This is a genomic window from Kitasatospora sp. NPDC004669 (genome assembly GCF_040609455.1).
In the GTDB taxonomy this organism is placed as follows: domain Bacteria; phylum Actinomycetota; class Actinomycetes; order Streptomycetales; family Streptomycetaceae; genus Kitasatospora.
Genome location: NZ_JBEXKB010000015.1, coordinates 118,981 through 163,623 on the forward strand (window position 1 = coordinate 118,981; position 44,643 = coordinate 163,623).

Sequence of the window (44,643 nt, forward strand, 5' to 3'; positions counted from 1 at the left end):
GCGCGCCCCCCCCGCCGGCGGCGCCCCCGACGACAGACCCTGGATCATGCTGTCGGCTCGGTGGTGAGAAGTGCCGTGATCTCGTCCGCGAGGTGCGGGCCGAGCTCGCCCCAGCCGTCCTTGTAGCCGTAGACGCCGGCCAGGGTGCGGGCCTCGTAGTCGCCGTTCATGATCTCGATGTCGTCGGGGGTGATGAGTGCCGGGTGGGCGACGCCGACGGCCGCCGAGACCTTCATCAACTCCTTGCGCAGGGTGCGCAGGTAGGCAGCGGCCCGATCGGCCTTCGAAGCCGGGTCGAGGCCGCGGGCCAGCCACGGGTTCTGGGTCGCGATGCCGGTGGGGCACTTGTCGGTGTGGCACTTCTGCGCCTGGATGCAGCCGATCGACAGCATCGCCTCACGGGCCACGTTGATCATGTCGGCGCCCAGGGCGAAGGCGACCGCGGCGTTCTCGGGCAGGCCGAGCTTGCCGGAGCCGATGAAGGTCAGGTCGTCGGTCAGACCCAGCTCGGCGAACGTGCCGTAGACCCGGGAGAAGCCCATCCGGAACGGCAGCGACACCGAGTCGGCGAAGATCCGCGGCGCCGCCCCGGTACCGCCCTCGCCGCCGTCGACGGTCACGAAGTCGACCCCACGGTCACCACGCGCCATCAGCGTGGCCAGCTCCTGCCAGAAGCCCATCTCCCCCACCGCGCTCTTGACCCCGACCGGCACACCGGTCTCGGTGGCGAGCAACTCGACGAAGTCGAGCATCGAGTCGACGTCGCTGAACGCGGTGTGCCGCGACGGGGAGGCGCAGTCCTCACCGACCGGGATGCCGCGGATCCCGGCGATCTCCGGGGTCACCTTCGCGCCCGGCAGCATCCCGCCCAACCCCGGCTTGGCGCCCTGGGAGAGCTTGATCTCTATCGCCTTGACCGGGGCGCCGGCGACCACGTCCTTGAGCTTGTCCAGGTTGAAGCCGCCGTCCTCGTTGCGGCAGCCGAAGTACGCCGTGCCGAGCTGAAGGACGAGGTCACCGCCGTTGCGGTGGTACGGCGAGAGGCCACCCTCGCCCGTGTTGTGCATCGCGCCTGCCAGCGCCGCCCCCTTGTTGAGCGCCGTGATGGCCGCGCCGGAGAGCGATCCGAAGCTCATCGCCGAGATGTTCACCACGCTCGTCGGCCGGAACGCCTTCGCGCGCCCGCGCGGCCCGCCCAGCACCTTGGCCGAGGGCAGTGGAGCGAGCGGGTCGTGTGCGTCGGGCAGCGCGCCGGCGAACGTGCGCTGCTTCAGGTAGGCGTGCCCCTGTACGTGCTCGACGTCGACTTCGGTGCCGAAGCCGAAGTAGTTGTTCTCCTCCTTCGCCGACGCGTAGATCCACGTGCGCTGGTCACGACTGAACGGGCGCTCCTCCTCGTTGGAGGTCACGATGTACTGCCGCAGCTCCGGCCCGATCGTCTCCAACAGGTACCGGGCGTGCCCGATCACCGGGAAGTTCCGGAGCAGTGCGTGCCTCTTCTGGACGAGGTCGCGGGCAGCCAGATGCGCCACCGCTGTCGCGGCGGCCGCGCCGATCTTCCGGGCTTGCATGGACGTTCCTCCTCGATGCACGGCTCCATCGCCGTGCGGTGGAGCCGTTGGGTCGTCTTGGCTGTTGGACGGCGGGCACGCGGCCGAGCGGGCGGCAGCGTCCGTCGATGGATGCGGAACGATGTTAAGAGGCCTCGCGGAGAGGCCTGCGGCCAGGGGGCTGCTCCGGGGTCCGGCTTCGCGCGGGGCGATGGGATGGGCGCCGGCCTCCGGCGGTCAGGAGCCGCTCCGTGATGAGGCCGCACCCCAAGGGCCTCATTGCCGCACTCGCGTCCCAGCAGTTCCAGCGGCTCCAGCAGTTCAGCGCGCCTCTCCGAACTCACCGTCAGAACAGCCACGTTCTGGCTGATTTCCGAGGTTGAACCGGAATTCGTGCGCGACCCGTTTACGGTAGGGAGAGGGCACGCCTCAGGCCCGCCGGCCCTGCGAGGCCGGCCTGAACGTGCCCGCACGACTCCCGACGAAGAGGACTTGGAGTTCGCCATGAGAACACTCAGACCGCACACACTGCCCGTACGCCTGCCGGCCCTGAGGCTTTACCGTTCCTTACCCTTGGAGTTACTGTGACTTCAAAGCACGTCTCCGTTGCCATCGTGGGCGCAGGCCCACGCGGTCTCAGCGTTCTGGAGCGAATCTGCGGGTTACCGCAGATCCACTGGGACAGCCTGTCGATTCACCTGATCGACCCGAATCATCCAGGCTCGGGGACCCATCACCCGAGCCAGCCGAGCTATCTGCTCATGAACACCGTCGCCGGTCAGGTCACGATGTTCCGCACCGGCGACTCGAAAGCCGCCGGGCGGCCGATCTCCGGCCCCAGCCTGGCCGAGTGGGCCGACGCGCCCGAGAACACCTACCTGCCGCGCAACGTCCTCGGCCGCTACCTGGCCCACTCCTACCGGATACTGCGCCGGCAGGCCCCTGACACGATCAGGATCCATGAGCACCGGGCGACCGCCCAGACGCTGCGGGCGCTGAGGGACCGATCCTGGGTCCTCAACCTGTCGGACGGCGCGATCGTCGCCGCGGACTTCGTCTTCCTCACCACCGGACACGGGACGAACCACCCGACGACGGAAGACCAGTCGGTCCAACAGTTCGTCGCCGACCATCGCCGGGCCAACCCCCGGCTGCGCTACATCCGAAGCTGCTATCCGCTGCAGAAACTCGACACCATCGAGCCCGGCGCGCGCGTCGCCGTGCGCGGTATGGGGCTGTCGGCGATCGACGCGGTCGCCAGTCTGACCGTCGGACGCGGCGGACGGTTCGTGCCGGGATCGAACGGGGAGCTGATCTACCGTCCCAGTGGGGACGAGCCGCGGATTCACGTCTACTCGCGCAGTGGCCGGATCTTCTCTCCCCGGGCAGTGAACCAGAAGACGCCGGCAGACGTTTACCGGCCCTCGTTCCTGACTGCGGACGAGCTGCGGAATCTGCGTCTGACCAACGGCCGGCTCGACTTCGAGAGCCACCTGCTTCCACTGCTGCGGGCCGAACTGCGAACGGCCGCTGAATCGGTCGGCGGAATATCGGATCTCCGAGAAGTCGAGTCCGTACTTCGCCGACCCGAGCCGGGCCGGGCCAGGATGCTCGGGGAATACCAGTCGGCACTCGTCGATTTCCTCGGCACGGACGAGCGTCGCGCCGCCGAGGGAAATCTGAGGAACCCGGTCAAGGCGGCCGCCGACGCCCTGCGCGACCTGCGGGACGAGCTCCGGCGGGCCATCGAGCACCGAGGCCTGACACCGGCCTCGCACCAGAGGTTCTGCCAGGTGTACGCCCCGATGCTGAACGCGGTGGCGGCCGGACCACCCGCCTCCCGATCGCGCGAGTGGCGCGCGCTGTTCGGCAGCGGGATCCTGCAGCTCGGGGCGGGACCGGGGGCAACGGCCCGACTCGACTCGGACAGCGCCGGGTTCGTCCTCGAGAGCACTCTGCAGACTTCGCCGTCGACCCGCTGTGACGTGCTCGTCGGAGCGAGTGTCGATCCGTTCCTGCCGGAGCAGGACACCTCGCCGCTGACGCGGTCACTCCTGTCCGCCGGACACGCCCGCCCCTTCGCGAACGGCTGGTTCCGGCCCGGTGGTTTCGACATCGACACCGCCGGGCGTCTGATCGACGCGGACGGCTCCGTCGTGCCCAACATCTGCGCGCTCGGCCACATCACCGAAGGCCCGCACTACTTCACCAACATGCTGCCGGCTCCCGGAGTCGACTCCCGGATCACCGCGGATGCCGCCGCGGCCGTCCAGGCCATGGTCGACCACCTGCTGGGGCCGCAGCGATCCCCGCAGCACTCGACCACCGCAGCGGGCCCGTCGCCCCTGCCGGAGCGGCAAGCCTGACGTCCGCCCCGATGGTCCTCCCCCGCCCTCGGCCGGGGCCCTCATCTCCCCGGCCTGAAGGCCGGGATTTCCTTGGAGACAACCATGACCACCACCCAGCAGGGTGTCCGATGGATAGCGCCCTTCACGGCAACGGGCGGCCACGTCACGCTGATCCCGCTCGAAACCGAGCACGAGGCCCAGCTCATCGAAGCCGTCGAGGACGGCAAGGTCTGGGACACCTGGTTCGCCGCGGTGCCCTCCCCCGACGGCATGCGGCAGGAGATCGAATGGCGTCTCGGACTCGCCGAGGAGGGCCGGATGGTGCCCTTCACGGTGCTCGACGCCCACGGTCGGATCGCGGGCATGACCAGTTACATGAACGTCGACGTCGGCAACCGCCGGTTGGAGATCGGGCACACCTGGTACCGCAGGAGTGTGCAGCGCACCTCGCTCAACACCGAGGCGAAACTGCTGCTGCTCAGGCACGCCTTCGAGCAGCAGGACTGCATCGCGGTCGGCTTCCGGACCGCCTTCTTCAACGCTCCGAGCCGGCGCGCGATCGAACGACTCGGGGCGAAGCTCGAGGGCGTCTGGCGCAACCATCTCATCCTGCCGGACGGGACCCTGCGGGACACCTGCTACTACAGCGTCATCAACAGCGAATGGCCTGCGGTGAGGCGACACTTGACCTGGATGCTCGACCGCGCCGGCACGTCGCCGGCGGCTGAGCCGGCGTCCGGTTCGCCGTCCGAGTCGGCATAGTGTCGCGTGATCCTGACGCCACCCCCGGGTCGATGTCGCTGAGGGCCGAGACCGCCGTCTTCCTGCTCGGCCTGTGCGCGCTGCTCAACATCTACTCCACCCAGCCGTTGTTGCCCGATCTCGCCCGGGACCTGCACGTACCCGTCGAACAGAGCACCTGGACCATCACCGCGACGACACTGGGCGTCGCGGTGATGGCCCCGTTCGCCGGATCGGTCTCGGACTACCTGGGCCGCAAGCGGGTGATGGTGACGGCGATCGCCGCGTCGCTGGCCGCCACCCTCGCCTGCGCGGTGGCCTGGAACTTCGCCGCCATGCTGGTGTGCCGGTTCGCTCAGGGCCTGTTCATCCCGTTCGTCTTCGCGGTCGCCGTCTCCTACATCGCGGAGGAGTGCACCGGTCCGGCGGCGCAGGGGGCGAACGCCCTCTACGTCTCCGGCACGGCGTTCGGCGGGTTCTGCGGGCGATTCCTCTCGGGCGCGGTGACGGCGCACTTCGGTTGGCGGTCCTCGTTCATCGGGATGGCTCTCGTGCTGCTCGTGACACTGGCGGTGACCGCGGCCTGGTTGCCCCGGGAACGGCGGTTCCAGCGTTCGGACTCGCTGCTGGCCAGCGTGCAGGGCATCGGCCGGCACTTCGGCAACGTCCGGCTGCTCGGCACCTGCTTCATCGGGGCGTCGATCCTGTTCCTGCAGGTCGGGTCGTTCACCTACGCGGGGATGTTCCTCGGCGACCCGCCGTTCGAACTGAGCAGCTTCGAGATCGGCGCGGTGTTCGCCGTCTTCCTGGTCGCGGTGGTCGTCACGCCGCTCACCGGCCGCCTGATCAGCCGCATCGGTCGGCTCAGAACGTTCGTCCTGGTCAGCCTGGTGTCCCTGGCCGGTCTCGGTTTCACCCTCGTCCCGTCCACCCCGGCCGTGATCGTCGGCTTGGCGGCCTCGTCGACCGGAGTGTTCTCCGGCCAGGCCTGCGCCATCGGCTATGCCGCCGAAGCCGGCGGGCCCGCCAGGTCCAGCGCGGTCGGGCTGTACCTGACCTCCTACTACGCCGGCGGCAGCATCGGCGCCGTCGCACCGTCCCCTCTCTACACCGCCGCCGGGTGGAGCGCGTGCGTCGGCCTGCTGGCCGCTGTGATCGGCGCCGGCGTCCTGGTGGCGCTCGCCGTCTGGTCGGCCGGCACCGGCCGACCCCATCGAATCGAGGAGCCCGCTTATGACTGATCTGACTGCCCGGTCCGACCTGCGTCCGACCGACCTGAACAGCCGGGACACGTTCTACTGGCTCTGCCAGCTGGACAAGGCCTCGACGGTCATGACCGTCGAGGAGGGGATCGCGCCGCGGGACGTCGGTGCCCGGACGGCCGCCGCGATCGCCAAGGTCGCCTCCGACGCCGAAGCGCCCGGGGCCGACCGGCCGACCGACTACCTGCAAGTCGAGCCGCTGGTACGGCGGTTGGTGGGACCGGACAGCTCCCGCATCCACTCAGGGCGGAGCCGTCAAGACATGCTGCCCACCGTCTACCGGCTGCTGCTGCGAGATCGCCTCGTCCTGGTCCATCGCGGGCTCGGTGAGCTGCGCGCCGGCCTGCTCACCCTCGCCGAGCGGTACGGGTCGGCGATCGTGCCTGCTTACACCAACGGCGTCCAGGCCCAACCCACCACCTTCGGGCACCTCCTGCTCGGTTACGAGGCGACCCTTCGGCGCTCGGCCCTGCGCCTGACCGAGGCCTATCCACGCGTCAATCTGTGCCCGCTCGGGGCGGCCGCCCTGGCGACCTCGAGCTTCCCGGTCGACAGGATGCGGTTGGCCGAGCTGCTCGGCTTCGACGCGCCCGTGCAGAACTCCTTCGACGCGGCCCAACTCTCCCCGATCGACGTCGGGTTCGAGGTGGCGGCGAGTGCGATGACACTGGCGTTGTCGATCGGGACGTTCATCCAGGACGTGCACGCGCAGTACCACCACGCGCGGCCGTGGATCACCCTGGACAACGCCGACCTGCTGAGCCCGAGCACCTTGATGCCGCAGAAGCGCAACCCGGTCGCGCTGAACCGGGCGCGGTTGCTGGCCAGCGAGGTGATCGGCGACGGGGTCTCGACGGCGCTCGCCGCGCACAACGTGTGCTCGGGGCTGACCGACTACAAGCGGGCCGAGGCGCAGCGAACCCTCGACCGCACCATCGCGCTGCTCGGGGAGGTGAACGCCATCGTGGGCGGGCTGCGGCTGGACGAGGAGGCCGCCCTCGACGAGGTGCGGTCCGACTACTCGACGACCTCGGAGTTGGCGAACGTCCTGCAGCGCGACTCCGACATCCCGTTCCACGTCGGCCATCGGTTCGCCTCCGCTCTGGTCACGTACGGGCGCGGCGGTGGACTGACGGTGGAGCGGCTCGACTTCGCCGAGGCCAAGCGGCTCTATCGCGAGATCGCGGTCGAGTTCGGCATCGTCGGCGATGAACTCCCGATGACCGAGGCACAGTTCCGTGCCGCGCTGGACCCGGTGGCCATGGTCGCCTCCTACCGCGGACTCGGCGGCCCGCAACCGGCCGAGTTCCAGCGGATGCTCGCGGCGGCGCAGGAGGCGGTGCGGGCCGACACGTCGTGGATCGACTCGGTGGCAGGGCGCCTGAGTGCGGCGGAGGCCGCGATGGAGGCGAGCTTCGGCGAACTGGCCGGGTGAGCCGCGCGCGCGGGCGGACGTCCGGCCGACCTTGATCCACCACCGTCACCGGTGCGTGGATCCGGGCCACTTGAGCTCTCCACGACAGGGCTCGCCCGAGCCGCAGTACGGACAGGCCGACGCCGACCAATTGTCATGACTGAAACAGCATTCGTCCGGGCATACCATCGATAGCCCACCGACGGGCCCGGCTGAAGCTCCCCCACGAGCACAACCGGGCCCTTGGCCGGCGACCGGGCCTGGGCGTGACTCCCCCCACGGAGTGACGGCCAGGCCCGCCTCTGTTCTACCAGCGACACGCAGCGTACATGTCATATCCACGTAACGCTACCGCGCGGCACCGGACACCTGGCGGCCCGGCAGGAATCCGCCGCTCGGCACACCAGCGCCACGGCGGCGGCCGACGCCGCGCCCGCGAACTCACCGGCCACCAGCAGCCACCCGGCCCTCCTCGCGATCGCGGGCCGCACCCCCCGCGGAGCCGACCGGGCCCGCCCGCCCTGAGGGCAGGCCCGGGGCCGTCGGCCGTCAGCTGACGGCCGCCGTGGCAGCCGTGGCGACGGTCACCGCGGTGATGGCCGCGACGGCGACGCGCATGTTCCGGATCGCCTGACCGACGGACTCGCCCGCCCAGTCGCCCGCGGCGATCTCCGCGAAGCGCAGCTCGACCCGCGCGCGGGGGAGGTCGGGGAAGGCCAGACCGTGCAGCCGGGCGGCGTGCAGCAGGGCGATCAGGGTCGCGGTGCGGACGTCGGGCGCCCGGTGATGCCGGATCACGGCGGCCAGCCGCCCGCGCAGTTCACGCTCGACGGAGCCGTCCGCCTCCGGATAGCGTCGGACCGGGAAGAGACCGAGGAGCCGGTGGCGCTCCTCGACCACCAGGCCGCGCTCGCACAGCCGCTGCACGGTGGCACGGACCGCCGTGGGGTGGTCCTTGGTCAACCAGTCCGTCGCCTTCGCCTTGCCGGGAGCCTTGCGCCCGACCCACTCGGCGAGCCGCTCCAGGCGCTCGTCGAGCAGCGGGTCGCCGGTCGGGGCGTGGTCGGTGACGCTGAGTCGGCCTTCGTCGAGCGCAACCCGGCCGGCCAGCGCGAGGTCGGCGAGGAGGCCTCCCGCCACCGCCCATCCGGCGCTCGAACCGTCCTTCGCCACACCGGACTCGTCGTCCAGCGAGAGCAGCATCAGCTCCTCGGCGAGGGTGACGTGCATGTGCCATTCCTTTCCCTGTTCGGACCGGCCACCCGGTGCGCCTGCCAACCGCCGCGCCTGGGTGTCCTCAGCCAGCAACGCCCGCCCGCCCGGCCCGGTTCCCCGGCCGCCTCCGCGCCCGGACGGGCGCGCCGGAACCGACCTCGGACCTGCCACGAGCGGCGAGCGCCGAGGCCCGCCGTCGCTCCTCCACGGATGGCTCGACCGCACCGTCACCGGTCAGGATCCGCACGGGGAAGAGGGGCTGCTCCCGCACCGGTTCGCCGACTCCGCGTCGTGATGGCGCGGGCGGTACACGACCCTCTCGGGCGCTGTGCCCGCATCACTCGCCTCGCGCCGTCACGAGCCGTCACACGAACGACACCCGACCCGCGCAGAAGTCTCGCGCCTGCCGGGTGTCGCGAACCGGCCCGATCTGCGTACGCTCGCATCCGATCCGGCCCGGCCCACGGGCGGCGTGGCAGTCACCGCCGGGATCCCGGTCACGCCGCACCTACGGAAAAGATCCCATGAGTTACTGCACGCCCTGCCAACGCCACCTCAACGGCGCGCTCTCCTGCCCCGGCTGCGGCCTGGCCGCCGAGCCCGCGCCCGGGGATGCGGCGCGCCATCGACCCACGCGGCCGAGCGAGGTCTCATCCACCGCGTCCGCACCGCCATGCCGCTCGGCCGGACGGTCGGCTCGGCGGCGGGGTGGCCGGCCGCGGGGCACGGTCCTGGCCGTGTCGGCGGCGGGGGTGGTGGTCTGCGGGCTGGCCACCGTCCTGCTGGGCAGCGGCAGCTCGGACGGCGCGGTGGCCCCGGCCTCCACGGACGCCGAGTCACCCTCGCAGAACGCCGCGGCCACCCCCGGTGCCCCGGCCTCACCGGCACCGGCCGCCACCACGGCCACAGCCACGGCCCGCCCGCAGCCGTCGGCCACCACCACCCGGCCCAAGCCGTCCAGCGGCACCACCTCGGCCGCAGCGTCCGTCTCGGGCCCACCCGCATCCTCCACCTCCCCTCTTCCGGCGGACCCGCCCGCGAAGCCCTCCCCGAGCACGACCAATCCGAACACCGGTCCCGTTCCGTCGCCCTCCGCCACCCGGCACCCGACCGCCCCGGCAGCGACACCGAGCTGTACCGGTTTCCTACTCTGGTGCACCTGAGCAGAGAAGCCGTTCGGCACCGGGAGGCTCCACCGATACCAGGCGAGGGTGGGCGCCCACGACGTCATCGCTTCCATGGAGCCCGCGCTGCGCCCGCCTTCGCCGACGGGCTGCCCTGACCGGGACACGTGGCTCGGGGGCGGGCGGCCGCGGATGCCGTCGGCGTCCTCGGGTGCCCGGGCAAGGACGCGCCGGCGCCGGACTCAGCACGACCGCGCCGCCACAGGCCGGAGAGGCACCGGCGTCGACGTCCCGATGTGGCAGTCGGCACGGCGGAACTGTTCCGCGACCCGTCCGCAGCCGGGGCACTCCCGCAGGTGCCGAGCCAGCTCCCGACCCCGCCGACGGCCCGGTCGGCGCGCGGCGCCGGTCAGCACCGACGTGAAGTACCGGCACTCCTGCCCGGTGCCCTCGTCCAGGTGCGCGCTCAGGTACGCCTCGCGCAGCCCCGCGCGGGCACGGGCCGCGAGGGAGCGCACCCCGCTCGGGGTCATGCTCATCCGCTGGGCCACGGCGGCGGCCGACTCGCCCTCCACCACGAAGAACCACAGCAGCACCTGCCACCGCTCGGGGAGGGCGCGGTAGGCGCCGGCTATCAGCGCCGTCTCCTCGGCCGCGAGCAGCGCGTCCTCGGTCGCGGCCTCGTCGGCCAGGCACTCCGCCCACGTGTGGAAGTCCGCCGCCAGCACGACGCGGTCCCTGGTCTGGGCGCTCCACTCCATGGCGGTCCGGCGGACACAGGCCTTCAGGTAGGGGCGCCAGGCATGTCGCGGTCCGCGGCCGCGGGCCACGGACTGGTAGGTGCTGGCGTAGGCCTCGGCGGCGAGGTCCTGCGCGGTCTGCTGGTCACGGCAGAAGCGGCGGGCATAGGCGAGCACGGCGCCGTGGTGCCGGGTGAACACCTCGGCCATGACCTCCCGGATGCGGGAGCTGCCGGTCGGGGTCGGTGCGGCGAGCACCTCCGCGAGTTCGGCGTCGCTCAGGGCGCTCAGTCCCGCTTCGCGGGTGCTGGTCAGAAGGGTCACCTTGTCCTCCTCGACTATGGCCTTCGTCCGGCGGGGGGGGTTCGCGGGCCCGGCCGGTGTGGCGGCCGCGGGGCCGGAACGGGGAACTGCCCGGACGAAGGGCGCGACGGCGGGTCTGCTGCCGGGGCCGTCGGGACGGTGTGGCGGGAAGGGCCACAGCACACCAGTCCCACGGGTTTCGGGGCAACCGTCCGAAAGCAGTCGCGCGCCCGGTGATTCCGGATCCGAATGTGCGAAATCCGTGTGCGGGGCGGCCGACGGGCCCGGGGTGGCATCGGACGGGCCCCGGTGGCGGCCCGTCGGCGCCCGCCGGGTGCCTGGCGAGATCTCGTCAAGTGCGGCGGCCCATGGATAACAGAAAAGGTCATACGGCATTCGCATGCTTGAACGCGGCCACGCCCGAGCGGTCGTGACACCGTGCCAGTTGACCGTTCCCGCGTCCGACTTGGGGGCGGGCGCGCCGCGCCGGTGGACCAAAGGGGCGAGGGTTCCCACCGGGCCGACCCGGTGGGAACCCTCGCCCTGTCGTCACTGTTGTCGCCGGTCACCCGCCTTCGGAGTGCTGGTGCTCGTCGTCGTTCCCGTGCTCGTTCCTGTGCGTGTCCTCGTGCGCGCCCTCCTGTGCGTTCTCGTGCCCGTGCGCGTGGCCGCCGGTGTGGTCGGCGCCGCCGACGATCGTTCCGCCGAGCAGCCCGTGCAGGAGGTCCGTGGTGGTGTCCGACAGCACGACCACCCACTGGTCACCCACCAGGTACGAGCCGCCGTACGCCTTGGCCTCCTCGATCCAGGCCTCCTGGGCGCGCGGTGTCGGGAAGGTGGCGATCCAGATCTCCTCGTCGCCGGAGGTGCACATGCCCTGCCGGAGGTCCGCCGCGTCGGTGGTGATCTCCGCGGCGCAGCCGATCCGCCGGGCCAGTTCCTCCACGGAGCTCCCGCCGGGGCGCTGGGCGGCCTGCGAGGCTCCGGCCAACCCGCCGTTGCCCCAAAGGAGTTCGACGGACCCGAGGGCGAGCAGGAAGATCAGCGCGGCCCACTGGAGCACGGTGCGGACGTGCCGGCCGGGAACGACCGGCACGAGGGTGACGCCCGGAATCCTCACTTGCCGGTCGCCGGCTTGCCCTGCGGGTTGATGGCCGTCCATTGGTTTTCGGCCATTCCGTTGCCGAGGGCGTCACCGTAGCCCTTGTCACCCGAGTAGACGTACACGGGGGTGCAGTTGATGCTCAGCTGCCAGGTGCCGTCCGGTCGCTGCATCTTGCCGATGAGCTTCGGGTCGATGCCCTTGATCTTGCCCGGGTCCACGGGCGGCGCGGGCATCCAGGTCTTGAGGCAGTCCCCCTCGCAGTTGGAGCGCATGGGCCAGGCAGTGTCCTTCCCGTAGTGGTACAGGGTCCGGCCGTGGGCGTCGACCATGATCGGGCCGAGCTGGGGGTGGACGAAGATCGAGAGCTGCACGCCCGCCGGGGGCTGCTGGGCCGGGGGCTGCTCGGACGTCTGCGGCATCGGGGCGGCCGTGGCCGTCGCCGTCGGGGACGCCTGAGCACCGGCACCACTCCCAGCACCGGCACCGGCACCGGCGGCCTTCGTTCCGTCCGGAGCCAGGGCGTGCCAGGTGCCGCCCACGCCCTCGCCCTTGGTGTCACCGGCCGCGGTGTCCTGCGCGTAGCGGTAGGCGGGCCAGCCACCCACCGTCAGCTGGTGCGTGCCGTCGGCGCGGACGATCTCGCCGAGCTTGGCCGGGTCGATGCCGGTGCCCGCCATGGTGCCGGCGTCCTTGATGACGGGCGGCCAGGCGGTGGCACAGGCGCCGGAGCAGTTGGACATCGGCGGCTTGGCCGTGTCCTTGTCGAACCGGTAGAGCGTGAATCCCTGGCCGTCCGTCAGGACGGAGCCGAGCTTGTCGTCCACCCGGACGGCCAGCATGCCGCTGGGCCGGCCGCTGCCGGCCCCGGCCGCCGACGAGGGCGAGGCGGAGGCCGACGATCCGTAGTCGCCGTAGGAGCCGTAGCCGCCGGCCGGGGCCGGCGCCGTCGCGCCGGCCAACGCGGGGTCCGTGGTCCCCTTGGACGGGTCGGCGCCGCTGCTGCCGTTCCCGAAGGCCGCCATGAGCACGAGACCGGCCAGCAGGAGGCAGACCGCCACCAGGCCGTACCGTTTCGTCGTCGTCGTCAAGATCTTCCTTGCCTTTCCATCGGTGGAGCCTGGGCTTTTTCGAGGAATTGCGGGCCCGGATCGGGTGCGGTCCGGGGGTGTTCGGCGGCGCGCGCGGCGCGCCGGCTCGGCTGTTCACTGGATTCAGGACTCACTCACCGGATCCGCCGCTCACTGGATCAGCGGCTCACTGGATCCGCAGCGCCAGGGCGGGACACCGGTCGACCGCGCGGGCCGCCTGCTGGAGCAGCTGCGGCGGGACGGGCATCACGCCGGCGGCGGGGAACCCGTCCGCCTCCAGGCTGATGACCTCGGGCAGGACGCTGGTGCACAGCCCGTGGGCCTCGCAGAGCGTCCAGTCCACGACGATGCTTCCGGCGCTCTCCGTGACCGGCATCGGGAGCACGCCCTGGACGGGACGGCCGCAGCCGTACCGCTGCGAGTGCAGTTCGAGGTCCTCGTCGAAGACCTCCAGGGCCGAGGCCACGAACCGGGAGGCGGCGTCGGGGTGGCTGCACGCCCCCCGTCCGGTGACGGCCCGCATCCGGGACTCGACGCCGTCGAGGGCGGCCCGGCCGCCGCCCCGCACCACCTCCTCCAGGGCTTTGACCAGGGCGGGCAGTCCGAGGTAGCACGGCCCGCACTGGCCGGCCGTCTCGTCGGCCATCCAGCGGGCGACCCTGAGCGCCTCGCCCAACGGACAGGTCGTGTACGGCAGCGGCAGGATCGCGCCGGCGCCCAGGGCCCCGCCGAGACTCCGGAAGGACTGGCGCGACACCTCGGCCGTGGCAGCGGCCGCCGGTGTCAACCACGTGCCGTGGTAGCCGCCGGTCAGGACGCCCTGTCCGATGTCCAGGCCGAACATCGCGAGCAGGTCGCCGAGCGGAACGCCGGTGGGCGTTTCCACCACCCGGGAGCCGGCGAGGGTCAGCAGGACCGTCCCGGGCTCCGACGGAGTGCCGACCTCGCGGTACGGCAGCGCCCCGAGGCGGGCCGCGACCGCGAGCTGCGCGTAGGTCTCGGCGTTGGACAGCAGGGTCGGCATTCCCCGGACCCCGCTGTCGCTGGTCCGTACGCCGCCGCCGCGCGGGAGGGCGATCCCGCTGGTGATCCCGCGGGCCAGCGCACTCCCCTCGCCCGAGACGAACCGCTCGGGGAGCCGGACGACGGAGACCGGCACCCGGGTGGTCCTTCGCTCGGCCAACGCCCTGCGCAGGGACTGCTCGGTGTCGGCCCGGGTCACACCGAGCGCCACCTGCTCGGCGTCCAGGGCGTCGGCCGCCAGCAGGGCACCGTCCAGGACGAGGTGGGGGGTGCGCAGCAGAAGTGCGGCGTCCTTCAGACAACTCGGTTCTCCTTCCGTTCCGTTGACCACCACGACCGGGCGGGTCCGGCGTCGGGCGGCCGCCTTGACGACGGCCCGGAGCTTGCGGGCGAACGGGAATCCGGCTCCGCCCCGCCCGCGCAGGTCGACGTTCTCCGCCAGGTCGGCCAGCTCGTCGGCCGGCAGCGCCGGCATCCCGCCGTGAACGACCAGGTGTGCGCGGTGGTCCAGGCGCTCGTCGCGCTCCAGGCCCGCGAACAGGACCGGCCGGCCGAGCCAGGCGATCGGCGCTCCGCTCATCCGTCCCGCCGCCGCCGTCCGGTGCCGCCGCCGGCCCGCGGCCGGTCGGCCGCCTCGGGCCGACCGGGGCCGGCGGGCCGGAGGGGGCCGCCGGGTCGGCGCTTGTTCCCGCAGTCCCGGAGGGCCAGCCGCAGCCCGAGCGCGATGATCACGCCCACCACGGCCACTCCGTAGAGGACGGAGACCCAGGGGGCGGGCAGCCGGCCCGCGTGCAGGCCGTGGATCAGTGCGGCGCCCCACGCCGGATAGGCGCAAATGTGGACGATCCGCCACCGGCTCGCCTTACCGGTCCGGGCCAGCAAACCGCGGGCCGCCCCGGCGAGGGCCACGGCCAACAGCACGTAGCCGGCCAGGACCCCGAGGCCGAGGAGCACCGGCCGATGCCCGTCGGTGAACGGCACGAAGGCCGGGAGTGCGCCGATCCGGTCCTGGATCAGGTTCATCCACACGTGCAGGACGAGGAAGACGACGCCCGCGACGCCCATCGCCCGGTGGATCGTCTGGGCGGCCAGCCGGTGCACCGGGTACAGCAGTAGCCGGTCGGTCGCCGCGAGTCCCCAGAGGACGGCGGAGGAGAAGGACACCAGGGTCATGACCCCGGCGGCCACCCCGAGGAACGCCTGCAGCGCGCCGTTCACGATCACGGCCGTCAGACCGAGCCCCACCGCCAGCAGAGGGAGGAGCGACCACGCCCTGCGCGCGGCCCGGCCACCGGGTTCGGGCAGGTCTCCGGTAGTCCCGGCCTGCGTCCGCTGCCCGCCGGCGACCCGGCGCACCTGGCGTCCTCGGCCCGCCCGGCGCGCCCCGCCCGCCCGCGCCGGCCCGGCGGCCGAGTGCCAGGACAGGCGTCCTTCCTCCGTCAACATCGCTGAGCCCTCCGGGCTTGTGGGGGTCATCCGCAGCGACGCCCCTCGTTGATGCAGCTCACCATCTGGTCCAGCAGGTTCCGGTTCATCACGTTGACGAAGTCCCCGTGGTCGGTGATCGGGTTGTGGAGTTGCTCGAGGAAGGTGTCGACGGCGAAGCGCACGCCGGTCGGCACGTCGTAGGCGATGCGCTCCACCAGCTGGGGGATCGCCCGGAAGTTCTTCGGGCAGCTGCCGTCCGCCTGGGAGAAGGCGGTGTGGGTGCGGTGGTTGGCGCTGTCGATGTTCCTGCCGTCCCAGCAGTCCGGGAACTTCAGGGTGCGTACGACCCGGCTGCCGTTCGGGCAGATCGGGTACTTGTCGGCGAGCTGGCGGTCCTCGAACCCGGTGCAGCTCCACGAGGCGTGGGCGTTGGCCGGGCCGTTGGTCAGTGCCTTGGCGTCGCCGGTGATGATCCGCAGGAAGCGGGTCATCGGCTGAACCTTGTTCCCGGCGGCGGAGCCGTACGTGATCCCGACCTCGGCCGGCTGCAGGATGCGTCCCACGTTGCGGTCCTTCCCGCCGCCCGGCGCCTTGGCGTCCTTCTCCGCGGCGCCGTCGAGGACCCGCAGCACCGGCCAGTAGTAGGCCGACTGGTCCCCGTTGGAGCAGGTGGTGCCGGCGGCGGCGAGCTTGCCGTTGGCGGAGAACGCGTCGGTGACGAGGTTCCCGACGTAGTCGTGCATGTGGTGGGCGCCGTTGCTCACCCCGGGCGCCACGATCACGTTGTCGGGGTTGAGGTGGCGGTTCTCGTTGCGTCCGCACTGCGAGGTGAAGGTGCCGGTGGCCGGCCCGGTGCGGGCGGGCTTGGCGGTGTTCGGGGTGACGGTCCTGATGTCGACGAAGCCGCGTCCCAGGCCGGACCGTCCACCGTTCGACGCCACGTTCCGCTCGGCCGCGCCGTTCTGGGCCGGCGCGCTGCTCCCGCCCTCGGGGGCGTAGTCCTGGGCGGAGGAGTCGAGCACCAGGTCGCGCCGGATCGCGCAGTTCGCGAGTCCGGAGACATCCTGGGGCAGACCGGAGTCGAGGCCGGTACTCGCCGCGAGCTTCTGCAGGGTCGCCGACCGTTTCTGGGCCAGGTCGCCCATGACGCGCTGCTCGCCGCCTCCGGAGCCCGGCTCCGAGAGGCTGCGGTAGGCGTCCGCCACCTGGACGTCGAGGTCGGCGAGGTCCTGGTCGACGTCCGGCTGGGCGGCCTCGGGCACCGAGGCCAGGGCCGCGCCGACGTCCGCACAGGCGACCGTGCCCTGCTGGGAGGCGGCCTGCGGGGAGGCGGTCGACTGGGACCGCGACGGGCGCTGCCCGGCGAACGCGGCCGCGGCGAGCACCGAGGCGCCGCTGACCGCCACTATCCCGGCCAGCAGAAGGGCGAGCACCTTCCGCTTGGCCGTGTCACGTTTGTGAATCCTCATGTTGGCACCCTCGAAACGGGATCGGGCCTGTCGGACAGGCCGTGGAAAGCCTCTTTTGCCGCGGGTGTCCGGGCAGGCGTCTAGCGCTGCGCCGCCGGCCCCGACGCCGGGCTCGAGATCGAGCTCGGAGCGGACGCGCCGGTCGGCGGTCCGGAGAGGTCACCGAATTTCACCAACCCGGTTTGCTCCAGGACCGTCATGTGGTCCAGTACGGTGGAGTTGGCGGTGGTCGCGAGATCGCGGACCGTGGAATTCTGGGTACCGGCGCGCACTTGGGCGACCACCGCGAACACCTGACCGTGGGCATTGCGCACGCTATTCGCGAACAGCCGGTCGAATTCGGGCCCCTGAGCGTCGTCCAACTGTTTCAGCCACGCCTTCTGCTGGGCGGAGGGCTCGTCGGGGACGCCCAGGCCCAGGGTCCTGGCCGTGTCCAGCACGACCCGGTCGAGGTCCGTGTGCCCGTCGATCAGGTGCTGACCGGCGGTCCTGACCTCGGGGGTTCCGCCCTTGGCAACGGCCATCCGACCTGCGGGGATCTCCCACAGCCCGGCCAGCCGGACCCGTTTGACGAAGTCCCGGTCGAGCGGCGTCAGGGGGCCGGACGGCGTCTGCACCGTCCCCGGCGACTCCTCCGCCCGCGCAGTGCGGTACGAGCCCGCCGAACGCACGACGGGAACCACCAGGGCCGTCACCGTGAACACCACGGCCACGACCACGAGAAGGGTGGCGAACCACCGCGGAAGTCTGTTCGCCCGGGGAATTCCGTAGACGGCCCTCCCGGGTTCACGCTTCTTCCTCGAAGATGACATCGGCTTCCTCATCACGCGGGGATTCCGTTCACCGCCACCGGGCGGAACAGTTCGACGGCCAGCGCACCACGAAACCTCCCGGGAACCGCCGGCCGCTGTCGGGCCGGTCGTCATGAAAAGAGGACGGTTCCGGGGTTTCGTCCCGCGACTTTGCTGATCCTTTGCCGAATGCAAGCGGTGGCGCCGCTCCGGGGCGCGTTTCCCGACGCTTGTTCGATAATTCGTCAGCATGTGCGAGACGCCTGCGGAAGGCCACTGTGGCGCGCGGCCCGACAGGCGGTACATTGCCCTACCGGTCGGTACCGCGAGGCACCGCGCCGCCCCCCTGTGCCCCCTTGTACCGTCCGGACCCGAGCGAGGCCATGTGCGACTGAACCTCAATCAACTGGCGATATTCGCCAAGGTCATCGAATGCGGCGGCTTCTCGGCGGCGAGCCAGGTCCTGTTCCTGAGCCAGTCGTCCGTATCGAAACAGGTGCAGAACCTGGAAATAGCCCTGCGGACCCAGTTGATCGACCGTTCGGGCCCGAAGATCCGCCCGACCCTGGCCGGCGAGGTCCTGCTCGCGCAGTCCAAGGAGGTGCTCGCCCTGGCCGACCAGGCCGTCACCGCCGTCCAGGCCGCAGCCCTCCTGCTCGAGGACCCACTGGTGATCGGCAGCACCAGCACGATCAGCGGGCACTTCCTGCCGTCGGTCCTGCTCGAACTACGGCAACGGGTGCCCGACGTCGAGTTCAGCCTCGTCGTCGACAGCGCCGACCGGCTGACGGACGCACTGGAGGAGGGCCGGATCGGCGTCGCGCTGAGCGGCAACCCGCTGCCTCCCGGGCGGTACCGGTCGGAACGCCTCGCCGGCGACGACATGCTGCTCGTCTGCCCGGCCGACCATCCACTGGCGGGGCAGGGGGTCACCCCCGCCGACCTGTCGGACGAGACCTTCCTGCTGCGCGAGACCGGATCACGGACGCGCCGTCAGCTGACGGACCTCCTGCACGGCTGGGAGCTGTCCGGTGCCCGGAGGCTCGACCTGTGGGGCACCGAAGGCATCAAGGAGGCCGCGCGGATCGGCCTGGGGGTGGGGCTGGTGGCGCGCCGGTCCGTGCGACTCGAGCTCCGGCACGGCGTACTGGCCGAGCTGCGGATCCACCCGGCACCCGAGCGCCGAACCGTGACGGCCGGCTCGACCCTGGCCCGCCCGCTGACGGCGTACGAGCACCTGCTGCTCCTGGTCCTGCGGGAGGTCGCCCGGGTGCCGGTGGGGGCGTGATCTCCCACCGGTCCACGCGGGCACGCTGCGATGGCACAGGCTCATGGGCGCCGAGTTGGATCAAGTCGTCCGACGGACTTCCACTCCGTCACATGCTCGGCGGGTTCTGGCCCAGGTAGCGAAGGCCCTGCTTGAGGTAGGCCCGTGGGTTGGTGGCCAGATGGCGGGCCCAGCTGGGCTTGGTCTCGCCACGCAGGTGGGCGTAGCAGGCCAGTGCGTAGCCGAACATCTGCTCGCTCAGGTAGCCGAGCCGCGAGTACGACCAGCCCCGCTTGCTCTGGCTGAAGTTGAAGGCGGAGTTGGCGGTGAAGATGCCGAGGCCGAAATAGACCGTCAGCAGGTCGGTGAGTGGCTCGTGGTCGCGCCGGTCGCTGGGGATGCGCTGCTCGTCGAGGAGGCGGACGTGGCCCAGCTCGTGGGCGATGGTGGCGACCAGAGCGACCGGACGGGCGGCTTGACGCTGGTCGATGGCGATCACCGGGCGCCCGTTCTCACGCCGGTAGTGCCCGGCGGCGGAGCGGGACTTGTGGGCGAGGTTGAGGTCGGCCACCATGGCCTGCTCGCCGTCGTCCGGCTCGATCTCGATCGTCAGGCGGTTGGGCGCCACGTCCAGGTATCCGCAGAGCTGGGCGATCACGCTCCGGATGTCCTCGTCGGAGCCCTCGTACGGCCCCGGGAAGAACTCGGCGGTCGGCAGGACCGGAGCGCGGTTCAGCACGTCACGGCCGAACTCGGCTGTCAGCCAGGCCATGGACTCCTCTATCCAGACCCGTTCGTCCGGCCCGACCGGGCACTTCGGCGAGAACAGCGCCATGACACCCCCAAGTGATCACGGCCATCATGCACCACGGGCGGGCAACGGCGACGACCGCCCTGCCCAGACGCCCGCCTCCCCACTCGGCGCCACCCTCTTGACCGGACAGCGGCCCGAGCACGGCTGACGGGCCGAGAACGGCTGACGGGCCGTCCGGAGCGGACGGCCCGTCGGTTTGCGACCTGTCGGTCACGGGGCCAGGCCGTCCGGGCTCCGCCGGCTCACCAGGCGGGCGCCGTCCGGCGGGAGGTCCACGACCTCCTGTCCGAAGACCCGGTTGATCGAGCTGCCCCCGTTCAGCGAGATGTCGGCGCCGTAGACGTGCAGGGCGGGTTTCACGGTCTACCGCCCCACCCCGGTGAGCGCGCGGACCTCGAGCTCCTCGAAGCCGCGCCGGTCCGACTCCTGGTCGCGACGGCGGCGGCTGCCGACCAGGGAACCGAGGACCGCGGCCGCGAACCCGATCGGGATCGAGATGACGCCCGGATTCTGCAGCGGTATCGGTGCAGTGGTGGTGCAGGAGATCAGCGCCGTGGCGTTGCCGACCTGCTTGCTGGACGCCTCCACCCCGCAGTCCTTCGCCTGGGCGGCCGTCAGCTTCACGGCGTGGACCGTACCGGTCGCGCCGCCCCAGCAGATCGGGGAGAGCAGCACCAGGCCGATCGAGCTGACCAGGCCCGCGTAGATGCCGCACTTGGCGCCGACGGTGGTGAAGCGCTTCCAGAACAGGGTCAGCAGGATCGCCGGCAGGTTGGCCGAGGCCGCGATGGCGAAGGCCAGGGCCACCAGGAACGCCACGTTGAGATCCCTGGCGAAGATCGACAGGGCGACCGCGACCGCGCCGATGACCACGGCGGCGATCTTCGCCGTGACCAGCTCCTGCCGCTCCGTGGCCCTGCCCTTGCGGATGACGCTGGCGTACAGGTCATGGGCGAATGACGACGACGAGGTCAGGGTGAGCCCGGCGACGACCGCGAGGATGGTGGCGAACGCCACCGCCGCGACGAAGGCGAGCATCAGGGAGCCGCCGGTGGTGCCCGCGCCACCGCCGAGGTGCTCGGCCAGCAGGGTGGCCGCGGTGTTGCCCGACGGATCCTTCTCCTTGATCGTCGCCGTGCCGACCAGCGCGGCCGCGCCGAAGCCGAGCACCAGGGTCATCAGGTAGAAGACCCCGATGATGCCGATCGCCCAGTTCACCGACTTGCGCGCGTCGCGGCCGGTCGGGACGGTGTAGAAGCGGACCAGCACGTGGGGAAGCGCCGCGGTGCCCAGCACCAGGGCGATGCCGAGGCTGACCAGGTCGAGCTTCGACCAGCCGTCGGTCGACCCGTACTTCAGGCCGGGCTGGAGGAAGGCGTCACCCTTCTTGGACGCCGTGGCGGCGTCCCCGAGCAGGTGGCTGATGTCGAACCCGTACTTCGCCAGCACCCACAGGGTCATCATGGCCGCGCCGGCGATCAGCAGCACCGCCTTGACGATCTGCACCCAGGTGGTGCCCTTCATCCCGCCGACCACGACGTAGACGATCATCAGCGCACCGACCCCGACGATGGTCCAGATCTGCGCGGAGGCGCCCTTGACGTCGAGCAGCTGCCCCACGATCGTCGCCGCGCCGACCATCTGCGCGATCAGGTAGAAGATCGAGACCACGATGGTCGACACGCCCGCGGCGGTCCGCATCGGCCCGCTGCGCAGCCGCGCGGCCAGCACGTCGGCCATGGTGAACCGCCCGGTGTTGCGCAGCAGTTCGGCGACCATCAGCAGCGCGACCAGCCAGGCGACCAGGAAGCCGATCGAGTAGAGGAAGCCGTCGTACCCGGAGAGCGCGATGATCCCGGCGATGCCGAGGAAGGAGGCCGCGGACAGGTAGTCGCCCGAGATCGCGATCCCGTTCTGCAGCGCGGAGAACTGGCCGCCGCCGGTGTAGAAGCCGCCGGTGCCCCGGGTGCTCCGCCGTGCCCAGAGGGTGATGACGAGGGTCACCGCCACCAGGGCGACGAACAGGCCGATGGTCAGGCCTTTGTTCGATGTCGACTGCGCCGCTGCCGCGGCGACCGGAAGGTGCTGTGTCATGCCTGGTTCTCCGTCAGTTCCTGGTCGCCGCCGCGGCCGGCCGGGGCCGGGACGGTCGGATGGGTCGCCGCCACGCTCCGCAGGGCCGCGGCCAGCGGGTCCAGCCGTCGAGCGGCGAACCGGCCGTAGGCCAGGGCGATGCCGAAGGTCGAGACGAACTGCAGCAGTCCGAAGACCAGGGCCACGTTGACGTTCCCGACGACCTTGGCCGCCATGAAGCCGCGGGCATAGGCCGAGCAGAGTACGTACGCCAGGAACCAGAGCAGGAACGCCGCCGTCATCGGGAACACGAACCTGCGGTAGGTGGCGCGCAACTCGGTGAATCGCGGATCGTCGCCGATCCAGGGTGTGTCACCGCGCGACGACGCGGCCGGGTCGATCATGGGAATCCTTCTGAGCGGTGCGGAACTTGCCGAAGGCCCGACCGTAGGAGTCCGTGGTAGACAAGCGATCAACGCGCGGTCAGCGGCGGTCCCGGCCCGCGCGGCCGGGGAGCGTTCAGCGGGCCGCGGTGGGAGGTGGCAGGCGCAGGTCCGCCAGGTCCGGGGGTACGGCGGAGTCGGGGCGGAAGAACGGGGCGAACTCCCCGTCAGTCGCGGTGGCGGGTGCGTCGGTGAGTCGGAAGCGGTCCCGCAGCCGGCCGTAGAAGTCGGTGGGCTGGAGGCGGATGAGCCGCACGCGTTGCGGGGCGCGGTAGACGCCGATCCAGTCGCCCGGGTCGATGATTCCCCGCAGCTGGCCGTCGATGCTGACCGCGGCGCGGCCGGAGTGCGGCAGGATGCGCAGCGCGATCGGTTCGTCGGGGGCTGCGACGACGGTGCGGTTGAAGGTCATGTGGGCGGCGATCGGGGTGAACACCACCGCGTCCATGTGCGGGGAGAGCACGGGGCCGCCGGCCGCGAAGCTGTAGGCGGTCGAGCCGGTGGGCGTGGCGACCACGAGGGCGTCGGCCGAGTAGGCGGCCAGCAGCCTGCCGGAGATGTAGACGCCCGCGCTGAGCTGGCGGTCCCGGGCGAGCTTCTCCAGCACCACGTCGTTGAGGGCGTTGACGTCCAAGGCCACACCCCAGCCGTCGCCCTCGGTGTGCTCCGACCGCACCTGCGGTGGCGGCAGGGCGGGGCCGCGTCCGTAGCAGAGGAAGGCCTCCATCTCCGCGGGCACCTCCGGCGGCCTGGAGGCCCGCATGGTCAGCGTCATCCGCTCCTCGACCGGGGCGTGGCCGGCGTGGACGGCGTCGAGGGCGGTGGTGATGTCGCAGGCCGGCACCTCGGTGAGGAAGCCGACCTTCCCCAGGTCGACGCCGAGCACGCTGGCTCCGGTCTTCACGGCGATCCGGGCGCCGCGCAGGAAGGTCCCGTCCCCACCGAGGGTGACGACCAGGTCCGGGTCCCCGGCAGCGTGGGCCTCCTCGCGACCGGAGCGGCGCCGTCGCTCCTGCGACCAGACGTCGATCTCGGTGCAGGGGACGTCGTGCGCCTCGCACCAGGCGTGCACGGCGCCCGCGGCGTCGCGGGCGGCGCCGCGGCCCTGATGGACGACCAGTCCGACGCGGTGCACGGGCATGGAGGACCTTGTCTTGTTGCCGCATTGCCACGGCTCTGCCCGCTGGGGTGCGGTGGCCGCGCGCTCCTACCCGATCAATGGTGGATCCTCGGCGGGCGATCGGCTCGCCGAAACGGGTCCGTCAGCGGCCGGCCGGGCCTGCGAGCCGTCCGTTGCCCGGGGCAGGAACTCCTCGGCGGTCGGGTGGAGCCGGACCGGGCATCCAGGTGATGCCGGTCAAGGGGCACCGAGAAGATCCTCCCAGTCCGCAGGAACCCGGTCGGCGGGACCGGGAACGGACTGGTCGACCGGATGACTCTGCGGTGGCGCCAGCTCCGGCCCGGTCTCGAAGTACTCGGATGTGTCGTAGTTCCAGAACCACGTCTCATCCGGTTCGAAGCTGCGGATGACCGGGTGGCCTGCCGCCTTGGCGTGGGCGGTGGCGTGCTTCGCGAGGGAGTCGTCGCAGCAACCGATGTGGCCGCACAGGGCGCACCGTCGTAGATGGACCCACCAGCCACCGGCTGCGTCGCACTCGACGCAGCCGGTGCCGCTGGGCGGTACGAGCAGGCTGAAGGCGCTCTCAGGGATCATGGGATTTCCTCTTGTGGTCGTGCCTTCACGGTAGCCACCATCTCCCCGGTTCGCGCGAACGGCAGCTCGCGGTCGGCGCGGGCGTTCTTGCGGAACATGGGGGTGTCCGGGACCTCCTCGATCTCCATCAGCGTGACGGGCAGGCTCTGGGCGACCTTCTTCGGGTCGCCGAAGGTCCCCGCCGCCGCGTAGACGTCGACCATGGGCATGATCGCAGCTCTGCGGTCGTTTCGAGTGAAGGCAGGGGCGGCCGTCGTCGCCGCCCACGGGAAGTCCGTCCCTGCCGGGCAGGGCTCGGCCCCTCGGTGAATCGGGTGGGGTCTGCGTGGGCGGGGTCTGCCGTCTTCCGTGCACCCCTTCGTTCTGTAGTGGGTCCGGTCAGAGCTGGGTGGCCATGAAGGTGTTGAGCTCGTTGACGAAGGCGTGCTCGCCCGGTCCGGCGTTGTCCCGGTGGATCCGGGCCTGCTCGACGACGATCTCCTCGCCGTCGCCGGCCAGGGCCTCGATGGTCTGGGCGATGAACTCGTCGAGGGGCATGGCCCGCGGGTCGTCGTCGGTGCCGACCAGGCCGGTGGCCACCCACGGCGGGGTGATCTCCTGGACCCGGACCGCGGTGTCGCGCAGCGCGAAGCGCTGGGACATGGCGTAGGAGTGCAGGGCCGCCTTGGTGGCGGAGTAGACGGCGAACGAGGCGAGCGGGGTGAAGGCCAGCGTGGAGCTGTTGTAGAGGATCGTGGCACTGGGCCGGGCCTTGAGGTGCTCGATGAAGGCCGAGGTGGTCCGCAGGGTGCCGAGCAGGTTGGTGGTGATCTCGGCGCCCATGACGTCCTCGTCCAGCGGGGTGGCCGGGTCGTCGGCGAGCATGATGCCGGCGTTGTTGACCAGGACGTTCAGGTCCGGGTGGTCGGCCAGCACCTGCTCCGCGGCCCGGGCGATGCTGTCGGGGTCGGCGATGTCGAGTTCGACGGTCGCCATGCCGGGGTTGGCGGCGGCGACCTCGTCGAGGAGGGCGCGGCGGCGCCCGGCGATGATGACGGTGTTGCCCAGGCGGTGCAGGGTCTCGGCCAGGCCGCGGCCGATGCCGCTGCCACCGCCGGTGACCAGGACGGTGTTTCCGGTCAGCTTCATGGGGTTGTCTCCTTCGAGGAGGGTCAGCTCTGGGCGGGGGCCAGGTCGCGGGTGGGAAGGGCGGGGTAGTCGACGTATCCGGCGGGGCCGGCCGCGTAGACGGTGGCCCAGTCGACGTCCGCGAGCGGGGCGCCGGTGGCCAGCCGGGCCGGCAGATCGGGGTTGGCGATGAACGGGCGACCGAACGCGATGACATCGGCCAGGCCGGTCTCGATCAGGCGGGCGCCGCGTTCACCGGTCATGTCGGTGTTGGCGATCAGCGTCCCGTCGAACAGCGGGCGGAAGTGGGCGAACATGCCGTCATCGGACAGCGCCTCCAACGGGGTGCCGGTGAAGTCGGTCTGGGCGCCCATCAGCAGCAGGTGCGACAGACCCGTCAGTCGGGAGATGACGTACTCGGCCGCGGGCAGGGTCTCGTCGTTGGCCTGGAACGGACCGGATTCGTGCATCGGGCTCAGCTTGATCCCGGTGCGCTGCGGGCCGACGGCGGAGGCGACCGTGTCCACGATCTCCAGGGTCAGACGGGCCCGGTTCTCGATCGACCCGCCGTAGGCGTCGGTACGCCGGTTGGTCGCCTTGTTGAGGAACTGCGCCGGCAGGTACAGGAAGTTCGCCAGGATCTGCACGCCGTCGAACCCCGCCGCGATCGCGTTGCGGGCGGCCGTCGCGTAGTCGGCCACGGTCCGGCGGATCTCGGCCACGGACATCGCCCTCGGGGTGACCGTCGGCACCCGACCGGCCGCGGTGACGCTGCGCTGCACGGGGTCGACGGCCGAGGCGGAGACCGGCAGCGCCCCGGCGCGCAGGTCCGGGTGCGAGATGGAGCCGGTGTGCCACAGCTGGGCGACCATCCGGCCACCCGCGCCGTGCACGGCCTCCGTCACCCGCCGCCAGCCGGCCACCTGCTCCCCGCTCCACAGCCCGGGCGTGTCGTGCCAGCCGAAGCCGTCCGGGCTGACCGCGGTGGCCTCTCCCACGATCACGCCCGCCGCGGCGCGCTGGGCGTAGTACGCCGCCAGCAGCTCGGTCGGCACGTGGCCGGGGTTGTCGGCGCGCATCCGGGTCAGCGGGGCCATCGCGATCCGGTTCGGCAGCTCCAGGTCGCCCATGCGGACCGGGGTGAACAACGGCGCGGGATTCATGGAGGTCTCCTTCCATCACCCATCACAATGTCGATTGACATCGTTCTACGCCCGCCGCCATCCTTTGTCAATGTCGATCGACATCGTCTAGGCTGGAGGCGCAGAAGGAGGTGCCCGCATGGGGGTGTCCAGGGAGAAGGCGGCACAGAACCGCAAGGCGATCGTCGAGGCTGCGGAGACGCTGTTCCGCGAGCGCGGCGTCGAGGCCGTCGGGCTGGTAGAGCTGATGGCGGCCGCCGGCATGACCCGCGGCGGCTTCTACAACCACTTCGCCTCCAAGGCGGCGCTGGTGGACGAGGTCGTCGCCAAATCCATGGCCAAGGGGGAGGAAAACCTCGCCGCCCTCCTGGAGCACTCCCGGCGGCAGGGCCACGACCTGCTGGACGGCCAGATCGACTGGTACCTGTCCCCCGAGCACCGCGCCGACGTCGACCGCGGTTGCCCCAACGCCGGATTCCTCGGCGACGCCCCGCGACTCCACGACGAAGCCCGCACCGACTACACCACCGGGCTGACCGCCAACATGCGGCTCTTCGCCCGAGCCGTCGAGGAAGCCACCGGCCTCAGCGAACAGGACGCCTGGCAGCGCGCGCTCGCCCTGTTCAGCCAGATGGCGGGCGCACTCCTGCTGGCCCGCGCGGTCGCCTCCACCGACCCGGACCTCTCCGACCAGATCCTCGCCGCCGCTCGCCAGGACCTCCACGCCCGCGCCCACCAGAGCTGACACCCGGCGTCACTCCGCCGTGTCCCCGCGCCGCCCGACCTGCGCAGACACGGACGGGCTCCGCTCACCGACCACGACGCGACGCGCCTCCGGCGTCCCGGCTCCAAGCGGCCCGACGTGGGTCGCGAGGAGTCGGGCGCAGGCTCGAGTGATCCCGCGTCGCGGCGACGGCGTAGCCGCGACCGGCCGGTGCGAACCCCCCCACGTCGCACCGGCCGGTCGAGCGGCGAAGGTCGATGCCCTCGTTTCGGGCCGGACGTCCGATCCCGTGGGGTTGATCGATCCGCACCGCGAACGGGGCCTCGGTCAGGCGTTCCTGCCGCGTGCGGCCACCCGCCAGCGGTCCACGAGCTTGCCGCCGCTGACCACGGCGACGTCGTCGACGAGGTTCACCGCCACACAGACGTGGTTGGGAATGACGCGCAGCCGCGCGCCGAGCGCGGGAAGGTCGCCGTCTGCGGGCCAGACCACGGTGGCGTGGTGCTCGGACAGCGCCGTGATGCGGGCTTCGGGGTGGTCCATGAGCCGGCCGAAGCCCGTCGTCCATGCGGGTCGGTCGCCGCCGAGGACCTTGCTGCCCGCGTCCAGGATCACCCGTCGGGCTGTGGCACCGTCCCCTTCGTGCCGGCTGACGACGGTCGCCGCGACCGTCAGCGCGATGTCCTCGATGGAGCACCGGCCGAGTTCGAACTGCTGGGCGTCGCCGAACACGTAGACGCCCGGCCGCGCCTCGGTGATCGCCGAGGTTCCGGTCAGCTCCGCGGTGGGCGTGGAGCCGCCGCTCACCCGCGTGACCTCGAAGCCCGCGGCGGTCAGTACGTCGACGGCCTCTCCGAGCGCCTGCTCCTCCTCCGCGGCCGCCTTCGCGGGCATCTGCGGCGCGTAGCCGTGGCCCGGGAAAGTGAACACTCCCCCGACGCGGAACCCGGCGCGGGCCGCCGCCCGAGCCACCTCCACGGCCTGCGCCGGGCTGACACCGCTGCGGTGGTGGCCACTGTCGATCTCCACCAGGACCTCGATCGCGCCGGCCGCGTCCCCGAGGTGGCGGCCCGCCGCCTCGGCCGCTTCGACGGAGTCCGTCCCGATCGCGATCCTCGCCCTGGTGACGATTCGGCGCAGCCGTTCCGCCTGCCGGGGCCCGATCCAGAGCGGATAGGCGATGAAGAGGTCGGTGGCGCCGTGCTCGGCGAAGACCTCGGCTTCCCCGATGGTCGCCACCGTCAGCCCGGCCGCCCCGGCCGCAAGCTGCCGCGCGGCGATCTCCGGCATCTTGTGGGTCTTCACGTGCGGGCGCAGCCCCAGGCCCTTGGCCCGTAGCGCGGCCGCCATGCGCTCGATGTTCCGCTCCAGCACGTCCAGATCGACCATGATGTCCGGGGTGTCGACCTCCACCGGGATTCTGGGCATCTGCTTCCTTTCGACTCGAATCGCGCCCCCATTCTCGCCCCACCAAGATCGGTTCGAGAAACCCGCACGGGGCTGCCGCGAGGTCGGCGGGCGCGTGCAGCCGGGGCCGTACGTCGGCATGGGTCCGATCCCGCAGCCGGCGCCGAGCCGCCGTCCCGGAGCAGCCCCCGGCCTCCGCAGGAACGTCACGCCGGGCGACGGCGGGTCCGGAGCACGTACGCCGCAGGCGCTACGCCGACGACGAACCCCGCCCCGTGCACGGGCTGCGGGCGCCCGGTGATGATCTCGGCTGAGGAAAGGGGCCGGCGTGCCGGACGGACCCGTCAGCCCCGCCGGTCCAGCCTCAGCGCCAGAGCGGGGCACTGGCTCACCGCCTGGCGCGCGGCGTGCCGCTGCCACGGCGCGACGGGCACCGAGGTCGACGCGGGGTAGCCGTGCGGGCCGAGTCGGACCAGCCCGGGCGCCACGACGGCACACAGGCCGCGCCCTGTGCACCGGGACCGGTCCACCTCCAGTCGCGGCCCGCTCTCTCCGGGGAGCGGCAGCACCCCGAGCGTCGGCCGCCGGCACCCGGGCCCGGAGACGTGGGCGGCCACATCCTCCGCGAAGACGTCGAGCGCGGTCGGGACGAAGCGAGCCGTGCCGTCCGGGTGCGAGCAGGCGCCGCCGCCCTGCGCCGCCGCGAGGGCGCTGCGGACCTGCGCCAGGACGGCGGGCCCGGCGGCGCCGGCGGCCGGGGCCGCCAGTGCGTCGGCGGCGTCGGGCAGTCCCCACTGGCAGGGTCCGCACTGTCCGGCGGGGTCGTAGGGCAGGGTGGGGTCGCAGCGGACGCCGTAGTGGTTCTGGACGCGGCGCTCGGTGTGCGCACCCGCCATCCCTACTGTCCTGATCTTTTGACGGTGCGTCCGTCATCTCGGCGGCGTCGACGCCCCCTGCACCACGCGGTAGTCACAGCCTTGAGGGACGCCCTTTGGGGGATCCGCCCGGGGGAGCCGAGGCGGCCGCCGGGGGACAGGGGGGGTTCCCTAGTCGAGCGTCCGCCGGTCGTATTCCCTCTGGTGCGCTCGGATCTCGTCCGTGTTGTCGACGGCCCAGGTGTGCAGCCGGCTGAACGGCTCCCGCAGGGATTCGCCGAGCCGGGTCAGCGAGTACTCGACCCCGACCGGCGAGGTCGGCAGCACCCGACGCCTGATCATCCCGTTGCGCTCCAAGCGGCGCAGAGTCTGGGTCAGCACCCGCTGGGTCACCCCCTCCAGCTGACGCTTGATTTCGTTGAACCGCTTGGGCTCGCTGAGGACCGTCAGTATCGTCATCGACCACTTGTCGGCGATCTGCTCGAGGATCGGGCGGCTCGGGTCGTCATTGGGTCGACGGGCGCCGTTGACGGCGGCGCCGGCCTCGGAAGTGGGCATGATGCTCCCCCTCACATGCGCGGCGCACAGCAGGAAGTGCGCCGGAAGCATGAGCATGCCACATCAAGATGGTATTCAGTTGTATATGGTCGCATTTAATGGCATTGCTGGGCTCTGAGGACCCTCAGCCGATCGCGCGGGACATGAACCCCCTGATGCCGATCGCCGCGGCGACCAGCAGCGCGAGGGTTCATCTCGTGTTCCCCTCTCCTGCGGTCCGGCTACAGACGACCGCCGCTGTCGACGAAGCCGATCAGGTCCTGGATCCTGTCCATCGCGGTCACCCCGTTCACGTCCTCGACGGCCCGGGAGACCACGTGGCAGACCAGATTGCGCTCCAGCTCGCCGATACCGATCCGATACATGTCCAGATACAGCCAGTTGAGGACGACCCGGTACTGCTGGAAGGCGTTCCAGCCGCCGAGTCGGTCGGCCGCCCCCCGGTGGCCGCCGAGCGTCCGGTGGAACGGGCTGCGCTCGGACCAGGCGCTCCAGCTCGAACCCCACTCCTCCGGTTGGCCGTTCGCGTCGGTGTCGAGCGCCAGCTCCCCGGCCCGGATCAGCTCGTCGGCCTGGTTGCGGTAGCGCAGCAGGGCGTCAAGCAGCGGCGCCCGCACCGAGCGCACCGCCCTGGAACTGGTCCGCCGCAGGCCGCTGCCCTTCCCACCCGAGCCCTCCCGCACGCCGAACTCGGCGCGGCGGAAGCGCAGCGGCAGGCCGACACCGACGCGATCCGCGCGGCCCACCGGGAAGGTCTGGAGACCTACCGGATCGACCTCCGGTGGACCGCGGAGTCCGAGGACGACGCGGACGACGAATAAGCACTGCCATGTGTGGTACCGCCCGGCGGCGGCACCACGGGTCAGGTAGGCCAGCCGGCCAGCGCGGCGACGACGCCGAGGGCTCCCGCGCCGAGCAGAGCGCTGACGACGCCCTTTCGGGCGGCCAGCAGCCAGGCGGCGGCGAGCGCCAGGACGGCGTACTGCCAGGCGTGCTGGAGGGCGAGGGCCAGCGGGAGAGCGGAGCCGGCGATGGCGCCGATGACCGCGGGGCCGGCTCCGGTGAAGAAACCCTGCACGCGCGGATCGGCGCGGATCGCGTCGAAGCGGGGCCCGCCGAGGATGACGAACAGGAACGAGGGAGCGAAGGCGACCGCCGCGGCCAGCAGCCCGCCGGGGATGCCGGCCGCGGCATAGCCGACGACGGCGACGGTCTGGACGACGGGGCCCGGGGTGATCTGGCCGAGGGCGACGGCGTTGAGGAACTGTCCGTCCGTCATCCAGTGGTAGTGGTCTACGGCGTCGGCCTGCATGAGCGGGATGATGACGAACCCACCGCCGTAGGACAGGGCGCCGACCTTGAGCGCCACCCACGCCACTGCCGGCAGCCCGCCTGCCGCGGCCGGTACGGCGAGGGCGAGCGACAGCGGCCGGCTCCGCGCCGGGGCCCCTCCCGCCTCGGCCGTGGGACGGGCGCGGATCGCGGTCTCGACGAGGCCCGCGGCGATGAGCACCAGGACCAGCCACGGCCCGGTCAGCGCGGCCGCCAGGGCACCGACGGCGGTGTACGCGAGCCAGCGGACCCGCGCGGGCCGGGCCGTACCGGCCCGCTGCCGGCTCGCGGGGACCAGCGCGAAAGCAGCCTGCAGGGCGACCGCGGCAACCGCGGCCCCTGCACCGGCCGCAGCCCCGCGCACCCACAGCGGCGGACTACCCGCGAGGAACAGCGCCGCCAAGGCGAGGATCAGCACCAGTCCGGGGGCGATGAAGCAGAGCCCGCCGACCAGCGCGCCCAAGGTTCCGCGCAACCGCCAGGCGGTGAAGATCGCCAGCTGGGTGGAGGCCGGGCCGGGCAACAGATTGGTCGCCGCGATGCCGTCCTCGAACTCGCGGGCCGCGATCCAGCCGCGCTCCTCCACGCACAGACGGCGCAGCAGCGCGATGTGGCTGGGCGGACCGCCGAATCCGATACAGCCGATGCGCCCCCACTCACGGGCGACCGTGACCAACCCCACCCGCGGCGCGTCGGGCCACTGGTTCTTCCCGCCGTCCACCCGGTGAGTCCTTTCTCGATACGGCCACGGCCCCCGGTTGGGGCCGGGGTGAGCGTACCGGGCACCGGTGAACGCCGGATCGCCAGGACGGACGGCACCTGCGCGCCAGCCCGGGAGGCGGTCGGCGTCCGTCGGCGAGTCGACGGGCGACGAGCGTCGACGGCACCGAGGCAGCAAGGATCGACGGTATCTGGTCCGATCGAACGTTCAGGCCGGTCCGAAGCACAGTCCCGTCCCGTGGTGGTGGCCCGGTCAGCCGGTGCGGCGGCTCCGGGCCAGGGGCAGACCGCTGAGGATCGTGCCGGTCAGCCCCACGGTCAGGGCGACGCCCCGGGGGCCACGACGGCGGCGCTTCCTCCCTGTGGGTCTGCCCGCCCGCTCCCGCGGGCTTCGGCGAACCGTTCAGGACGCGGACGGGCCTCCTGTCCGGACCGCCGGGGCTGCTCCGGTCAGGACGGTGTCGACGGCACGCGTCACGAAGTGCTCGTCGAGTGGGAGTTGACGGAAGACGATCCGGAGCCAGGCGGCTCCGGCCAGCAGGTCCACCAGGAGCATCGGGTCCGTGTCCGGCGGGAGTTCGCCGCGGGTGACGGCACGCTCGAAGATCGGCTGCTCGCGGGCGAGCCGCTCAGCGAAGAAGCCGCGGACGTGACCCGCCAGTTCGCTGCTGTGGGTGACCGCCCCCAGCGTGGCGATCGCGACTTCGGCAGCCGGTGACGTGGTGAGCAGTGCCGTCACCGATCGCAGCAGGGCCTCCAGGTCACCCCGGAGGCTACCGGTGTCGGGCAGGGCGAGGTCGAGTTGGCGACCACCGATGAGCGCGGAGCCCAGAAGAGCTCCCTTGGACGGCCACCAGCGGTAGATCGTGGTCTTGTTGACCCCGGAACGTTCGGCAACCCCCTCGATGGTCAGCCCTTCGTATCCCCGCTCCGCGAGCAGATCCAGCGTGGCGTCGAAGATCTCCTGCGATCTGCGCGGGCCGCTGCTCCGCCGGCCCTCCCGCTGCTCGTTGGTCATGAGAGCAGGCTAGCATCACCACAACGCAACGGTGCGTTGCATTTTCGTGTTAGCGTGACACGCATGAAGTCCGAAGAACCCGTACCGCGCGTCGTTCTCGTACACGGCACCAGTGCCGGCGGCACGATGCGGCATCCCGCGATGGAAGTCGCCGCTGCCCGGCACCCTGTGCCGACACCGGATCCACCCGGGCACGGCTCCCTGCGCGGCGGACCTTTCTCCACCCCCTCCGCCGCGGAGGCGGCTACCGAGAGTGTCGCCGGGTTCGAGCACCCGGGGCCGACATGGCTGGTCAGCGGCGAGCGTGATCACCTCCGGCGCACCGAACGCGCGTTCCCGCCCGCTTGCCGCAACAGCCGCCTCTCCGTACAGCCCGGATGCGGCCGCATCACCGGCCTGGCCGGCACCGGCGCCCTCGCCCGCACGGTTCTCGATGCTGCCGCCGCCACGGCCGAAACGGACGCGTTCTCGGCATCGGGGGTTCGATGACCGCCCGGGCCTGGAGTCTGGAGGAGTCCCTGGAGATGCCCGTTCCGCCGGACGCCGTCTACGCGGCCGTCGCGGACGTCCGGCAGATGAGGGACTGGAGCCCGGAGGTGATCTGGACGTGGCGCCGTGGGCGCCGTTTCACGGGCTTCAACCGGCGAGCCTTCTGGGTCTGGTTCACCACCTGTCGGATCGTCATCGCCGACCCGGGCCGGGAGTTCGCCTTCGACGTCACCATCTTCGGCCTGCCGGTGGCGCGTTGGGGCTACCGGATGACGCCGACGGCGGCAGGGACGCTGGTCACCGAGTACTGGAACGACCACCGTCGCCACGGATGGCGCCGCCGGATCACCGACATGCTCGGACTGGTCTTCACCGGGACTCCGGCCGCTCGGCGCGCCGCGCGCAACCGCGAGGGCATGCGCATCACACTCAGCCGGCTCCGCACCTCCGTCGGGGGGGACGCCGTTGTGACCCCTGGGCGCTGACGCCCGGTCAGCCGGCGCGGGTGCCGGGCCAGCCGTTGCCGAGCAGGTCGAAGACCCGGTCGAGGGCGGTGTCGGGGTCGCGGGACCCGCGGACGAGAACAGGCGCCTCCAGGGCGAAGTGGGCGAGCGCCCGGCAGCCCGGGTCGTCGGCGGGCAGTCCGGCGTCGTCGGCGATCGCCGCGGCCAGGGCGTGCTCGTGCCGCAGCCACATCCGGCGGGCGTACTCGCGCAGCGCCGGGGTGGTGTCGATCAGGCGCAGGAAGTCGTCGAACCGGGGGTCGGTGTGGACCCGCCGGGAGTGTTCGCCCAGCAGCATCCGGTGCAGGGCCTGCGGGACGGACTGGCCGGCGGGGCGCTCGCGGACCGCTGCGACCAGGGCCGCCTCGCGGTCCGCGTCCTGACTGCTCGACACCTTCATGGCGCAGGCCCGGCCGGAAGGGCAGGCCAAGACCCGCCGCGACCACCACGGCACGGTCCTGGCGGAGTTCACCCCGGGCCCCGGCGACGAGGCCGCGCCGGAGATCGACCGCGGCCGGCTGCGCCGCCTGCTCGTCGACCACCTGCGGCCCGGCACCGTCCGCTGGGGCCACCGGCTCGTCCGCGCGACCCCGCTCGGCCACGGCGGGCACCGCCTGGAGTTCGCCGGGGGCACCACCGTGGAGGCCGACCTCGTGATCGGCGCCGACGGGGCGTGGTCGAAGGTCCGCCCCCTGGTCAGCGACGCCGCCCCACAGCACCTGGGGGTCTGCTTCCTGGACGCCCGGTTCGACGAGGTCGACTCCCGCCACCCCGAGGTCGCCGGGATCGTCGGCGCCGGCCACATGTTCTCCAACGACAACGACGGCCGCGCGGTGATCCTGCAGCGCAACGGCGACGGCGTGGTCCGCGGCTACATCGCGTTCCGCGCCGCACCGGACTGGCACGTCGGGGCCGGCGTGGACCTCACCGACCGGGAGAGCATCCGCTCCCACCTGACGCAGGAGTTCGGCCACTGGTCAGCGGCCATGCGCGCGTTGATCGTCCGCAACGACGGCGACTACGTGCCGCGGTCGTTCTGGGCGCTGCCCGCCCCGCTCACCTGGGAACACGTCCCCGGGGTCACGCTGATCGGCGACGCGGCCCACCTGATGGCGCCCTTCGGCGGTCACGGCGCCAACCTCGCGATGCTGGACGGCGCGGAACTCGCGCACGCCGTCAGCCGGGTGGCCGGCCCCGACCCGGCGGCCGGCCTCGACGAAGCGGTCGCCCGCTACGAGTCGGGCATGTTCGCCCGGTCCGGAGAGCTGGCCGTGAGCTCGAACGAGGCCCTGGTGCAGTTCTTCGCCACCACCGACGCGCCGGACCTGCCGCCGGACCCCGAGCAGGAGCACCGGGACTACCTCGCCAGGGCGGAGGCCTACCGACAGGAGCGGGCCCGGCAGGCGGGTGAGCGCACCGAGGCCTGAGGAAGTGCCGATCACCGTCTCCTTCATCGATCAGGCTGGTGTCCGCTGGACACATCACCGGGATGGGCGTCCGCAGGAGTCTCCGGACCCGTGAGAGTCCGCCATCTGGAATCACATCGCCGAGCGCATCGGCCTGCCCATCGCGGCCCGACCCAGGCACCCCACACCGCACCCGGCACACCCTCAGCCGGACACGCGCACATCGACGTGACAGCGCCCCAAGGGGAGTGCGTTCCAGCTTCACAGACCCTGACCGCCCGTGTCGCCGTACAGTTTGACCATCACTCGCGCGGCTGGCCGCGTCCGGACCATCATGAGGATCACCCTTGGCACACAACGCAGACACCCATCTCAGCATGACGTCCACCATCGCCGCCCTGCGCGCCGAGCTTCCCGAACTCGAGCGGCACCAGCAGAGGTTGGAGGTGGAACTGGCCGCCGTCACCGGTCGGCTGGAGGCAGCACGGGACGCCCTGCGCGCCCTGCAGTCGCTCTCCGCTGCCCCGCTGCCCGAGGAGACGGCCGGCCAGGCCCCGCCATCGGCGGCACCGGCGGCGGAGCCGGACAGCGAGCAGGCCACCGCGGGCGCAACGGCAGCGTCCGGGCGCAGGTCGGCCGCCGCCCGCAGAAAGGCCGCTTCCCCGGCCGAGCCGCGGACTACGGCACGCCGCAAGGCCTCAGGGAGGACGGCCCCGACGAAGGCGCGCAGGAGCGCCGCCACCACGAAGACCACGACCGCCGCATCCGAGCCGGCCCCGGCGCGCAAGCGCACCCCCGGGCTGACCGCCGGTGTCCTGGCGTACCTGGCCGAGGCGAAGGAACCGGTCCGGGCCGCACAGGTCACCCAGGCCCTGGGCCGCGAGACCACCCCCGCCAACGTCAACGCCGTACGCACCAGCCTCGAACGGGCCGTCAAAGCATCGCAGGCACAGCGCACCGGCCGCGGCCTCTACCAGGCACTCCCCCACTGACGCCCAGCCGCACAGGGCGCCGATCCGGCTCGGGCGCCACCACCCACGACCGTTTCAGCCCTGCTCATCGAGGGCTTCGTACGCTGCTGGGGGTTCGGCGAGCTCAGGATGACTCAGCATGTACCGATCGCCCTTGAGCGCAAGCATCGCCCAATGCCATGCCTCGTCATGGAAGACCAGGCCACGAAACGGCGTGCCGGGCGGCTCGTAGGGATAGTGGTGTGTCGCTGCTTCGTCGGCCTGCGTCGACGTCATCGCACCGTAGGTGCACATGACCCAGGCATACCTGGTTCGTTCACCCTGCAAGTACTGCGCGTACTCGTCCTCGGGCCACCCCGGCCACTCCCGCTCGTCATCCACGGGGCGATGCTAACCTCACGCCCGCCCCTGCCCTGAGCGCAAGAGTCCGGTCGGTCAGAAGGGCGGGCAGGGGTACTCAGCGGAGGTTCCGGGGCCGTTGCCAGACGATGGGCAGCCGTGACGCGGCCGGGCGGGGACCGCGACACGGCACTGGTGAGCCGGGGAGTCCGGGTGCGGCCGCATCAGCAGCAGGTCCTCACCCCAGGCGTCCAGCACCGCCGCGTGGCCGGCGGCCCGGGCAGCCGCCTCGACCCGGGCGAAGAGCCGCTGCTGCGGCGCCACTTCGCCGGTCGCGGTGATCCGGGCGACGGTGTCCAGCAGCGCGGCACTCTCCCAGCCGGGCAGCGGGAACCGGTCCAGCTCCCAGGCCAGGTACTTGTTGTAGGGGCGCGGCCGGCGGTCCAGGGCGAAGAGCAGGTCGAGCAGGAATCCGACACTGGCGGCCGCGTCGAGGTGGCCGGCGAGCGGGTTTCCATCACGGTGGTTCTTGACCGAGCGGTAGAGCGAGTTGGCGTAGGCGTCCAGCAGGGCGGCGCCGGACCGGAAGGCCTCCTCGGCGCCGAGCCGTCCCATCGCGGCGACGATCCGGGTGACCTCCCCATTGCTGCGGTCGACCAGCACCCGGGAGCGGGCGATGGCGTACCGCTCCCAGTCGGCGGGTCGGCGGAACCGTTCGAGGGTGGTGACGACCACATCGAGCCGCGCGGATCGGTAGCCGTCGAGCGCAGCCAGCTCGCTCGCCGCGTCGTCGGCGAGGATGACGTAGAGGTCGTGGTCGGAGTGACGGGTGGTCATGCCGTCGTGGGCCCGGGAGCCCTTGAGGACGAGTCCGACGACTGCCGGGTCGGCCGTCGCATCGGCGACGAACGCCGCGAAATCCAGCGTCACGCCAGGTCCTTGCGCATCAGCGTGCACATCGTCTCGTACTGCTGGAGCGAGCCGTCCTCGGCCTCCACGTCCCAGGAGTCGAGCTCGCGGCCGAAGGCCCGGTAGCCCAGGCGTTCGTACAGGGCGCGGGCGCGCGGGTTGCTCTCCTCGACGCCGAGTTCGGCGCGGGTCAGGCCCCGGGCGCCGATCCGCTGCTCGGCGGAGCGGATCAGCAGCGTGCCGATCCCGCAGGACTGCAGGGCCGGGTGGACGCCGAGTTGCCAGAGCGTGCCGGCACCGGGCGTGACCGTGTAGTCGATGCCGCCGACCGCCACCGGAAGCCCGACCGGCGTGCAGACCGCCAGGTAGTCGATCTCGCCCGCCTCGGCGCGGCGGATCTGGTGGACGAGCTCGCGCACGTGCTTGGGCGAGCCGGCCCAGCTGCAGGACGGCAGGTCCGCGTCCGTGAGGCCGCGCACCGACAGGTGCAGCCTGATCTCGGTCATCGCCGCATCCCTTCGACTCCGACAGGCCGTCTCCCATTTCAGCAGGCCTGTCCCCGTGCCGTCCAAGGGGTTTCGGACCGGTGCGGGCAACGATGTGGTCGAGGCCGTGCGGCAGGTGGGCGGGCCGCGGCGATCCCGCGTGGGCGCGTGTGCGGCGTGTCCGGCGGGAGTTGGGCGCCGGGTGGGGTTGAACTTGATCGAATGCACCTCGCAGCCGCAACGACAATATGCGCATCAGTCATGAACAAAGGGGCAGATGATGTTACGTAGGACCACAGCCCTCAGGAATGTCGCAGCGGCCACAGCCGCGCTGCTGCTGGGCGCCGGGCTTGCCCCCGTCGCCTCCGCCGCAACGCCGGACGCGGGCAATCCGACCGCAGAGCAGCTCAGCGCGTACTGGACCGCGGCCCGCATGGCGGCCGCGCTGCCCGGCGACACCGAACCCGCCGCACCGGCCTCGACGGACGGGCCCCGGCCCGGCGAGCTCATCCCTCCGAGCAGGAGCTTCGACGGCATCCCGCAGGCGGGCGCGTTCTTCTGGACCGATGCCGACGGCACGGGCCGCACCTGCAGCGCCTCCGTAGTGCACAGTCCCGACCACAACCTGGTGCTGAGCGCGGGGCACTGCCTCAAGGGGTACTCCGGCACCTCCCCCAAGCGGCACCTGGGGTTCGTTCCGCAGTACCACGACGGACTCAAGCCGTTCGGCATCTTCCCGGTCAAGGCCAACGGCGTCTACGTCGCGCAGGAGTACTACGACCTGGGCGAGCACGCCGGCGCCGCGTACGACTTCGGGTTCGCCGTGACCGAGCCCAATCAGGACGGCCTGCAGCTGGAGGACGCGGCGGGCGCGGTCCAGCTGCTCACCGGCACCGGGTACGCCCACGCTCCGGTACGGATGATCGGATACCCGGGCAGCGCGCAGAAGCCGCTGGAGTGCTTGAGCTGGACCACCACGTGGGTCAGCGACGATCCCGCGGATCCGGGCACCTTCGAACGCATCGCGTGCGACGGCTTCGTGGGCGGGACTTCGGGCGGGCCCATGCTGGTGCCGTGGCCGGGCGGCTGGGCGGTGATCGGGCTCATCGGCGGCTACCACACCGGCGGCAACACCCCCCAGATCTCCTACAGCGCCTACTTCGGCTCCGCCACCCAGGCCCTGTACGACGCCGCAACCACCGGCGCACCGCCGGCGGGCCCGGCTTCCTGAGCCCGAACCCGGCATCCCTTGGCGGCCGGCCGCCTGAATCGACGAGCAAGGTGGAGGGCGATCGGGTGCGGACCGCCCTCCACCGCGTCGCATTGAATCGATCGGCCCAGGCCGTGGGCCGCGTACTGCAGGATGCCGTTCTCCACCTGCTGGTGTGTCTTCACCTTGCCGGCGGAGATCGCGCAGAAGGCCGAGGAGGCCTTCCGGGCGGAAGTCGTCTCGGCGTACCCGTCGCTGGCCGACGATTCGGTGTGGCAGGCCGGGATGCGACGAGCCGTCGTGGTCTGGACGGTGAACGCGACCGTGCGTTCGCTGCCGCGCACGGTGGAGGACGGACCGATGCACAGGACACGTCGACCCGTGGCGACCAGACGCCAGGTCCTCAGGCACCGTTGGCAGGTGGCGAGCACGGTCGAGGGGTTCCCGGCATTCGCGCAGACGGTGCAGCGACTCCTGCGCGAGGTCGCCCGGGAGTGGGATGTGGCTCCGCTGCCGCGCTATCCCGCCTTCTCCCCTGTGAGAGCGGACCAGGAGCCTGCGTAGAGTGGCGAGGGTCATGGGCGGCGCCGGGGCCGGGTGTCCCAGCGATGGGTGGTCCAGGCACGTCGGATGAGACTGCGGGCGGTGATGACCGTGTCGGCGAGGTCGATCCGAGGGAGGCGGCTTCCCACCTCTCCGGCTCGGTCGGCACTGCCGCTCCTGCGACGGTCAGGACGCGCAGTCACGGCAGATGGGCTGACCGTCCTTGTCCTCACCGGCGAGTTGGGCGCGGTGGTGGACCAGGAAGCAGGTCATGCACATGAACTCGTCCTCCTGGAGGGGCACGACCCGGACGGTGAGCTCCTCACCGGACAGGTCGGCGCCCGGAAGCTCGAGCCCTTCGGTGGCCTCGGGCTCCACGTCGACGGTGGAGCTCTGCTTGTCGTCGCGCCGGCTCTTCAGCGCCTCGATGCTGTCGTCGCTGCTCTCGTCGCCGGTGTCGCGCGGGGCGTCGTAGTCGGTTGCCAAGGCGGTGTCTTCTCCTCAAGGGTCGTTTCCGGCGGGCGGGTCGTGCTGTCCGCCGGCCGGCGGGGAGTGTGTTCGTGGCCGATCACGCCCGTGGCGGGAGATCGATACCGCACGGGATGACCGGGTGGTGATCATTGCTAGTCTCGGACACCTGTTCGCAACTACCGCACGAGGCCCCCGGGGAGTATCGATGAGCGCCGTGGAGAAGCCGTTCCTGATGCTCGTCGAGGATGTATTCCACCTCAGCCGGGGCGGGATCGTCATGGCGACAGGCCGCATCGAGCGCGGGCGGGTTCGCACGGGTGACGGGGTGGAGCTCATCGGCTTCGGCAGCGATGCGCTCGCTCACGTCACGGACATCGACGTGGGCGGGCTGCGAGTCGACGAGGCGGGATCGGGCATGAACATCGGGCTGCTGCTGCCCGGTGCGGTGGCGGGAGCGGCGGAGCGGGGGCAGGTCCTCGCGGCACCCGGCTCGATCGGCGCACACACCGCGTTCACGGCGGACATCACGATGCTGCCGAAGGAACACGGCGGAGGGGACGTGCTCACCGGTGAGGGTCTCCACGTCCACGTCCTCGCTGCCGCAGTGAGGGGCGTGGTGACACTGCCTCGCGAGACGGACGCGCTACGACCGCTCCACGTCGGTGCGGTGACCATCACGCTCGAACGGCCCGTCGCTCTCGAGGAAGGCCAGTCGTTCGCCGTCCGTCGCCACGGTCGCGCCGCCGGCTCGGGAACCGTGACCCGGCTCCTGCCCTGAGTCCCCGTGAGCGGCTTCACCATGGACGGGGCCGCACCCCGGCCGATCGCCACGCTCTTCAACCGCGTCCCGAAGTACGTGGCCTCCCGCGGCAGGCCCGACCTCTCCTGGGCCGGATCCACACAGCCCGGCCCGGACCTGGCCGCCGCGGTGCGCGGGATCCGTGACCGGCACGAGCACGTGAAGGTCGTCGGAAGCCTGAACCTCGTGCAGACCCTCCTGCGCGAGAAGCTCTTCGACACGGGATGCCGGGCGGACGAGGCGTATGGGCCTCGGTGCGAGCGGGCGGCAGCACGGCGCCGGTCAGGAAAAGGGGGCGGAGGGCGAGTGGGCGGGGATCGGGGCGGGAGCCGACCGGGGATCGGGCCGGAGTCGAGAAATATTTCCGACGGCGTTGAACCGTTTCCGCCCCGGATCCGTGTGGAGGATGCACGGGCCAGCGCCGCCCGAATCGTCAACCGCAAGTCCCACAAGGGGAGTTCGCCATGCCTGCCTTCACCGCTGCCACCTTCGCCGCGCGCCGCCTGCTCGCCGTCTCCGGCGTCGCCGTGCTCGCGCTCGCCGCCACCGCCTGCGGGCCCGACTCGGGCGACGGCTACGGCGGGAAGGCCTCGTCGACCGCCGCCGCCCCGGCCGCCACGACATCCGCCCCGGCCGCCGGCGACTCCTCCGGGGTCCGGATCGTCGCCGTGAAGTCGGCCACGCTCGGACCGATCGTCACCGACTCCGCCGGCCGGACCCTGTACCGCTTCGACAAGGACACCGCCAAGCCGTCCGCGAGCACCTGCACCGACGCCTGCGCCGCGAAGTGGCCGCCGGTCACCGCCCAGGACGCGGTGCAGGTCACCGGGGTCGAATCCACCCTGGTCGGCACCGTGACCAGGCCGGACGGCACGAAGCAGGTCACCCTCAACGGCTGGCCGCTCTACCGCTTCGCCGGGGACACCGCGGCGGGGCAGACCAACGGGCAGGGAGTCGGCGGCACCTGGTTCGCGAGCACGCCCGAGGGGAAGAAGGCTCCGGGCGCGACCGGCCAGGCGCCCGCCCAGACGCCCTCTCAGACCCCGTCGTCGGCCCCTTCGCAGGGCAGCGGCTACTCCGGGGGCTACTGACACCCTGCTCAGCGCGGCGGCGGGGCGGCCCGGGCCGCCTTGCCCGCGCGGCGGCCCGTCACCCAGACTGTCGCGGTGCACCAGGACCGCGATCACCATCGGTTGGGGGGCGCCGCACTACCGGTCGGCGTCCTGCTCTGTCTCGCCCTGGGGCTGTCGCTGCTGGTGCTCCGGTTCCAGCCGTCCGGGCCTGAACCGGCGGCCGGATTCGTCGACATCACCGCGGTGGCCTCCGCCGCACCCGCCCCGCAGGCCACCGGCCCGGACGCCTCCACCGGCTCGTACGCGCAGGACTGCGGGCGCAACCAGGAGGGGCACCGCAACGCGGACAATGTGGTGGTCTCGCCCGGGACGGCGGGCGGCGCCCACCACGTGCACGACTACGTCGGCAACCTCTCCACGGACGCGGACTCCACCGACGACAGCCTCGCCGCCGCCGGGACCACCTGCACCGACGGCGACCGCTCGACGTACTACTGGCCGGTGCTTCGCCGCACCGACCACGACGGCACGGCACAGCACACCGCCGCCGGTGCGTCCGACGACCCGCACGGCGACACCGGCGAGATCCTCGTCCCCGAGACGGTGACCGTCGAGTACCTCGGCAACCCGTGGAGCAAGGTCGTGCCGATGCCGCGCTTCCTCCGGCTCCTGGAGGGCGACCCGACCGCCGCCACCGACGGCGGCGCGGAGGCCGGCGCCCACTGGGGCTGCACGGGCTTCGCCGACCGCACGACCACCGACCGCTACCCGCTCTGCCCCGCCGGGAGCCTCCTCACCCGCACCCTGGACTTCCCCAGTTGCTGGGACGGACGCGGCACGGACAGTCCCGGCCACCGCTCCCACGTACGGTTCCCGTCCGCCGCCGGCGTCTGCCCGCACGGCACCTTCCCGATCCCGCACCTGCGGGTGACCGTCGGCTACCGCCCGCCGCCGCCCCGGGCCTTCGCCCTGGACGCCTTCCCCGAGCAACACCACAGCCCGCTCACCGACCACGCGGTGTTCATCGGCCTGATGACCGACCGGCAGATGGCCGACGTGGTGGCCTGTCTGAACGAGGACCGCAGCTGCCGGGAATCCGGTTGAACCGAACGGCCCCCGCGTACGTGCTGGACGTGGCACCCGACGACGGAGGAATGGCGGATGGCGAGGACACGACCAGGCGCGCGGCAGGACGCCGCCGACGAGGCACTGATCCGGACGCTCTACGAGCAACACGGCGGCGCGCTGCTCGCCTACGCCATCCGGCTCACCGGCGACCGCGCGGCGGCCGAGGACGCCGTACAGGAGACCCTGATCCGGGCCTGGCGCAACCCGGAGGCGCTGACCGAGGCCCGCGGGTCGGTGCGCGGCTGGTTGCTGACCGTGGAGCGCAACCTGATCACCGACCGGTTCCGGGCCCGGGCCGCCCGCCCGGCCGAGGTGGCGGAGGTCTCCGAGGAGACGGCCACCGTGCCGGTCGAACACGACCACGCCGAGGGCGTGGTGGAGACGCTGGTGATGTCGCAGGCGCTGGAGCGGCTCTCGCCCGAGCACCGCGAGGTGCTGCACTCGATCTACTTCCAGCGGCTTTCGGTCACCGAGGCCGCGGAGCAGCTGGGGGTGCCGGCCGGAACGGTCAAGTCCCGCGCGCACTACGCGCTCCGGGCACTCAAACGCTCGTACACCGGCAGGACGGGGACGTGGCAGGAGGTGTCGGTGTGACGACGGACGACGCGAACACAGACGACGCGAACACGAACGGCATGGACACGAACGGCACGAGCACGAACGGCACGTACCCGGGGCGCGCCACCAGGGAGACCACGGACGACGGGAACACGACGCCGCACGACCGGAGCGCGGAGCTCGTCGGCGCCTACGTGCTGGGCGCGCTCGATCCGGCCGAGGCGGCCTCGGTCGAACGGCACCTGGCCCACTGCCCGACCTGCCGTCAGGAGGTGACCGAGTTGAGGGAGCTGGAGACCGCCCTGGGTGAGGTGCCGCCCGAGCTGCTCGTCGACGGTCCGCCCGAGGGCGGCGACCTGCTGCTGCAGCGCACCCTGCGGCAGGCCCGGACGGAGCGCGGCTCGGCGCTGCGCCGGCGCCGGGCCCGGATCGGCGCGGGAGCGGCCGCCGCGGCGGTCGCGGCGCTGGTCCTCGGGATCGCGCTGGGCCGCAGCACCGACTCCGCACCGCCGGTGGCCGTCGGCCCGGCCCCGAGCACCGCCGCCGCCACCCCGCCCCCCGCCGGGACCAGGACCGGCTCCGTGACGGATCCGGCCACCGGTACCCGGATGACGCTGACGGTGACCCCGGCGATGGGCTGGGTGCGGGTGAACGCGGCGGTCACCGGCATCCCGGCCGGCCAGCGCTGCCATCTGGTGGTCAACGGCAGGAGTGGGACCACGGTGGACGCGGGCAGCTGGCTGGTCTCCGCCGTCGGAGCCAAGTCCGGTACCACGTTGGATGGTTCGGCCATCGTTGCGCCGGAGGACGTGGCCTCGGTGTCGGTCGTGAACGAGTCCGGGCAGACCTTCGTGACGGTCCCGGTGTAGGGCGCCGCCGGGCCCCGGGTCGTCCCGGTGCGTCCGCCGCCCCCGAGGGTCGGCTGCACGGCAACAACAAGTCGGTGGACGAGCTCGAGCACGCG

47 protein-coding genes and 2 pseudogenes are annotated in these 44,643 nt (G+C 72.0%); 18 read left to right on the forward strand and 31 right to left on the reverse strand.

The window, feature by feature from the left end; translation table 11 throughout:
• Positions 1–44: 44 nt before the first annotated feature.
• Positions 45–1,571, reverse strand: coding sequence for an FMN-binding glutamate synthase family protein (locus tag ABZW30_RS15660; protein WP_355671628.1), 1,527 nt, complete (start codon positions 1,569–1,571; stop codon positions 45–47).
• A 593-nt stretch (positions 1,572–2,164) separates the two neighbouring features.
• Here ABZW30_RS15660 and ABZW30_RS15665 point away from each other — a divergent pair.
• From ABZW30_RS15665 to ABZW30_RS15680, 4 genes are all read left to right on the forward strand, one after another.
• Positions 2,165–3,916, forward strand: coding sequence for an FAD/NAD(P)-binding protein (locus ABZW30_RS15665; RefSeq protein WP_355671679.1), 1,752 nt, complete (start codon positions 2,165–2,167; stop codon positions 3,914–3,916).
• Between the two features lie 84 nt (positions 3,917–4,000).
• Positions 4,001–4,660: a GNAT family protein gene (locus tag ABZW30_RS15670; protein WP_355671629.1), complete on the forward strand. Its 660-nt coding sequence runs from the start codon at positions 4,001–4,003 to the stop codon at positions 4,658–4,660.
• 32 nt (positions 4,661–4,692) lie between these two features.
• Positions 4,693–5,880 carry an MFS transporter gene (locus ABZW30_RS15675; protein ID WP_355671630.1) on the forward strand — a complete coding sequence of 396 codons (1,188 nt, stop codon included), beginning with the start codon at positions 4,693–4,695 and terminating at the stop codon, positions 5,878–5,880.
• A complete protein-coding gene (locus tag ABZW30_RS15680; protein ID WP_355671631.1) occupies positions 5,873–7,336 on the forward strand; it encodes a lyase family protein in 1,464 nt (487 codons plus the stop codon). Before ABZW30_RS15675 ends, ABZW30_RS15680 begins: the two co-directional genes overlap by 8 nt.
• 528 nt (positions 7,337–7,864) lie before the next feature.
• On the opposite strand, the gene ABZW30_RS15685 is transcribed toward ABZW30_RS15680, so the two are convergent.
• The 9 genes from ABZW30_RS15685 to ABZW30_RS15725 form a co-directional block, all read right to left on the reverse strand.
• Positions 7,865–8,545: a GPP34 family phosphoprotein gene (locus ABZW30_RS15685; protein ID WP_355671632.1), complete on the reverse strand. Its 681-nt coding sequence runs from the start codon at positions 8,543–8,545 to the stop codon at positions 7,865–7,867.
• Positions 8,546–9,059: 514 nt separating this feature from the next.
• The gene (locus tag ABZW30_RS15690; RefSeq protein WP_355671633.1) at positions 9,060–9,542 is read right to left on the reverse strand and encodes a hypothetical protein; all 483 of its coding nucleotides are present in this window, start codon (positions 9,540–9,542) and stop codon (positions 9,060–9,062) included.
• A gap of 354 nt (positions 9,543–9,896) precedes the next feature.
• Positions 9,897–10,718 carry a sigma-70 family RNA polymerase sigma factor gene (locus ABZW30_RS15695; protein WP_355671634.1) on the reverse strand — a complete coding sequence of 274 codons (822 nt, stop codon included), beginning with the start codon at positions 10,716–10,718 and terminating at the stop codon, positions 9,897–9,899.
• A gap of 544 nt (positions 10,719–11,262) precedes the next feature.
• Positions 11,263–11,793: a hypothetical protein gene (locus ABZW30_RS15700; RefSeq protein WP_355671635.1), complete on the reverse strand. Its 531-nt coding sequence runs from the start codon at positions 11,791–11,793 to the stop codon at positions 11,263–11,265.
• A gap of 20 nt (positions 11,794–11,813) precedes the next feature.
• Positions 11,814–12,890, reverse strand: a complete 1,077-nt coding sequence (locus ABZW30_RS15705) for an SCO0930 family lipoprotein (protein WP_355671636.1) — start codon at positions 12,888–12,890, stop codon at positions 11,814–11,816.
• Positions 12,891–13,056: 166 nt separating this feature from the next.
• Positions 13,057–14,493, reverse strand: a complete 1,437-nt coding sequence (locus tag ABZW30_RS15710) for an NADH-ubiquinone oxidoreductase-F iron-sulfur binding region domain-containing protein (RefSeq protein ID WP_355671637.1) — start codon at positions 14,491–14,493, stop codon at positions 13,057–13,059.
• On the reverse strand, positions 14,490–15,359 hold the full coding sequence (locus ABZW30_RS15715; protein ID WP_355671638.1) for a hypothetical protein: 870 nt from the start codon (positions 15,357–15,359) through the stop codon (positions 14,490–14,492). Before ABZW30_RS15715 ends, ABZW30_RS15710 begins: the two co-directional genes overlap by 4 nt.
• 26 nt (positions 15,360–15,385) lie before the next feature.
• The gene (locus ABZW30_RS15720; RefSeq protein WP_355671639.1) at positions 15,386–16,810 is read right to left on the reverse strand and encodes a DUF1996 domain-containing protein; all 1,425 of its coding nucleotides are present in this window, start codon (positions 16,808–16,810) and stop codon (positions 15,386–15,388) included.
• Positions 16,811–16,890: 80 nt separating this feature from the next.
• Positions 16,891–17,523 carry a DUF4142 domain-containing protein gene (locus tag ABZW30_RS15725; protein WP_355671640.1) on the reverse strand — a complete coding sequence of 211 codons (633 nt, stop codon included), beginning with the start codon at positions 17,521–17,523 and terminating at the stop codon, positions 16,891–16,893.
• 463 nt (positions 17,524–17,986) lie between these two features.
• Between ABZW30_RS15725 and ABZW30_RS15730 the strand changes: the two genes are divergently transcribed.
• Positions 17,987–18,889: a LysR family transcriptional regulator gene (locus ABZW30_RS15730; RefSeq protein ID WP_355671641.1), complete on the forward strand. Its 903-nt coding sequence runs from the start codon at positions 17,987–17,989 to the stop codon at positions 18,887–18,889.
• 88 nt (positions 18,890–18,977) lie between these two features.
• Here the strand turns inward: ABZW30_RS15730 and ABZW30_RS15735 are convergent, their stop codons facing one another.
• From ABZW30_RS15735 to ABZW30_RS15775, 9 genes are all read right to left on the reverse strand, one after another.
• A complete protein-coding gene (locus ABZW30_RS15735; protein ID WP_355671642.1) occupies positions 18,978–19,640 on the reverse strand; it encodes a hypothetical protein in 663 nt (220 codons plus the stop codon).
• Positions 19,641–19,892: 252 nt separating this feature from the next.
• On the reverse strand, positions 19,893–20,042 hold the full coding sequence (locus ABZW30_RS15740; RefSeq protein ID WP_355671643.1) for a hypothetical protein: 150 nt from the start codon (positions 20,040–20,042) through the stop codon (positions 19,893–19,895).
• A gap of 3 nt (positions 20,043–20,045) precedes the next feature.
• A complete protein-coding gene (locus ABZW30_RS15745) occupies positions 20,046–21,776 on the reverse strand; it encodes a cation acetate symporter (protein ID WP_355671644.1) in 1,731 nt (576 codons plus the stop codon).
• Positions 21,773–22,159, reverse strand: coding sequence for a DUF485 domain-containing protein (locus ABZW30_RS15750; RefSeq protein WP_355671645.1), 387 nt, complete (start codon positions 22,157–22,159; stop codon positions 21,773–21,775). Before ABZW30_RS15750 ends, ABZW30_RS15745 begins: the two co-directional genes overlap by 4 nt.
• 115 nt (positions 22,160–22,274) lie before the next feature.
• Positions 22,275–23,339 carry an NAD(+)/NADH kinase gene (locus tag ABZW30_RS15755; protein WP_355671646.1) on the reverse strand — a complete coding sequence of 355 codons (1,065 nt, stop codon included), beginning with the start codon at positions 23,337–23,339 and terminating at the stop codon, positions 22,275–22,277.
• Between the two features lie 216 nt (positions 23,340–23,555).
• Entirely contained in the window at positions 23,556–23,912 is a 357-nt protein-coding gene (locus tag ABZW30_RS15760) for a UBP-type zinc finger domain-containing protein (protein ID WP_355671647.1), read from the reverse strand.
• Complete coding sequence (locus ABZW30_RS15765) at positions 23,909–24,115, reverse strand: hypothetical protein (protein ID WP_355671648.1); 207 nt, start codon at positions 24,113–24,115, stop codon at positions 23,909–23,911. The genes ABZW30_RS15760 and ABZW30_RS15765 overlap by 4 nt, the downstream gene beginning before the upstream one ends.
• A gap of 175 nt (positions 24,116–24,290) precedes the next feature.
• Positions 24,291–25,040, reverse strand: a complete 750-nt coding sequence (locus ABZW30_RS15770; RefSeq protein WP_355671649.1) for an SDR family NAD(P)-dependent oxidoreductase — start codon at positions 25,038–25,040, stop codon at positions 24,291–24,293.
• A gap of 23 nt (positions 25,041–25,063) precedes the next feature.
• Positions 25,064–26,182 (reverse strand): alkene reductase, encoded by a 1,119-nt coding sequence (locus tag ABZW30_RS15775; RefSeq protein ID WP_355671650.1) that lies wholly within the window; start codon positions 26,180–26,182, stop codon positions 25,064–25,066.
• Positions 26,183–26,300: 118 nt separating this feature from the next.
• Between ABZW30_RS15775 and ABZW30_RS15780 the strand changes: the two genes are divergently transcribed.
• Positions 26,301–26,906: a TetR/AcrR family transcriptional regulator gene (locus ABZW30_RS15780; protein WP_355671651.1), complete on the forward strand. Its 606-nt coding sequence runs from the start codon at positions 26,301–26,303 to the stop codon at positions 26,904–26,906.
• 306 nt (positions 26,907–27,212) lie between these two features.
• Here the strand turns inward: ABZW30_RS15780 and ABZW30_RS15785 are convergent, their stop codons facing one another.
• The 6 genes from ABZW30_RS15785 to ABZW30_RS15810 form a co-directional block, all read right to left on the reverse strand.
• Entirely contained in the window at positions 27,213–28,313 is a 1,101-nt protein-coding gene (locus ABZW30_RS15785) for an alanine racemase (RefSeq protein WP_355671652.1), read from the reverse strand.
• Positions 28,314–28,636: 323 nt separating this feature from the next.
• Complete coding sequence (locus ABZW30_RS15790) at positions 28,637–29,188, reverse strand: ferredoxin (protein ID WP_355671653.1); 552 nt, start codon at positions 29,186–29,188, stop codon at positions 28,637–28,639.
• 150 nt (positions 29,189–29,338) lie between these two features.
• Entirely contained in the window at positions 29,339–29,725 is a 387-nt protein-coding gene (locus ABZW30_RS15795) for a helix-turn-helix domain-containing protein (protein ID WP_355671654.1), read from the reverse strand.
• A 221-nt stretch (positions 29,726–29,946) separates the two neighbouring features.
• Positions 29,947–30,471, reverse strand: a complete 525-nt coding sequence (locus ABZW30_RS15800) for a hypothetical protein (protein ID WP_355671655.1) — start codon at positions 30,469–30,471, stop codon at positions 29,947–29,949.
• Between the two features lie 116 nt (positions 30,472–30,587).
• The gene (gene chrA / locus ABZW30_RS15805) at positions 30,588–31,778 is read right to left on the reverse strand and encodes a chromate efflux transporter (RefSeq protein WP_355671656.1); all 1,191 of its coding nucleotides are present in this window, start codon (positions 31,776–31,778) and stop codon (positions 30,588–30,590) included.
• Positions 31,779–32,180: 402 nt separating this feature from the next.
• Entirely contained in the window at positions 32,181–32,795 is a 615-nt protein-coding gene (locus tag ABZW30_RS15810; RefSeq protein WP_355671657.1) for a TetR/AcrR family transcriptional regulator, read from the reverse strand.
• Positions 32,796–32,858: 63 nt separating this feature from the next.
• Between ABZW30_RS15810 and ABZW30_RS15815 the strand changes: the two genes are divergently transcribed.
• Both ABZW30_RS15815 and ABZW30_RS15820 read left to right on the forward strand, forming a co-directional pair.
• Complete coding sequence (locus ABZW30_RS15815) at positions 32,859–33,284, forward strand: hypothetical protein (protein WP_355671680.1); 426 nt, start codon at positions 32,859–32,861, stop codon at positions 33,282–33,284.
• Positions 33,281–33,769: an SRPBCC family protein gene (locus ABZW30_RS15820; RefSeq protein ID WP_355671658.1), complete on the forward strand. Its 489-nt coding sequence runs from the start codon at positions 33,281–33,283 to the stop codon at positions 33,767–33,769. Before ABZW30_RS15815 ends, ABZW30_RS15820 begins: the two co-directional genes overlap by 4 nt.
• Positions 33,770–33,776: 7 nt before the next feature.
• Here the strand turns inward: ABZW30_RS15820 and ABZW30_RS15825 are convergent, their stop codons facing one another.
• The gene (locus ABZW30_RS15825) at positions 33,777–34,181 is read right to left on the reverse strand and encodes a hypothetical protein (protein ID WP_355671659.1); all 405 of its coding nucleotides are present in this window, start codon (positions 34,179–34,181) and stop codon (positions 33,777–33,779) included.
• Between the two features lie 4 nt (positions 34,182–34,185).
• Between ABZW30_RS15825 and ABZW30_RS15830 the strand changes: the two genes are divergently transcribed.
• Together ABZW30_RS15830 and ABZW30_RS15835 are read left to right on the forward strand one after the other, a co-directional pair.
• The gene (locus ABZW30_RS15830) at positions 34,186–35,214 is read left to right on the forward strand and encodes an FAD-dependent monooxygenase (RefSeq protein WP_355671660.1); all 1,029 of its coding nucleotides are present in this window, start codon (positions 34,186–34,188) and stop codon (positions 35,212–35,214) included.
• A 326-nt stretch (positions 35,215–35,540) separates the two neighbouring features.
• Positions 35,541–36,185 (forward strand): hypothetical protein, encoded by a 645-nt coding sequence (locus ABZW30_RS15835; protein WP_355671661.1) that lies wholly within the window; start codon positions 35,541–35,543, stop codon positions 36,183–36,185.
• Positions 36,186–36,239: 54 nt separating this feature from the next.
• Here the strand turns inward: ABZW30_RS15835 and ABZW30_RS15840 are convergent, their stop codons facing one another.
• Genes ABZW30_RS15840 through ABZW30_RS15850 form a run of 3 tightly spaced genes read right to left on the reverse strand, consistent with a single transcriptional unit; the run spans position 36,240 to position 37,918 of the window.
• Positions 36,240–36,545 carry a hypothetical protein gene (locus ABZW30_RS15840; RefSeq protein WP_355671662.1) on the reverse strand — a complete coding sequence of 102 codons (306 nt, stop codon included), beginning with the start codon at positions 36,543–36,545 and terminating at the stop codon, positions 36,240–36,242.
• A gap of 54 nt (positions 36,546–36,599) precedes the next feature.
• The gene (locus ABZW30_RS15845) at positions 36,600–37,433 is read right to left on the reverse strand and encodes a hypothetical protein (RefSeq protein WP_355671663.1); all 834 of its coding nucleotides are present in this window, start codon (positions 37,431–37,433) and stop codon (positions 36,600–36,602) included.
• Positions 37,430–37,918: a GNAT family N-acetyltransferase gene (locus tag ABZW30_RS15850; RefSeq protein ID WP_355671664.1), complete on the reverse strand. Its 489-nt coding sequence runs from the start codon at positions 37,916–37,918 to the stop codon at positions 37,430–37,432. The genes ABZW30_RS15845 and ABZW30_RS15850 overlap by 4 nt, the downstream gene beginning before the upstream one ends.
• 256 nt (positions 37,919–38,174) lie before the next feature.
• Between ABZW30_RS15850 and ABZW30_RS15855 the strand changes: the two genes are divergently transcribed.
• Positions 38,175–39,128, forward strand: coding sequence for a hypothetical protein (locus tag ABZW30_RS15855; RefSeq protein WP_355671665.1), 954 nt, complete (start codon positions 38,175–38,177; stop codon positions 39,126–39,128).
• Positions 39,129–39,260: 132 nt separating this feature from the next.
• Positions 39,261–39,671, forward strand: a complete 411-nt coding sequence (locus ABZW30_RS15860; RefSeq protein ID WP_355671666.1) for a hypothetical protein — start codon at positions 39,261–39,263, stop codon at positions 39,669–39,671.
• An 11-nt stretch (positions 39,672–39,682) separates the two neighbouring features.
• Here the strand turns inward: ABZW30_RS15860 and ABZW30_RS15865 are convergent.
• Positions 39,683–39,775: pseudogene (locus ABZW30_RS15865) on the reverse strand (IS5/IS1182 family transposase); the annotation flags it as partial.
• A gap of 61 nt (positions 39,776–39,836) precedes the next feature.
• The gene (locus ABZW30_RS15870; RefSeq protein ID WP_355671667.1) at positions 39,837–40,136 is read right to left on the reverse strand and encodes a DUF4193 domain-containing protein; all 300 of its coding nucleotides are present in this window, start codon (positions 40,134–40,136) and stop codon (positions 39,837–39,839) included.
• 190 nt (positions 40,137–40,326) lie between these two features.
• On the opposite strand from ABZW30_RS15870, the gene ABZW30_RS15875 reads away from it, so the two are divergent.
• The 6 genes and pseudogenes from ABZW30_RS15875 (at position 40,327) to ABZW30_RS15900 (ending at position 44,548) form a co-directional block, all read left to right on the forward strand.
• On the forward strand, positions 40,327–40,899 hold the full coding sequence (locus tag ABZW30_RS15875) for an EF-Tu/IF-2/RF-3 family GTPase (RefSeq protein ID WP_355671668.1): 573 nt from the start codon (positions 40,327–40,329) through the stop codon (positions 40,897–40,899).
• Positions 40,900–40,944: 45 nt separating this feature from the next.
• A pseudogene (locus ABZW30_RS15880) lies at positions 40,945–41,139 on the forward strand (deaminase); the annotation flags it as partial.
• 245 nt (positions 41,140–41,384) lie between these two features.
• Positions 41,385–42,011 (forward strand): hypothetical protein, encoded by a 627-nt coding sequence (locus ABZW30_RS15885; protein WP_355671669.1) that lies wholly within the window; start codon positions 41,385–41,387, stop codon positions 42,009–42,011.
• A 75-nt stretch (positions 42,012–42,086) separates the two neighbouring features.
• Entirely contained in the window at positions 42,087–43,097 is a 1,011-nt protein-coding gene (locus ABZW30_RS15890) for a DUF1996 domain-containing protein (protein ID WP_355671670.1), read from the forward strand.
• A gap of 57 nt (positions 43,098–43,154) precedes the next feature.
• Complete coding sequence (locus tag ABZW30_RS15895; protein ID WP_355671671.1) at positions 43,155–43,715, forward strand: sigma-70 family RNA polymerase sigma factor; 561 nt, start codon at positions 43,155–43,157, stop codon at positions 43,713–43,715.
• The gene (locus ABZW30_RS15900) at positions 43,712–44,548 is read left to right on the forward strand and encodes a zf-HC2 domain-containing protein (protein WP_355671672.1); all 837 of its coding nucleotides are present in this window, start codon (positions 43,712–43,714) and stop codon (positions 44,546–44,548) included. The genes ABZW30_RS15895 and ABZW30_RS15900 overlap by 4 nt, the downstream gene beginning before the upstream one ends.
• Positions 44,549–44,643: the final 95 nt, after the last annotated feature.

Coding starts and splice junctions, on each gene's coding strand:
- ABZW30_RS15660 (WP_355671628.1), bottom strand. CDS start 1,571: ATGCAAGCCCGGAAGATCGGCGCGGCCGCCGCGACAGCGGTGGCGCAT.
- ABZW30_RS15670 (WP_355671629.1), top strand. CDS start 4,001: ATGACCACCACCCAGCAGGGTGTCCGATGGATAGCGCCCTTCACGGCA.
- ABZW30_RS15675 (WP_355671630.1), top strand. CDS start 4,693: ATGTCGCTGAGGGCCGAGACCGCCGTCTTCCTGCTCGGCCTGTGCGCG.
- ABZW30_RS15680 (WP_355671631.1), top strand. CDS start 5,873: ATGACTGATCTGACTGCCCGGTCCGACCTGCGTCCGACCGACCTGAAC.
- ABZW30_RS15685 (WP_355671632.1), bottom strand. CDS start 8,545: ATGCACGTCACCCTCGCCGAGGAGCTGATGCTGCTCTCGCTGGACGAC.
- ABZW30_RS15710 (WP_355671637.1), bottom strand. CDS start 14,493: ATGAGCGGAGCGCCGATCGCCTGGCTCGGCCGGCCGGTCCTGTTCGCG.
- ABZW30_RS15715 (WP_355671638.1), bottom strand. CDS start 15,359: ATGTTGACGGAGGAAGGACGCCTGTCCTGGCACTCGGCCGCCGGGCCG.
- ABZW30_RS15720 (WP_355671639.1), bottom strand. CDS start 16,810: ATGAGGATTCACAAACGTGACACGGCCAAGCGGAAGGTGCTCGCCCTT.
- ABZW30_RS15735 (WP_355671642.1), bottom strand. CDS start 19,640: ATGGCCTGGCTGACAGCCGAGTTCGGCCGTGACGTGCTGAACCGCGCT.
- ABZW30_RS15745 (WP_355671644.1), bottom strand. CDS start 21,776: ATGACACAGCACCTTCCGGTCGCCGCGGCAGCGGCGCAGTCGACATCG.
- ABZW30_RS15750 (WP_355671645.1), bottom strand. CDS start 22,159: ATGATCGACCCGGCCGCGTCGTCGCGCGGTGACACACCCTGGATCGGC.
- ABZW30_RS15755 (WP_355671646.1), bottom strand. CDS start 23,339: ATGCCCGTGCACCGCGTCGGACTGGTCGTCCATCAGGGCCGCGGCGCC.
- ABZW30_RS15760 (WP_355671647.1), bottom strand. CDS start 23,912: ATGATCCCTGAGAGCGCCTTCAGCCTGCTCGTACCGCCCAGCGGCACC.
- ABZW30_RS15765 (WP_355671648.1), bottom strand. CDS start 24,115: ATGGTCGACGTCTACGCGGCGGCGGGGACCTTCGGCGACCCGAAGAAG.
- ABZW30_RS15770 (WP_355671649.1), bottom strand. CDS start 25,040: ATGAAGCTGACCGGAAACACCGTCCTGGTCACCGGCGGTGGCAGCGGC.
- ABZW30_RS15775 (WP_355671650.1), bottom strand. CDS start 26,182: ATGAATCCCGCGCCGTTGTTCACCCCGGTCCGCATGGGCGACCTGGAG.
- ABZW30_RS15780 (WP_355671651.1), top strand. CDS start 26,301: ATGGGGGTGTCCAGGGAGAAGGCGGCACAGAACCGCAAGGCGATCGTC.
- ABZW30_RS15785 (WP_355671652.1), bottom strand. CDS start 28,313: ATGCCCAGAATCCCGGTGGAGGTCGACACCCCGGACATCATGGTCGAT.
- ABZW30_RS15790 (WP_355671653.1), bottom strand. CDS start 29,188: ATGGCGGGTGCGCACACCGAGCGCCGCGTCCAGAACCACTACGGCGTC.
- ABZW30_RS15795 (WP_355671654.1), bottom strand. CDS start 29,725: ATGCCCACTTCCGAGGCCGGCGCCGCCGTCAACGGCGCCCGTCGACCC.
- ABZW30_RS15810 (WP_355671657.1), bottom strand. CDS start 32,795: ATGACCAACGAGCAGCGGGAGGGCCGGCGGAGCAGCGGCCCGCGCAGA.
- ABZW30_RS15815 (WP_355671680.1), top strand. CDS start 32,859: ATGAAGTCCGAAGAACCCGTACCGCGCGTCGTTCTCGTACACGGCACC.
- ABZW30_RS15820 (WP_355671658.1), top strand. CDS start 33,281: ATGACCGCCCGGGCCTGGAGTCTGGAGGAGTCCCTGGAGATGCCCGTT.
- ABZW30_RS15830 (WP_355671660.1), top strand. CDS start 34,186: ATGGCGCAGGCCCGGCCGGAAGGGCAGGCCAAGACCCGCCGCGACCAC.
- ABZW30_RS15850 (WP_355671664.1), bottom strand. CDS start 37,918: ATGACCGAGATCAGGCTGCACCTGTCGGTGCGCGGCCTCACGGACGCG.
- ABZW30_RS15855 (WP_355671665.1), top strand. CDS start 38,175: ATGATGTTACGTAGGACCACAGCCCTCAGGAATGTCGCAGCGGCCACA.
- ABZW30_RS15860 (WP_355671666.1), top strand. CDS start 39,261: ATGCCGTTCTCCACCTGCTGGTGTGTCTTCACCTTGCCGGCGGAGATC.
- ABZW30_RS15875 (WP_355671668.1), top strand. CDS start 40,327: ATGAGCGCCGTGGAGAAGCCGTTCCTGATGCTCGTCGAGGATGTATTC.
- ABZW30_RS15885 (WP_355671669.1), top strand. CDS start 41,385: ATGCCTGCCTTCACCGCTGCCACCTTCGCCGCGCGCCGCCTGCTCGCC.
- ABZW30_RS15895 (WP_355671671.1), top strand. CDS start 43,155: ATGGCGAGGACACGACCAGGCGCGCGGCAGGACGCCGCCGACGAGGCA.